We start from the raw sequence: 54010 nt of genomic DNA, 5'->3' as shown, positions 1-54010 counted from the left end.
GGGGGTGTGATTTCGGTCGGTCATGTGCGGTCGTGAGCACGCGTTCGAGAGCAACGGGAATTCGATCCCGCCCTCCCCCCGTCCGTCATCCTGACGAAAGTCAGGATCCAGGATCACGGGCGGCGGCGCTGCTTTACTCTGGATCCTGACTTCCGTCAGGATGACGGCGTGGGGGTGGGATTGGCTCCCTGAGCGCATAGGGCGCTTCTGACCCGGCAACAGGGCGGGCGTCGCTGTCAAGTATCGCCCCCGCCACGCTGATTTGCGGGAGCCCGCCGCCCAACGCATCTCCACATTCACAGGGCCCGCACAGCAGAACGGCGGACCCGGCCTTGCCGGATCCGCCGTTCGAACCTTGGTCCAGAAGTCACCCGACCCACACGACGGCGAGCCGTGCGATCAATGTTTCACGTCGCGCCAGACGTTCTGGTACGCGCCCCAGGCGAGGCCGCAGAAGATCAGGATGAAGATGATCGACGCGAACCCGGCGGCATGGCGTGCCTCGAGATTGGGCTCGGCGGTCCAGGTCAGGAAGGCCGACACGTCCGTCGACATCTGATCCACGGTCGGCTTCGTCCCGTCCGCATAGGTCACCTGACCATCCGACGTCAGCGGCGGCGGCATCGCGATGTTGAGGTTCGCGAAATACGGGTTGTAGTGCAGTCCCTCGGGCGTCTTGGCATCCGGGAACTCCTGGAGCAGCTTGGCGGGCTGTGCCTGATAGCCGGTCAGCAGCGAATGGACATAGGCACCGCCGTCGTGACGCGCCTTGGTCATCAGCGAGAGATCGGGCGGCAGCGCGTTGTTGTTCGCGGCGCGCGCGGCGACCTCGTTGGCGAACGGCGACGGGAAACGATCCGACGGGATGTTCTTGCGTGTTGCCGCCTCGCCCGTCTCGGGATTGATCGACGGCTGTTCGATCACCCACTGGCTGGCGATCGCCTTAACCTCGGGCTCGGTATAGCCGATCTTCTGCAGGTCGCGGAACGCCACCAGCCGCAGCGAATGACAGGCCGCACAGACCTCCTTGTAGACCTGGAACCCGCGCTGGAGCTGACGGCGGTCGAAGCGACCGAACACGCCGTTCGACGCGATGTCGAGCTCCTTGGGATGGTGGTGATATTCACTCTCGGCCGTCGGGGCCGCCGGATCCGTGATGGCCCCGGAGACGCTGCCGAACAGCGCGATACCGAGCACCAGGACGAAGGCCGCGCCGACGAGGGATGCGATGAGACGAACCATGTGTGTGTCCTCTAGTCCGTTTCAGTTCGCGGGGTTCGTCGCGAGCGCGGTATGGGCAGGGCTGGTGCCGCCACGCTTCTTCAGAACCGCCTCGGTGATCGAGTTGGGAAGCGGCCGGGGCCGCTCCGACCGCGAGATCAGCGGCAGGATGATCAGGAAATGCGCGAAATAATAGGCTGCGCAGATCTGGCTGAGGATCACGTAGAACGCCGTCGCCGGTGCGCCGCCGCAATAGCCGAGCACCAGGATGTCGACGACCAGCACCCAGAACGCGATCCGCGCCTTGGGACGATAATTGTTCGACCGCACCGGCGAATTGTCGAGCCAGGGCAGGAAGAACAGCAGCAGGATAGAGCCGAACATCGCCAGCACGCCCCACAGCTTCGCTGGCAGGATGAAGTCCGCGGTGAAGGCGCGCAGGATCGCGTAGAACGGCCAGAAATACCATTCGGGGACGATGTGCGCGGGCGTCGAGAGCGGGTTCGCCGGGATGTAGTTGTCCGGGTGGCCGAGATAGTTCGGGAAGAAGAACAGCAGGCCGGCGAACACGAGCAGGAAGATGCCGAGCCCGAAGCCGTCCTTCGCGGTGTAATAGGGGTGGAACGGGACGGTGTCCTGCTCGCCCTTCACATCGACGCCGGTCGGGTTGTTCGAGCCCGGGATGTGCAGCGCCCAGATGTGCAGGATGATGACGCCCGCGATCACGAACGGCAGCAGATAATGCAGCGAGAAGAAGCGGTTGAGCGCGGCGTTGTCCGGCGCGAATCCGCCAAGCAGCCAGATGCGGATGGTGTCGCCGACGAGCGGGATCGCCGAGAAGAACCCGGTGATGACCTGCGCGCCCCAGAAGCTCATCTGCCCCCAGGGAAGCACATAGCCCATGAACGCGGTCGCCATCATCAGCAGGAAGATCGTGACGCCGAGCAGCCACACCATCTCGCGCGGGGCCTTATACGAGCCGTAATAGAGCCCGCGGAAGATGTGCGTGTACACGACGATGAAGAACATCGACGCGCCGTTGGCGTGCGCATAGCGCAGGAACCAGCCCGCATTGACGTCGCGCATGATGCTTTCGACCGAGTCGAACGCGACCGTGCCGTTGGCGGCATAATGCATCGCGAGCACAATGCCCGTGACGATCTGGATCGCCAGTGCGGCGCCGGCGAGGACGCCGAAGTTCCAGAAATAATTGAGGTTGCGCGGAACGGGATAACCGCCGCCGAGCGAGTTGTAGACGAGCCGGGGAACGGGAAGCCGCTCATCCAGCCACCGCGTCAGCGGCAGCTTCGGTTCGTATTGCTTGGCCCAGGGAAAGCTCATGTCGTTTTCCTCAGCCTACCGTGACGACGGTGTCGGAGTTGAAGGCATAGTCCGGCACGTGGAGGTTGGTCGGTGCAGGGCCTTTGCGGATGCGCGCGGCGGTGTCGTAGGCCGAGCCGTGGCACGGGCAGAAATAGCCGCCGAACGGGCCCTTGTTCTCGCCCTCGCCCGCGCCGAGCGGGACGCAGCCGAGATGCGTGCAGACGCCCAGCGTGATCAGCCAGTTCTTCTTGCCCGCCTTGGTGCGCTCCTCGAGCGTCTGCGGATCGCGCAGCGTCGAGACGTCGACCGCGTCGGCCTCGGTGATTTCCTTCGGCGTCAGGTTGCGCACGAATAGCGGCTGCTTGCGGAACGACGTCTTGATCGCCTGGCCGGGCAGGATCTTCGACAGGTCGATTTCGGTGGTCGACTGCGCGAGCACGTCCGCGGACGGGTTCATCTGGTTGATGAGCGGCAGGACGATCGCGACCGCACCGACGCCGGCAAAGGAGACCGCGGCAATGTTGATAAAATCACGACGGCGTGGGTCGTGAGCCGCCTCTTCGAAGGGTTCTGGCGTTTCGCCTGGAGGAACCATGTCGTCGACTGCAGCCATTCATCTCGCCCTATACGTTCTTATATCGTGGGCACCGCGGGCAACGCGTTCGTTCGAACCGTGTGCCCACCATGCCTGACCGTCCCCACGGAGGCAGGGGCGGTGATAGACGGCGCAAGCCCGCTTTGCCAACAGCATTTTGACCCGGCGGGGTTTCCCGCTAGTGACCCGGCCATGCGTATCGCCCTCTACCAGCCTGATATCGCCGGCAATGTCGGCGCAATTCTGCGGACCGCCGCGTGCCTCGGATTGGGGGTCGACCTGATCGAACCGATGGGATTCACGTGGAGCGAAAAGGCGGTGGCGCGGTCCGGGATGGATTATGTCGGCGCGGTCGACGTCGTCCGGCACGTCGACTGGGACGCGTTCCTGGGACAGGTCAGCGGGCGGATCGTGCTGCTGACGACCAAGGGTGCGGTGCGGCTCGACGCGGCGGCGTTCCGTGCGGACGACGTCCTGCTGATGGGCAGCGAAGGCAAGGGCGTCCCCGACGACGTGCATGCGCGCGCCGACGTCCGCGTGGTGATCCCGATGCGGCCGGGGCTTCGCTCGATGAACATCTCGGTGGCGACCGCGATCGTCGCGGCAGAGGCCTTGCGACAGACCGACGGCTGGCCGGCCTAGGGGGTGGTTCCCGCCCCCGTCATCCTGACGAAAGTCAGGACCCAGGGTAACGCGCGCCGCCGTTTGTGGTTCTGGGTCCTGACTTTCGTCAGGATGACGGGGGACTGTGATGAGCGCCGTTTGCCTATTAACGGCCCCCCTCCCCGCCCCGTTCCAGATCGGGTAGGGATGGCGCCATGATCGAACTCGACCCCCAGCAAGCCGCCGCCCGCCACTGGTTCGAATCGCTGCGCGACCGCATCTGCGCGGCGTTCGAGGCGATCGAGCGCGAGGCGGGCTCCGATGCCGCGTTCGCCTATACGCCGTGGGACCGGGTCGATCCGTCGGGCGGGCCGGGCGGCGGCGGCGTGATGGGCGTGATGAAGGGGCGCGTGTTCGAGAAGGTCGGCGTCAACGTCTCGACCGTCGGCGGCACGTTCGAGGGCGAGTTCGCCAAGTCGATCCACGGCGCGGGCGACGATCCGCGTTTCTTCGCGACCGGGATCAGCCTGGTCGCGCACATGGCGAACCCGCACGTGCCTGCGGTGCACATGAACTGCCGCTTTCTCAACACCACCAAGCGGTGGTTCGGCGGCGGCGGCGACCTCAACCCGCCGCTGCCGATCGCCGAGGACACCGCCGATTTCCACGCGACGATGAAGGCGGCGTGCGACGCGCACGACCCCGCTTATTATCCGCGGTTCAGGGACTGGGCCGAAACCTATTTCTACATCCCGCATCGCAAGGTCGAACGCGGTGCCGGCGGGATCTTCTTCGATCATCTCGATGGCGATTTCGACGCGAATTTCGCGTTCACGCGCGATGTCGGCGAGGCGTTTCTCGACGCCTATCCGCGGATCGTGCGGCGGCGGATGGCAACGCCCTTCACCCCGGCGGAAGAGGCCGCGATGCTCGAGTGGCGTGGGCGCTATGCCGAATTCAACCTGGTCTATGACCGCGGGACGCTGTTCGGGCTGAAGACGGGCGGCAATATCGACGCGATCCTGATGAGCCTGCCGCCGCGCGCGACATGGTCGTGACGGGCGCCTGACGCGGTGGCGCTGATCCCCGTCGCGAACGACGTGCTGGCGACGATCGTCACCACGCTCGAGATGCGGCGGAGGCCGCCGCTTCGGCCAATCCCGGGGTCGCGCTTCCGGCTGGTGCGCTGGGAGCGCCCGGCGATCGACCGCTATCGCACGCTGTTCGCGCGCGTCGGTGCGCCGTGGCTGTGGTACTCCCGGCTGGTGATGGCCGAACCGGCGCTGTCGGCGATCCTCGACGACCCGCTGATCCAGGTCCACGCGGTGACCGATCCGGCGGGGATCGAGGTCGGGATGGTCGAACTCGATTTCCGCCAGCCCGCCGCGTGCGAGATTTCGTATTTCGGGCTGGTGCCCGAGCTTGCCGGCCAGGGCCATGGCCGGTGGCTGATGGCCGAAACGCTGGCGCGCTCGTGGAACAAGGGCGTCGAGCGGGTGTGGCTGCACACCTGTACGCTCGACCATCCCGGCGCGCTCGGCTTCTACCGGGCGCAGGGGTTCGTCGCGATCAAGCGGACGATCGAGACGTTCCCCGACCCGCGCACCAGCGGCGTCCTGCCGCGCGACGCCGCGCCGCAGATCCCGCTGCTCGCCTAACGATACAGCCGGCGATAGACCGACACGGCGATCAGTGCGGTCGCGATCCCCGACGCGGTCGCCGCGACCGCCGCCCCTGCATCGACCAGCGCGATCGCTATGGGATTACCCTGCCCGCTCGCGCGCATCGCTCGGTCGAGCGCCATGAAGGGCGCGCCGAGCAGCCAGCCACTGAGATAGCTGAACGCCGAAAGCGACATGAGCTGCAGCCCTGCGCCACGCGTCAGCGACAGGCTGCGACGGATCGCGGCGAACGCGCCGATCGGCCCCTCGCTGACCAGCACGGGCCCGGTCAGCATCGTCCGCCCGAGAATATACAGGCCGGGCAGCGCATAGAGCAGCAACCCCGCCCCCGCGGGCAGCGAGACGAGGATCATCGCCAGCAGATAGCGCGGCAGGATTGCGCCGCACCGCTTCAACGCGGTCAGCACGTCGACGCGGTCGCGGTCGAGATACAGCGCATAGACGAGCGCCATCCCGAAGAAGCTCAGCGCATAGGCCAGGCAATACCAGCCGCCGTTCGTCCCGGCCCAGTCGGTGACGGCTTCGGCCCAGGCCAGCGCCTGCGTCTCGTCGCCGCGCGCATCCGCTTCGGGCATGGGCGGGTCGGGAACCACCAGCGCCAGCGCGAAGGCCGGCAGGAACAGGAACGGTCCGACGATCCGCACCAGCAGATCGCGGTCCCGCTTGAACAGGGTCCAGGCGTCCTTCAGGACCCCGGCAAAGTCGATTTTCATTCGGCGGTCGGCTTCTCTCGTGTGGCGACATACAGTTGGGCGGTGAAGACATAGGCAAGCGCCATCAACGCTGCACTGACGAATGCGCCCGCAATGCCCGCAAGGAAAAGCGCGGTCGCGACCTGTTCGCCGCCAAGGATCAGCCGGAACACGAGGCCGACGACCGCCTGCGCGGCGAAGGTCGCGACGCCGAACACGATCGCGAACAGCAGCAGGACGCCGACAAGCCGCCATGTCAGCCCCCGGCTCAGCGCGATCGCACGACGGATCGCGCCAAGGCCGAGCCGCTCGTTGAGCACCACGGCGGTGACGAGCATCAGCCGCGCACTGGCCCAGAAGGCGAGAATGATCAGCGCGAGCCCGTACAGGACGATGAAGATCGCCACGCCCGGCGCGAGCGACGGCATCGACTGCGGCGTGTTGGCGTTCGCCGCGTCCGATGCGGCGGCGAAGTCGAACCCGGTCGCGGCGAGCGCGATGACGATCGGCGCCATCAGCAGCAGCGCGATGACGCCGATTTCCAGCGAGACGCCGATCGTCGGCAGCAGGCGCGCGGTCGCCTGCCGATAGGCGGAGGATCGATCCGTCGACGGGTGCGTCGCCAGCGCCAGGATCGCGAGCGATCCCCAGATCGAGAGGACCGCCGACGCGATCCCGACCACGAACGTCAGCAGCTGCGCAGCGGGCGGCTGAGGCGCGAGCAGCACCAGCGCGCCGTTGACGATCGGGGGCAGCACCAGCGTCAGAAACGCGACCGACGCGATCACGCCGCTGCGCCCGCTCAGCACCTCGGTCGTCCGGTCCCAGACCCGCTCGATCGTCACCCGCCGCCCCGTCGTTCCGTCTGTCGCCATCTGTCTGATCCCCCGCACGATCCGAACCCAAGGCCCGAGCCCCAAGGCCCGGCCCCCAGCCCCGAGCAAAAGCCCCGGGCCATCATCATGCCGACCTGTCCGCGGTCGCCGCGGGTCGATCGACCATAAGCGCGGAGGACTAGCCGAACCTCCCGACCTTGACCACCGGTGTCGATCGCGGACGCGCTGCACCGGAAACCGGGCCCGCTTGCATCGCGCACCTCGAATGCGCAGATGGGCCGGGTGACGATATCTCCCACCCCTGGCACCGCCCCCGGTTCGCCCGATGCGTCCCAGCCCCCGGCCACGCCCGGTTCGCCGACCCTGCCGGGCGATATCGAATGGCGGACGAGCGCGGGGTTAAGCCCCTACGCCGCGTCGCTGGCGGAGATGGAGGCACGCGCGGCCGCGGTAACCGCGGGGGACGCACGCGAGCTGATCTGGCTGCTCGAGCATCCCCCGGTCTACACCGCGGGGACCAGCGCCGATCCGGTCGATCTGGTCGATCCACGTTTTCCGGTATTCGATACGGGGCGCGGCGGCAAATATACCTATCACGGCCCCGGTCAGCGGATCGGCTATCTCGTGCTCGACCTCGGCCGGCGGGGGCGCGACGTCCGCCGGTTCGTCCACGCGCTTGAGGACTGGGTGATCGCAGCGCTCGGCGAACTCGGCGTGGACGCGTTCTCCGTCGAGGGTCGGGTCGGAATCTGGACGCGCGACCCGTCGCTCGGCGGCCGCGAAGCCAAGATCGGCGCGATCGGCGTACGCGTCAAACGCTGGGTCACGCTGCATGGCTTTGCCGTCAACATCGACCCCGATCTCTCGCATTTCGGCGGAATCGTCCCCTGCGGACTCGCCGAATTTCCCGTGACGAGCCTGAAAGCGCTTGGCATTCGTGGCGATATGGCAACTTTTGATGCCGCCCTGGCGTTGACGCGCAGCACGTTCCTTGAAACACTTTCTTTGGCTCAAGAAAACGAGGCTTGAGGGCCAGGCCTTAACAGATTAATGTCCACCACGATTTGGGTATATACCTGGCCTTCAGGGCTACCAAATCCTCTATCTAGGGAGCTTCCAATGCGTTCACTCATCTCCAAGGTTCTGACCGGCTCGCTGATCGCCAGCGCAGCACTCGCCGTTTCGGCATGCGGTCCGAAGACCGAGACGACCGACAACACGATGGTCACCGACATGAATGCCACCGAGGGCATGGACACGATGACCGACAACATGACCGCCGTTGACGGTGCGATGAACGACGGCATGATGGCCAACGACACCATGATGGCGAACGACACGATGATGTCGAACGACACCATGATGACCAACAACATGATGTAATTTCCGGTTTCGGAAATTGACGTGATGCGGAGGGCCGCCCGGGAAACCGGGCGGCCCTTTGTCATTCCGGCGATCGGACGGGACATCCGCGACCGCTGCTCGTTTCGGTTGCGACGAAAAAGCGACGCGAGAGGCGTCACGAAGCGCCTGTCGAAAGGTTCCAACCCCTCGAAAACAGTTGGGAGTTGCCGCGAAACGCTCTAGAATCGCCGGCAGCGAATGCCCGGGGAGTTGGGAATGAAGATGGTGCGTACTGCGCTGGCGCTTTGCGCGGCGACGGGGGGAATGGCGCTGGCACAGCCCGCTTCCGCCCAGTTTTTTCTGCAGTCCCGTGATTTTTCGGCACCCGCCGTCACGGGCGACGAGGCGGATCTCGGCCAGGCGATGCCCGACGCGACCCCCGCGGAACGCCGTGCGGCGATGGTCTGGCACATGCGCGCGGCGCTGAACGTCGCGGCGCTGCAATGCCAGTTCGAGCCGACGCTGCTGACCGTGTCGAACTATAACGCGATCCTCGACGACCATGACGTCGAGCTCAAGACCGCGTTCGACACGATCAGCAAATACTTCCTGCGCGTCAACAAGGCCAAGGGCGTCAAGGCCGGACAGGCCGCACTCGACCAGTTCGGGACGCGGACCTATTCGAACTTCGCGACCGTCGCGGCGCAATATGGCTTTTGCCAGACCACCGCGTCGATCGGCCGTGACGCGCTGTTCACGCCGCGCGGCCAGTTCGGCGACCTGACGCTGGCGCGCACGCGCGAGCTGCGCAACAGCCTGATCCCGTGGGGCGAGCAGCGCTTCCCGCGCTATATCGGGCGCGACCGCGTCAAGATGCCGCGGCTCGATGCGATCTGCTGGAACAAGAAGGCCGAATGGGTTGCCAAGAAGTGCGGCGCACAGGATTGGCCGCCCGCGGTGGGCGTGGGCATCGCCAACCGCTGAGCATGACGCCCCCCGGTCCCGATGGGCCGGGGGGCTTTTTCATGGGTCCTGACGTTCGTCGGGAGGACGTGACGCGCAAGCGCCGGTCTAGCGCAGACCCAGCATCTTGTGCGTCTGGAGCGACAGCCGCCATTGCGGGCGTTCCATCACCAGCGCGACGCACGCGTCGCGGTTCGCATCTGCCTGCGGGTCGTCGAGTGGCTGGAGCAGCAGGTTGGCGAAGTCCCAGCGCTCCACGTCGGCGATGTCGGTGCCGGGCTGCGGCCAGACCAGCTTCAACTCGTCACCGCTGCGCTGGACGACGATGCTGCCCGCCTTCGGACTGATGCAGACCCAGTCGATCCCGGGGTGGACCGGGAGCGTGCCGTTGCTTTCGATCGCGATCCTGAAGCCCGCGGCGTGGAGCGCGTCGACGATCGCATCGTCGATCTGGAGCATCGGCTCGCCCCCGGTCAGCACGACGAAGCGGTCCTGCTCGCCTGCACCCCAGAAGCCCGAAACCGCGTCGGCAAGCGCCTGCGCATCGGCGAACTTGCCGCCGCCAAGACCGTCGGTGCCGACGAAATCGGTGTCGCAGAACCGACATACTGCGGTGCTGCGGTCCTGCTCGCGCCCCGACCAGAGGTTGCAGCCGGCAAAGCGCACGAACACCGCGCGACGCCCGGCATTCACACCCTCGCCCTGCAGCGTCAGGAACATCTCCTTGACCGCATAGCTCATCGTCAGACGGGCTTCACGGCGTAGAGCGTGGGATCGGCGATCCCCGCCTCGTCGAAACCACGCGACCGGAGGCGACAGCTGTCGCACTCGCCGCAATGCCTGCCGTCGGGGGCCGGATCGTAGCACGACCAGCTGAGCCCGAGATCGAGCCCGAGCCGCGTGCCCTCGCGGACGATATCCGCCTTGGTCATGTGCTGGAGCGGCGCCTGGATGCGGAACGGGTCGCCCTCGACGCCGGCCTTGGTCGCGAGTTCGGCGAGGCCTTCGAACGCGGCGATGAATTCCGGACGGCAATCGGGATAGCCCGAATAATCGAGCGCGTTGACGCCGATATAGATGTCGCGCGCGCCCGCCGCCTCGGCCCAGCCGAGCGCGAGGCTGAGGAAGATCGTGTTGCGCGCCGGCACGTAGGTGACGGGGATGCCGCCGCCGTCCTCGGTGCCGAGGCCGTCCTTGGGAACGGCGATATCGGCGGTCAGCGCCGAGCCGCCAAACGCCGACAGGTCCATCGGAAGGACGATATGGCGTTCGGCGCCGAGCGCGGTGGCGACGTTGCGGGCGGCATCGAGCTCGATGCGGTGGCGCTGGTTGTAGTCGAACGACAGCGCGAGGAGGCGGCGCCCGGAGTCACGCAGCATCGCTGCGGAAACCATCGAGTCGAGGCCACCCGAGACGAGGGCGACCGCTAGGGGAGCAGGAGATGTCATGATGCGCGACGCGCTAGGCCAGACCGCGGCAAAAAGAAAGGGCCGCCCGAAGGCGGCCCTGAGGTTGGCGCTTGCAGCGCCTCAAGGGAGAAACGTGCTGAAACCTGTAAAGCACGAGGAGACCGATACCGCCGCAAGGTGAAGGCCGCGTTAACGAGGCCACGTTTCAGGCATCCACAGGGACCGGAAATTTCTTCGCGCAGAACGCACAGTCGACCTGGATGAAGCCGGTTTCGTCCGCCATCGACCGGCGCTCGTCCAGCGGGAACTTCGCGATCACGCCCTTGATATAGTCGGGATCGCAGCGGCAGCCGCGCATGATCGGAATGTCCGCGAGAATGCGGACGTCCTCCTCCTCGTTGAACAGCCGCCACACGAGCGTCTCGAGCGGGAGCGCCGCGTCGGTGAGTTCGTCCGCGCCCATCGTGTTGCCGAGCGTGGCGACATGCTCCCATTCGGGATGGTCGAGCTTGGTATGCAGCCGCTCGCGCCCGTCCTCGCCTTCGGGAAGGTGCTGGAGGAACAGCCCGCCCGCGACGCAGCGACCGTCGGGGCCCTTGGCCATGCCGGTGCGGACCATCGTCGGGATCTGTTCGGACTGCGTGAAATAGCTCTGCGCCGCCTGCGACAGCGTGTCGCCGTCGAGCGGGACGATGCCCTGGTAACGCTCGTTGCTGCTCGCCATGTCGAAGGTGATGGCGAGATAGCCCGCGCCGAACAGCGCGAACAGGCTTGGGTCGGTTGGGACTTCAGCGAGCTTGGCGGCGTCATATTCGATGTATCCGCGGACTTCGCCGCCGCGATAATCGCAGACCAGCAGCTGGACGACGCCATTGTCGGTGCGCGTCTGCATCGTCAGCTGGCCGCTCGAATCCTTCAGCGTCGAGCCGATCAGCGCGGCAAGCGTCAGCGCCTCGGCGAGCAGCTTCTCGATCGCGGGCGGATAGGCGTGCGCTGCGAGCACCTCGTCGAGTGCGGTGCCGAGGCGGACGACACGGCCGCGGGCGCTGCGGGCGGGAATCGCGAACGCCAGCGCGCGGTCGAGATCGGTCATGTTGGGGTCGTTCAAAGCTTCACCTCGTCATCACAACGCCGACCGTCATCCCAGCGAACGCTGGGATCTCGTGCCGCAAGGGCATTCTCCGTTATCGGGAGATCCCAGCGTGCGCTGGGATGACGGGCAGGCGAAGGGTGGAAATGGGGAGCTCGCCCCGCCCCTTCAACCGATCTGGCCGAAGCACCAGCGCAGCACGGATTTCTGCGCGTGGAGGCGGTTTTCGGCCTCCTGCCAGATCAGCGACTGCGGGCCGTCGATCACCTCGGGCGTGACCTCCTCGCCGCGATGCGCGGGGAGGCAGTGGAGGAACTTCGCGTCGGGCCGGGCGCGCGCCATCAGCGCCGCGTCGACCTGATACGGCGTCAGCGCCTTCAGCTTGGTCTCGGCATGTGCCTGCCCCATCGAGATCCAGGTGTCGGTGACGATGATGTCCGCCCCCTCGACCGCCTCTTGCGGCGACGCGACGACACGCGCGCGGCCCTTGCCAAGCGCGACGTCCGTGTCGGTCGGCTGATACCCTTGCGGACACGCGGCGACGACGTCGAACTGCATCAGCCCCGCCGCCTCGACGATCGAGGCGAGCACGTTGTTGCCGTCGCCGAGCCACGCGACCTTGAGGCCGGGCAGCGCCTTGCCGCACTCGATGATCGTCAGCAGGTCGGCCATGATCTGGCACGGGTGCGACGCGTCGGTCAGGCCGTTGATGACCGGGACGCTGGCATAATGCGCCATCTCCTCGATCTTGGCGTGATCGTCGGTGCGGATCATGATCGCGTCGACATAGCCCGACAGGATGCGCGCGGTATCGGCGACCGACTCGCCGCGGCCGAGCTGCATCGAACCCGCGTCGGACACGATCGAGGTGCCGCCGAGCTGGCGGATCGCCATGTCGAACGAGAAACGCGTCCGCGTCGAGTTCTTCTCGAACACCATCGCCAACGTATGGCCGGCAAGCGGCGCATCGGCATCGGCGCGGCCCTTGGGGAAGCCCGCGCGCGCGGCCTTGCGATCAAGCGCGTCGGCAAGCATCGCGGCGATACCGTCAGCGCCGGCGTCGGTGAGGTTCAGGAAATGGCGGGTCATAAAATCTTCCCCTGCAAGGAAAGGGGGACCGCTCGCGCAGCGAAGCGTGGATGGGTCTCCACGCTCACTGGGGGCGACACCCCTCCACCAGCTGTACTGGCCCCCTCCCCCGCTGGGGGAGGAGTAGATGATCAATCGTCGGCGGCGGGCACATAGACGCGCGCGGCGGTCGACAGCTTGTCGATGCACTCGGCGATGTGGTTCTCGTCGATCACCAGCGGCGGCAGGATGCGAATGACGTTCTCGCCCGCCGACACCAGCAGCAGATTGTGATGATCGCGCGCGAACGCGACGAACGCGCGGCTGTCGCTCTTGAGCTTGAGCCCGAGCATCAGCCCGGTGCCGCGGACGCTGTCGAACAGGTGATCGTGGTTGGGGATCATCTGCTCGAGCCCCTGCCGCAACCGGTCGCCCATCGCGGTCACGTTGTCGAGGAACCCGTCCTCGAGGATCACGTCGAGGATCGCCTCGCCCGCCGCCATCGCGAGCGGGTTGCCGCCATAGGTCGAGCCATGCGTGCCCGCGACCATGCCCTTGGCCGCCTCCTCGGTCGCGAGGCACGCGCCGAGCGGGAAGCCGCCGCCAATGCCCTTGGCGACCGACATGATGTCGGGGGTGATGCCGTACAGTTCATGCGCGAAGAACTTGCCCGTCCGGCCATAGCCGCACTGGACCTCGTCGAGAACGAGCAGCAGCCCGTGCTCGTCGCACGCTTTCCGCAGCCCCTGGAGGAATTCGGGGCTCGCCTGGCGGATACCGCCCTCGCCCTGGATCGGCTCGACCAGGAAGCCCGCGGTGTTATCGTCGATCAGCGCGAGCGCGCCCTCGAGATCGTTGAACTTGGCATAGGCGAATCCGGGCAGCAGCGGCTCGAACCCGTCACGCATCTTCGCCTGGTTGGTCGCCGAGATGGCGCCAAGCGTGCGGCCGTGGAACGCGGTGTCGAACGTGATCAGCGTGTGACGCTCAGGATTGCCGTTGGCGAAATGATAGCGCCGCGCGGTCTTGATCGCGCACTCGACCGCTTCCGCACCCGAGTTGGTGAAGAACACCGTGTCGGCGAACGTGTTGTCGACGAGACGCTGCGCGAGATGCTCGCCCTGCGGGCTGCCGTACAGGTTCGACACGTGCATCAGCGTGGCGGCCTGGTCGGCGATCGCCTTGGTCAGATGCGGATGGCCATGGCCGAGCGCGTTGACCGCGATGCCGCTGGCGAAATCGAGATATTGCTGGCCGTCCTCACCGAAGAGGTACGCGCCCTCGCCTCGGACCGGACGCACGCCACACCGCGGGTAGACGGGCATGAGCGGGGTGATGGTCACAGGCGCTTCCTCTTCGAAACGAGAAGGGCGGCCCGTGATGGACCGCCCCGGAGGCGCCTAATACCGGTGACGGGGGATGGGCGTCAACACCGCGGGCGACGTGCGCTGCTCTGTCCTATCCGTACCAAGACGCCGACGTCGCTTGCGGCACCCCGGCGGCGCGCGCAGTCTTCGCGCCGGCCCGGTCCGACGTCGCAAACGCGCCCGCCCGAGTCGAGTCGCGTCCCCATCGAGAGGAGGTTGACGGATGAAACGCTTTGCGACCGGCCTGGCCCTGCTGCTGGCCACGGCCCTTGCTACCACCCCCGCGCTTGCCAAGGGGGTGTTCGACGGCACCTGGAAAGGAGACGTAAGGGCGGGCAAACCCGCGGAGAAACCCTCGATCGTCCTCGTTCAGGCGGGCATCTTCAGCTGCACGACGTGCAAGCCCGCGCTCAAATTCCCCGCCGATGGCGCGTTTCACCCGATCGCCGGCAACCCCTATTATGACGCCGCGTCGGTTGCCGTGGTCGATGCGACGACGATCAAGCGGGCGTTCCGGAAGGGCGGCAAAACGGTCGCCGAGGCGACGGTGACGCTGGCCGCGGACGGGCAGAGTTCGTCGTCCGCCTTTGTCGACCGCACCGCCCCGAGCGGCGTCGAGGTGACGGGGACGACGGTCAACGCACGCGTTGCGCCTGCCCCGCCGGGCGCGCATGCGTTATCGGGCGCGTGGCGCGAAACCACCGATACGCAGGTGTCCGACACGGGCCTCGTCTTCACCTTCGCGCAGGAGGGCAAGACCATGACCTTCTCGACGCCGACCGGCATATCCTATGTCGCGACGATCGACGGCCCAGCGGCGGCGGTGACCGGCGACCCGGGGTGGACGAAGGTCGCGCTGAAACAGACCGGACCGACGACGCTGGTCGAGACGGACTATGAGGGCGACGTGCCGATCGGCACCTACACCATGTCGCTGTCGCCCGACGGCACGACGATGACCAGCGCGGTCAACGACCTGAAGTTCGGGAAGACCTCGACGATGGTCGCGCACCGGCAGTGATCCGGGGGCAGTGATCCGGGGGCAGTGATCCGGGGGCAGTGATCCGGGGGCAGCGGGGCGGCGATCGGACCGCCCCCGCTGCTCCAACGATCACGCGTCGATCGCTTCCTCGTCGAGCCGGCCGGCATTCTCCTGGATGAAGGCGAAGCGGTGCGCGGGGTTGTTGCCCATCAGGCGGTCGACGAGATCCTTCACCCCTGCGCGTTCCTCATATTCCTGCGGAAGCGTGATGCGGAGCATGCCGCGCGTCGCGGGGTCCATCGTCGTTTCACGAAGCTGGCCGGGGTTCATCTCGCCAAGCCCCTTGAAGCGGCCGACATCGACCTTCTTGCCCTTGAACACCGTGCGTTCGAGTTCGGCGCGGTGCGCGTCGTCGCGCGCATAGACGCTCTTGGTGCCGACGGTCAGGCGATAGAGCGGCGGCTGCGCGAGATAGAGGTGCCCGCGGCGGACGATGTCGGGCATCTCCTGGAAGAAGAACGTCATCAGCAACGTCGCGATATGCGCGCCATCGACATCGGCGTCGGTCATGATGACGACGCGTTCGTAGCGCAGATTGTCCGCGACGCAGTCCTTTCGCGTGCCGCAGCCGAGCGCGAGCGTCAGGTCGGCGATCTCCTGGTTCGCGAAGATCTTCGCGCTGGTCGCGGACGCGACGTTGAGGATCTTGCCGCGGATCGGCAGGATCGCCTGCGTCTTGCGATCGCGCGCCTGCTTCGCCGAGCCGCCAGCCGAGTCGCCCTCGACGATGAACAGCTCGGTGCCCTCGGGCGAGTTGGCGGAACAGTCGGTCAGCTTGCCGGGCAGGCGTAATTTGCGCGCAGACGTTGCGGTCTTGCGCTTGACGTCGCGTTCCTGCTTGCGACGCAGGCGCTCGTCCATCCGCTCGAGCACATAGTTCAGCAGCGCCTTGCCGCGGTCCATGTTGTGGCTGAGGAAATGATCGAAATGGTCGCGCACCGCCTTTTCGACGAGCCCCGCGGCCTCGGGGCTGGTCAGCCGGTCCTTGGTCTGGCTCTGGAACTGCGGTTCGCGGATGAACACCGACAGCATCAGCTCGCTGCCGATCATCACGTCGTCCGCGCTGATATCCTTGGTCTTCTTGTTGCCGACCAGATCGCCGAACGCGCGAAGCCCGCGCACCAGCGCCTGCCGCAGCCCCTGTTCGTGCGTGCCGCCATCGGGGGTCGGGATGGTGTTGCAATACCAGCTGTACGAGCCGTCGCTCCACAGCGGCCACGCGATCGCCCATTCGACGCGGCCCTGCGTCTCGCCGTGCGCGCTCGGGAAATCCTGCGAGCCCGAGAAGAAGTCCGCGGTCGCGCATTCGCGGCCCGCGACCTGGTCGCGCAGATGGTCGGCGAGCCCGCCGGGGAACTGGAACACCGCCTGCGCGGGCGTATCATCGCTGATCAGCTCGGGCGCGCAGTGCCAGCGGATCTCGACGCCCGCGAACAGATAGGCCTTGGAGCGGACGAGCTTGTGCAGCCGCTGCGGCTTAAAGTTGAGCTCATTGCCGAAGATCTCGGTGTCGGGGGTGAAGGCGACGCTGGTGCCGCGGCGGTTGGGGGTGGTGCCGAGCCGCTCGATCGGGCCAAGCGTCTGCCCCTTGGCGAAGCGCTGGCGATAGAGCTGGCGGTCGCGCGCGACCTCGACGACCGTGTCCGACGACAGCGCGTTGACGACGCTGATGCCAACGCCGTGCAGACCGCCCGAGGTCGCATAGGCCTTGCCCGCGAACTTGCCGCCCGAATGCAGCGTCGAGAGAATGACCTCGAGCGCGGACTTGTCGGGGAATTTGGGATGCGGATCGACCGGGATGCCGCGGCCATTGTCGACGATCGTCAGGCGGTTGCCGGGCTCGAGCGTGACCTCGATCCGCGTCGCGTGACCCGCGACCGCCTCGTCCATCGCATTGTCGAGCACTTCGGCGGCGAGATGGTGCAGCGCGCGCTCGTCGGTGCCGCCGACATACATGCCCGGGCGGCGGCGGACGGGTTCGAGCCCCTCGAGCACCTCGATCGAAGAGGCATCATAGGTCGGGGCGGTCTTGGGCTGGGACGTGAACAGGCCTTCTGGCAGGTCTTCTGGCATGGCTCGGTATATGGCGCAGCCGGCGATCCACGCAAGCGATCAGCGCTGTTGCGCGAAAGCCACACCATGAACTTTCTGTCATGTTCGCGTCATCTGGAGGGATATATTTCCCGGGACGGCCCGTTCCTAAATTGGTTTAGATAAACAATCCCGGAGTTTACATGCGCACTTCCTTCTACGCCGCACTTGCCGGCGCGGCCGCTCTCGGCCTGATCGCGTCCCCCGCCTTTGCGCAGGAGACCACCGAGGACGCGCCGTTCAGCGGCATCTATATCGGCGCAGCGGGTGGCTATGACGTCCAGCCGAACGATGCCGGCTCGTCGATCCTGTTCGATCGCAACCTCGACGGCCGGTTCGGCGACACCGTGACGACGGCTGCCGGCGCAAACGCGTTCAGCAGCGGCTTCTGCAACGGTGCGACGCGCGCGACGACGCTCGCCGGCGGCGGCGGCTGCCGCAAGGACAAGGACGGCGCCGCCTATTACGGCCGCGTCGGCATGGACACGCAGCGTGGCAACATCGTCGTCGGCGTCGTCGGCGAATTCGGCAAGAGCGAGATCACCGACAGCGTGACCGCGTTTTCGACGACCCCTGCCAGCTACGTCATGACGCGCAGCGTCGATTGGGAAGCGTCGATCCGTGGCCGCGCCGGCTATGCGGTCAACACCACGCTGTTCTACGGCACGTTCGGTGCGGGCTATGCCAAGATCGACCGGGACTTCTACAGCACGAACACGGGCAACGCCTATCAGCAGAGCGGCAAGCGCCAGCAGTTCGGCATCCTCGGCGGCGGCGGCATTGAGCAGAAGGTCACGCCGAACATCTCGGTCGGCATGGAATATATGTTCCATCAGTACCAGGACGACGACTTCCGCGTCCGCGTGACGCAGGGCACGCAGCCTGCGACCAACCCGTTCGTGCTCGCGCCGAACACGACCGGTACCGATTTCCGTCGCAGCGACGACAATTTCCGCTGGCACAGCCTGCGCGCAACGGCCGCGTTCCGGTTCTGAGCGCAGGATGGGGCGACGCCTGACGGCGTCACCCCATCCAAGCTCGGCCGGCGTCGCTTCAGCGACGTCCGACGACGCGGCTTTGCCGCGGCGCGGGTGAAGATAGAGGGTCGCTTCCCGCTAAGGGAGGCGGCCCTTTTCTTTGACCTGTCGCATTCTTTGAGCCCACCCCGGGGCCCAATTGCGGGGCGGAGGCAACTTTGCGTTGCCCGCCATCACCCCGGCCTTCCCAATTGGGCCCCGGCCTTCGCCGGGGTGGGGCCTAGGACCTGGCTCGCGGGAGAAATACCCGGGCCGAGGGGGCGAAAACGCCCCCCAGTCTTAGCGCGCGCGCGGCCCGCCAAAGGGCAGTGGTGGCGTCGGACGACGGTCACGGCGCGGGAGCTGTGCCTGATAGGCATGACCGCAATGCGCGACGCAATACGGGAACCCCGGGTTCACCTTGTCGCCGCAAAAGTGGAAATCGGGCTCGCCGGGATGGCCGAGCGGCCATTTGCAGATGCGGTCGTTCAGATCGAGCAGGCTCGTCTTGTCGGCCATGTCCGCGGATGGCTTCGCGGGGACGAGACGGCGCGGCGGCGCCGGCGTGCTCGGCGGCTGCTGCTCGCCGGGTGCCTGGCGCAGGAAGCCGCCGGGCCCGATCGAGCGCAGGATCGGCTGTGGCGCACGCACCGGCGCCGCGGCCGGCTCGACCGCGTCATCGTCATCCTCGTCGTCATCCTGATCGACTGCACGAGTCGCAGGGGCCGGCGCAGCCTCGACCGGCGCGTCCACCGGCACCGTCGCCACGGGCTCCGCACGCGGTGCGGGAGCCGCCGCGACGACGGCGGGCTTGGACACGGGCGGCGGCGGAACCGCAGCGGGCTGGGCGGGGACCGGCTCGGCCGCCGCGGCACCGGCGACCGGCGCCGGCGCTGGCGCGACGACCGCATCACCCGACTTTTCGGCCGCCTTCGCGTCGGGATCGTTGGGCTTTACCGGCGACGGGCGCGCCTGGAGTTCGAGGCGGTGCGCCTTGCCGATCACGGCGTTGCGGCTGACGCCACCCAGCGCTTCGGCGATCTGGCTGGCGGTCTGGCCGGCTTCCCACATCGTCTTGAGCGTCTCGATACGCTCGTCGGTCCAGGACATGTTCGTTCCTCAGTCTTCGGGTCGGCCGACATGGTCTTCGTCAACCGGGTTGCGGGCGGCAGCGGCAGCGATTACCCGCAACCCCCATGAGCAGCCAGCCCCCAATCGGTGAAATCCAGTCGGCGGTGCAGTCCGCCCCCGGCGTTCCCGTCATTCGCAACGTGAACTGGGAGGGACTTCGTACCCTCTATATCAAGGAGGTGCGCCGTTTCTTCAAGGTGCAGCTGCAGACGGTGTGGGCACCGGCAATGACGACATTGCTGTTCCTGATCGTTTTCACGATCGCGACGGGCGCCAAACGCCCCGTGCTGGTCGGCGGCGAGACCGTGATGTTCGCCGACTTCATCGCCCCCGGGCTGATCATCAGCCAGGGCATGATGGGCCCCGCCTTCGCCAATGCGAGCTTCTCGCTGCTGGTCGGCAAGATGCAGGGCACGATCGTCGACTATCTCCAGCCACCGCTGTCGACCGGCGAGCTGCTCGCAGCCCTCGTCGGCGGAGCGGTGACGCGCGCGGTGCTCGTCGGGTGCGTCGTGTGGGCGGCGATGGCGCTGTATCCGGGCGTGCATGTCACGCCGCATGCCCCGCTCGCGATCCTGTGGTTCGGGCTGCTCGGCGCGACGTTCCTCGCGCTGCTCGGCGTGCTGACCTCGATCTGGGCGGACAAGTTCGACCATGCCGCCGCGGTGACCAATTTCGTGGTCGCGCCGCTGTCGCTGCTGTCGGGCACCTTCTATTCGGTCGACACGCTGGCGCCCGCGTTCCGCGCGTTCAGCCACGTCAATCCGTTCTTCTACATCATCTCGGGCTTTCGCTACGGCTTTCTGGGCGTTGCCGATTCGCCGGTGATCGTTGGCGGCCTCGTCATCCTGGCGATCGACGTCGTGCTCGCCACCCTGTGCTACATGCTGCTGAAAAGCGGCTGGAAACTGAAGAACTAGGCCATGACCACCGACATCGCCATCGCCCGCAGCGTCGCGCTGCGCCCCATTGCGCAGATCGCCGACGCGCTCGGCATACCCGACGACGCGGTCGAGCCCTATGGCCGGTTCAAGGCGAAGGTCTCGCTCGACTGGCTGCAGGCACAGCGCGAGACCGGGCGGCGCGGCAAGCTCGTGCTCGTCACCGCGATCAACCCGACGCCTGCGGGCGAGGGCAAGACCACGACCTCGGTCGGGCTTGCCGACGCGCTCAACCTGACGGGTCGCAAGACCGTGCTCGCGCTGCGCGAACCGTCGCTGGGGCCGTGCTTCGGGACCAAGGGCGGGGCGACCGGCGGCGGGCGCGCGCAGGTCGCGCCGATGGAGGACATCAACCTCCATTTCACCGGCGATTTCCACGCGATCACCGCGGCGCACAACCTGCTCGCGGCGATGATCGACAACCATATCCACTGGGGCAACGCGCTGCAGATCGACGTGCGGCGCGTGGTGTGGCGCCGCGTGCTCGACATGAACGACCGCGCGCTGCGCGACATCGTCCAGTCGATCGGCGGGGTCGCCAATGGTTTCCCCCGCGAATCGGGGTTCGACATCACCGTGGCGTCCGAGGTCATGGCGATCCTATGCCTGAGCGAGGATCTCGCCGACATGGAGCGGCGGCTGGGCGACATCGTCGTCGCCTATACGCGCGACCGCAGCCCCGTCACCGCGCGTGACCTGAAGGCGGACGGCGCGATGGCGGTCCTGCTCGCGGAGGCGATCAAGCCCAACCTCGTCCAGACGCTCGAGGGGAACCCTGCCTTCCTGCACGGCGGGCCGTTCGCCAATATCGCGCATGGCTGCAACTCGGTGATCGCGACACGCGCGGCGCTGGCGCTGGGCGATTACGTCGTGACCGAGGCGGGCTTCGGCGCGGATCTAGGCGCGGAGAAGTTCTTCGATATCAAATGCCGCCAGGCGGGACTGTCCCCCGATGCGGTAGTAATCGTCGCGACGGTGCGCGCGCTCAAGATGAACGGCGGCGTCGCCAAGGGTGATCTGGGCGCGGAGGATGTCGAGGCGGTCCGGCGCGGCGCGGTCAACCTCGTCCGCCATATCGAGAATATCCGCCAGTTCGGCGTCCCCGCGGTCGTCGCGATCAACCATTTCCACACCGACAGCGAAGCCGAGATCGCGGTCGTCCACGAGGCGGCGAGCGCGCATGGCGCCCGCGCGATCCTGTGCCGCCACTGGGCCGACGGCGGCGCGGGGGCGACCAAGCTCGCCGATGCGGTCGCCGATCTGTGCGACACGCACGCCGCCAGTTTCGCGCCGCTCTACGGTGACGAGCTGTCGCTGTTCGACAAGATCGACACGGTCGCACGGCGCATCTACCGCGCCGAGCATGCGGTCGCCGAGCCGAGCGTGCTCGCGCAGCTCAAGCGCTGGGAAGATGCCGGCTATGGCCACCTGCCCGTGTGTCTCGCCAAGACGCAGTACAGCTTTTCGAGCGACCCTGCGCTGCTCGGCGCGCCGACCGGGCATATCGTGCCGGTGCGCGAGGTGCGGCTGGCCGCGGGCGCGGGCTTCGTCGTCGGGATCTGCGGCGAGATCATGACGATGCCCGGCCTGCCGCGCGTGCCGGCGGCGGAGGCGATCCGGCTCGATGCGGACGGACTGATCGAAGGGCTTTTCTAACACTGATCCTCCTTCTGGCGGGGGAGGATCATTTACTTCTTCTTCGAGCGGCGGAGGTGGAGGCGGCGGAAGAGTCCGCGGTTGGCGAAGCTTTCGAACATCTCCTCGGGGCCCTCGGGATCAAGCACCTCGTTGTCCGCGAGCCATTCCTCGACCGCGGTCAGGTCGGGCGCCTCATAGGCGCGCAGCGACTTGCCCTGCCCGCGCAGCCGCTCGATCGTCTCGATCAGCGACCCGGTCTCGGCGATCATCGTGGTCACCACCTCGACATCGACCGCAAGATGCTCGGCGATCAGGTCGTTGCGGATCGCGGTGATGCCCGTGCTCGTCGCCTCGTCATGCGCGCGGATCGCGAGGTCGCATTCGGTGTCGAGCCGCAGCGAGCGGTTGTTCATGTTCGACGAGCCCAGCCGGAAGACCTGATCGTCCGCGATCAGGATCTTGGCATGGCAATAGATCGCCTCGCCGCCGCTGGTGTAGGGATGGTACATGCGCAGCCGCTTGTGGACGTCGCGGTGCGCCAGCGCGGTCATCAGCCGGGCACGCGCGGTGTCCATCGCGATCGGCTCGAGCCAGCCTTGCGCGGTGACCGGGTTGATGATCACGATCTCGGGCCCGTCCGCCTCGTCGAGCCGGCGCGCGACCGCCTCGGCGATCTTGCGCGACGCGAAATACTGGCTCTCGATATAGAGATGCCGCTTGGCGCCGGCGATCTGCGCGAGGAACAGCGCCTCGCTCTCGTGCACCGGGACCTGGTCGTCCATCTCGGGCTCGGTCCGCGCGATCGCGACGTCGACGTCGCGGAAATGCACGCCGAGTTTGTCGGGCCAGCACGCGGCGCCCGGACTCGCCTCGGCGATCGGCACGCCGCCCGCCAGCACCCAACGATCGCGGAACAGCTGCCCCAGTGCGGACGCGACGGGGCCTGCGACCGCGCTGATCGCGTCGTGCCACGGCTTATACGCGCGGCCCGAGGGACGCAGACGGCGCGGATCGTCGTGGCGATGCTCGCGCGTGTCCCAGCGGTCGCCGGTCATGTCGATCCCGCCGCAAAAGGCGAGGCAGTCGTCGATGATCACGATCTTCTGGTGATGCGATCCCGCGGTCGGGTGATGCCCGTCGAGCTTGGTATGGATACGCTGATGCCGCATCCACTTCATCATCGTGAACAGCGTCGAACCGCGAAACAGCGACTTGATCGCACCAGTATCCCAGCGGAGCAGGAAGATCTCGAGATCGGGCTGGCGTTCGACCAGCCACAGGATGAACGCGCCGAGCATTGGCGGTTCACCGGGGCGGTCGACGCCGGGCTCGAGCTGGATCCGCGCATCGAAATCCCAGCCGATCAACATGATCCGCCGCTTGGCATTCAGCATCGCGACACGCGCCTGGCGGAAATATTCTTCCGCATCGACGATCACGGACATCTGGTCCGCGCGTTCGATACGCCAGCATTCGGTTCCGATCCGCACGTCAGGTCCCCTTGTCGGCGCAGAGCGCGCCCGGCCGAATTTGCTCAACGCCGTAACGACGCTCTGTTTCCGCGCGGCGTCAGGGCCTATCTGCGGTGCAGATGGCCGCCCCTCCTACCCACCCGCCGGTCCAGCGCAAGATCATCCATGTCGACATGGACGCCTTCTATGCCTCGGTCGAACAGCGCGACGATCCGACGCTGAAGGGGCGGCCCGTCGCGGTCGGCGGATCGCGCGCGCGCGGGGTGGTCGCGGCGGCAAGCTACGAAGCGCGCGCATTTGGCGTCCACAGCGCGATGCCGTCGGTCACCGCGCTGCGCAAATGCCCCGATCTGGTCTTCGTCCCGCCGCGCTTCGACGTCTACCGTTCGGTCTCGGATCAGATCCGTGCGATCTTCGCCGACTATACCCCGCTGGTCGAGCCGCTCTCGCTCGACGAGGCGTATCTCGACGTGACCGACGATATTCGCGGCGTCGGGTCCGCGCAGGCGATCGCCGAGGAAATCCGCACGCGGATCAAGGCGGATACCGGGCTGACCGCGTCGGCGGGCGTCAGCTACAACAAGTTCATCGCCAAGCTCGCCTCGGACCAGAACAAGCCCGACGGGATCTGCGTCATCACGCCAAAGCGCGGCGCCGCATTCGTTGCGTCGCTGCCGGTCAAGCGCTTCCACGGGGTCGGACCGGTGACTGCCAAAAAAATGGAGCAGCTCGGTATCCTGACCGGCGCGGACCTGCTCGAGCGTCCGCTGCCGTTCCTCCAGGCGCATTTCGGCAGCTATGCCGACTATCTCTACGGTGCGGCGCGCGGGATCGATCACCGCCCCGTCCGCGTCAATCGGCCCGCCAAGTCGGTCGGCGCGGAACGGACGTTCGAGACCAACCTGAGCGACCCGGAGGCGCTGCGCGAGGCGTTGCACCGGGTCGCCGATGCGGCGTGGGTACGGATTGAACGCCACGGCACGCGCGGGCGGACGGTCACGCTCAAGCTGCGCCATGCCGATTTCCGGACGATCACGCGCGCGCGGTCGTCGAACAGCGCGGTCAACGACAAGGCGGCCTTTCTGCGTGCCGGGCTCGACCTGTTGATGGCGCAATTGCCCGTGCCCGACGGCGTCCGGTTGCTCGGGCTGACGCTGTCCGGGATCGTCGGCGAAGAGGATGCGCAGCCGATATTGCTGTGATGCCTGCCAAGACGGGCGGGGCTAGCGAAAGGCGCGGAGCGGGGCCCGGTTCGACGCATCGCTCGCCTTGCCGACCGCGGTGAGCGGCCCCGACGCCGCCATCGTCCGCGCGGTGTCGGCGCAGATCGGATGCGAGAAGAAATAGCCCTGGAGATGGCTTGCCCCCGCAAGCCGCAGCGCCTGGACCTGCGCCTCGGTCTCGACCCCTTCGGCGATGACGCCGAGGCCGAGCGCGCGGCCGAGATGGATGATCGAATGGACGATCGCCGCGCTTTCGCGCTCGCGGCCCATCCCGTCGATGAAGCTGCGGTCGATCTTGAGCGAATCGAGCGCGAAGGTGCGGATGTTGTGGAGGCTCGAATAGCCCGTTCCGAAATCGTCGAGCGCGATCCGGAAGCCGTGGCTGCGCAAGGTCGCCAGCGTCTGCGCGGCGCGTTCGGCATCGTCGAAGATCGCGGGTTCGGTGATCTCGATCTGCAGCCGCGTCGGTGCGACGCCGGCGCGCGCGACGCGGTCGAGCACATAGTCGACGAAATTGTGCCGGCGGAACTGGCGCGGGCTGAAATTGACCGAGACATATTGCCCCGGCCAGTCCGCCAGTACCGCGAGCGCGTTGTCGAGCACCCAGTCGCCGAGATCGTGGACGAGGTTGGACTCCTCCGCGATCGGCATGAACAGCGCGGGGCTGATCGCGCCGTGCGCCGCGGTGTCCCAGCGAAGCAGCGCCTCGAACCCTACGACCGCGATCGTCTCGCGCGCGACGATCGGCTGATAGACGAGGCTGAGTTCGTTGCGCGCGATCGCCTGGCCGAGCCAGCCCTCGATCCGCCGGCGGAAGCGGATATCCTCGTCCATCGTCTCGTCGAACACGCGGACGATCCGGCGGCCGTTGCGCTTGGCGTCGTTGAGCGCGAGATCGGCGCGGCGCATGATGTCGAGCGGATCGATCCCCTCCCCGCCTTGCGTGACGACCAGCCCCGCGGAGGCCCCGCCCTGAACCGAATTGCCGAACACCTGCAGGCTGACCGAGCACGCCGCGATGATCACGCCGCAGGCGCGCACCGCCTCCGCCTCGCCGGACGCGTCGAACAGGATGCCGAATTCGTCGCCGCCGAGCCGCGCGACCATCGCGCCCTCGGGCGCGGACCGCATCAGGATCATGCCGATCTCGCGGATCAGCGCATCGCCCGCCAGATGGCCCAGCGTGTCGTTGACGAGCTTGAAGCGATCGAGGTCGATCATCACCGTCGCGAAATCCCCGTCGACGCGCGCGCGCTCGCCCAGCACGCGCTGGAACGCGAGCCGATTGGGCATGTCGGTCAGCGAATCATGCGTCGCCAGATGCAGCGCACGGCTCTCGTTGGCTGCGAGTTCGGCGGCACGGACCTCGAGCTGGTCGATCCGCCGCGCAAGCGTGGCAAGCGTGGCGTCGTGCCGGCGGTCGACGTGCCACCGCTCGGCGAGCGCCGCTGCGGTCTGGCGGACCTCGGCGGGCGTGAACGGCTTGGCGATGTGGAAAAGCTTGTCGATCGGCCCGGCGTCGCGCGCGATCTCGTCGAGGCGAATCGTGGCAAGGCCGGTGACGATGACGATCGCGATGTCGGGATCGAGCGCGCGGATCCGCCGCGCGGTCTCGCGGCCATCGATCCCCGGCGGCATCCGGATGTCGATGAACGCGACCGCGAACGGATCGCCATCGGTCCGCGACTGCGCGACCGCATTGACCGCCTCGAGCCCCTGCAGCGCATGCGCAAGCTCGACGATCCGGCCGTTGCTTCCGCCAAGATCCTCGGCGGGCGCAAAGGCGGCCCGGTAGCCGTCATGGACGGCAGCCTCGTCGTCGACGATCAGAATACGCATGCACAACCGCTCCTCGCGAGACGGGATTCCGCTGGATAGGGCGGTGTCCCGTGCTTCGCGTCGTTCGTCGGCGGGCTAGGCAAACAGCGTTAAGATGGCGTGAAAGCGGCCGCGATTTGTTGGCCAAGCGCTTGTGTACCAAGCACGATCGCGCCGAGCGGCCCCGCATTGCCGCCGAGTGACGGCGGCACGATGAAGCTGTCGACCAGCGCGACTTCGGGAAGCGTGACATAGCCGCCGAGGCTGCGCGTCATCGCCGCGCGGATCCGCGGATAGAGATGGCCCGCCCCCATCACGCCGCCGCCGATCACGATCCGCCGGGGGATCCCGGTGAGCACCAGCGTATGACATAATTGCCCCAGCGCCTCGGCGACGCCGTCCCACACCGGGTGATCGGCGGCTGCATCGTCGGCCGGATGACCAAGCCGTGCGGCGATCGCCGGCCCCGACACCAGCCCTTCGAGACACGCGCCGTGGAACGGGCACGCACCGATCCAGTCGTCGCCCGCGACGCGGACCGGGCGGATATGGCCGAGTTCGGAATGCGTCAGGCCATCGACCGGACGGTGATTGGCGATCAGGCCGGCGCCGACCCCCGTCCCGACCGTGACATAGGCGATGTCGGCAAGGCCCTGCGCTGCGCCCCAGCAGGCCTCTGCCAGCGCGGCGCCGACGACGTCGGTGTGAAAGCCGGTCGGAACGCCATAGCGACGATGCAGGCGCCCCGCGATATCGGTGCCCGCCCAGCCCGGCTTGGGGGTCGAGGTGATGTGCCCGTAGTCGCTCGCCCCCCGGTCGATCGAGACCGGACCGAAGCTCGCGATGCCGATCGCGGTAAATCCGCTCCACCGGTCGAGCACCGCCTCGATCGCGGCCAGCGTCCCTTCGGGCCGCGTCGTCGGGATCCGGACACTCTCCTCGATCGCATCGGGGCCCCGCGCGAGGATGCAGATGCACTTGGTCCCGCCAAGCTCGATCCCTGCCACCAGTGGTGCTTCGCTCATATCCGATCCCCGATCCTGCGTCGGGTCGCTTCAACGTGGTCGGTTCGATCCGTCAAGCGCATTGGCACCGGGGAGGCGACGCGCCCACGGCCTGACCGAGCCGCGGCGAAGCCACGCCCGCTGACAATTTCATTATATGTTAATAACATAGATTTAGTTTGATTCGTGTGGCCGCAAAACCGCGGTACGACTGGAGCACCGCATGTCCGTATCGGATGAAGGCGCCCGGCTCTATGCCTTGCGCCAACTCAATCTTCTCGACACGCCCCCGAGCGAGAGCTTCGACCGGATCACCCGGATGGCGTGCCAGATCTTCGGGCTGCCGATCGGCGCGGTGTCGCTGACCGATACGGATCGCCAATGGTTCAAATCGCGCGTCGGCATCTCGCACGACACGATCGCGCGGCACAAGGCACCCTGCGCCGAGGTCACCGAAACGAAGGCGATGCTCGTCATACCCGACCTCGCCTCGGACCCCTGCTATAGCGACAGCGCACTCGCGGACGCCGGGATCCGGTTCTACGCGGGCGCACCGCTGGTGACGCATGACGGGCACGGGCTCGGCGCGCTTTGCGTCCTCGGCACCGAGCCGCGGTCGCCGGCGCCCGAGGAGACCGCGGCACTGACCGATCTGGCGGCCATGGTGATGGCGCAGATCGAGCTTCGCCATGCGTTCGGCCGGGTCGATCCGGTCAGCGGCCTGCCCAACCGGTTTCAGTTCGTCGAGGATTTCGAGGATCTCACGCGCGACTGTCCGGGGCAGCAGCGGTTCATGGTGATGGTCGACCTTGCGCGCGCCGATGAACTGGGAACGCTGACGCGCGTGATGGGCGCAAGCTATATCGAGACGTTCGTGAAGGACGCCGCGCAGACGGTCCGCACGCTCGTCGATGCGGACCGCGTCGTCTATCACATCGCCGCGACGCAGTTCGCGTTCCTGTCGCGCGCGGACGTTTCGTTGAGCGCCTATATCAAGGTGGTCGCCGCCGGGCTCGAGACATCGCGCACGACCTCGCTCGCGCGGTACGTCACGACGACCGCCGCTGGCATCGTTCCGGTAACGCTCGGCACGATGCGGTCGCAGGAACTGCTGCGCGCCGGGCATGGCGCCGCACAGGATGCGCAGACGGCGCCGGGGTTCATCAGCGTCTTCACGCGGGCCAGCGAACGGGAGACCGAACAGTCGCGCAACATCACGCTGCTTCTGGCGTACGGCGCCGCGCTGGAAACCTGCGGGCAGATGCGGCTGGTCTATCAGCCGCGGATCGACCTTGCCCGACGCCAGTGCGTGGGCGTGGAAGCGCTGCTGCGGTGGCGGCATCCGCGGCTCGGCGAGGTGTCGCCGGGCGAGTTCATCCCGGTGATCGAGCGCACCGCGCTGGCGAAGCCGACCACCGCGTTCGTCCTCGAAACCGCGCTGCGTCAGCATCTCCACTGGCGTGAGCAAGGACTCGTGCTGCCGCTGTCGATCAATATCGCCACCTCCAACCTGGAGGACGACGATTTCGTCGAACAGATCACCGCCGCGCTTGCACGCCACGCGATCCCGCCGGCGATGCTCGAACTCGAAGTGACCGAAACCGCGGTGATGGAAAATTCCGTGCTCGCGCTCGCCCGGCTCGAGGCGCTGGCGGCGACCGGCATCCGGATTGCGATCGACGATTTCGGCACCGGACACAGCAGCCTCGCCTATCTCCAGACGCTGCCTGCGGACGTCGTCAAGATCGACAAGTCGTTCGTCGATGCGCTCGGCGCCGACGACGGGCGCGGCGAGACGATCATCGCGACGATGATCACGCTGATCGGCGAGCTCGGCCTGCGCGTGGTTGCCGAGGGCGTCGAGACGGCGGACGCGGTCGCGATGCTGACCAACATGGGCTGCGACGAGGTACAGGGCTACGCGTTCGCCCCCGCGCTCGAAGCGGACGCGCTCCTGCCGTGGATCGCGCAGTTCAACGGCACCGCAGGCGCCGCAACGATCGAGCGCGCCGCAGCCTGAGTCGCGCGGCGCGGCGCCCGCCTATTCGACCGTCACCGACTTGGCGAGGTTGCGCGGCTGGTCGACGTCGGTGCCCTTGAGCACCGCGACATGATAGGCGAGCAGCTGGACCGGCACCGCATAGACCAGCGGCGCGATCAGCGGATGGACCTTGGGCATGGTGATCGTCGCCATGCAGCCCTCGCCCGCCGCCTGGATGCCGTCATAGTCGCTGATCAGCACGACCTTGCCGCCGCGCGCCATCACTTCCTGCATGTTGCTGACGGTCTTGTCGAACAGCGGCCCCGACGGCGCGATGACGATGACGGGGACATGCTCGTCGATCAGCGCGATCGGCCCGTGCTTCATCTCGCCCGCGGCATAGCCCTCGGCGTGGATATAGCTGATTTCCTTCAACTTCAGCGCGCCCTCGAGCGCGAGCGGATAATCCGTCCCGCGGCCGAGATACAGCACGTCGCGCGCGCCGGCGACGGTGTGCGCCATCGCCTCGATCGCCTCGTCATAGGCGAGCGCACCGTTCAGGGCAGCAGGCGCCTCGGCGAGGTGCCGCGCGATCTCGCGCTCCTGCTCGCGCGTCAGCAGCCCCTTCGCTCGCGCCAGGTTGGCGGCAAGCGCGGCGAGGACGGCGAGCTGGCAGGTGAACGCCTTGGTCGACGCGACACCGATCTCGGGGCCCGCATGCGTCGGCAGCAGCAGGTCCGCCTCGCGCGCCATCGAGCTGGTCGGCACGTTGACGACGACCGCGATCTTTTGCCCCTCGGCCTTGGCGTGGCGCAGCGCGGCGAGCGTGTCCGCGGTCTCGCCCGATTGCGAGATGAACAGCGCGAGGCCGCCCTCCTCCATCACCGGCGCGCGGTAGCGGAACTCGGACGCGACATCGAGATCGACGGGGACGCGCGCAAACTGCTCGAACCAGTATTTGGCGACCATGCCGGCGTAGAAGCTCGTTCCGCACGCGACGATCGTCACGCGCTTGATCGTCGAGAGGTCGAATTCGGGGATCGGCAGCGAAACCTCGCCCTCCATCCGCTTCAGATACGAGCGCAACGTCTGCGCGACGACGATCGGCTGCTCGTAGATTTCCTTGAGCATGTAATGCTTGTGGTTGCCCTTCGAGATCACCTCGCCGGTGATCCCCGACAGCGTGATCGCGCGCTCGACGGGCGCGTTGTCGCGGTCATAGACCTGCGCGCCGTCGCGCGTCAGCACGACCCAGTCGCCCTCGTCGAGATAGGCGATACGCTGCGTCAGCGGCGCAAGCGCGAGCGCGTCCGAGCCGAGGAACATCTCGCCCTCGCCGTGGCCGACGACCAGCGGCGAGCCGAGCCGCGCGCCGATCAGCAGGTCGGGATGCTGGCGGAACAGGATCGCGAGCGCGAACGCACCGTGCAGCCGCGGCAGGATCTCGCGCACCGCGGACACCGGATCCATCCCCGCCTCGACCTTCTCGCTGACGAGATGGGCTACGACCTCGGTGTCGGTCTCGCTGGTGAAGATCCGGCCCCGCGCGATCAGTTCCTCGCGCAGCGGCTTGAAGTTCTCGATGATGCCGTTGTGGACGACCGCGACTTCCCCGGTGGCGTGCGGGTGCGCGTTGTTGGTGGTCGGGCCGCCATGCGTCGCCCAACGCGTGTGCGCGATCCCGGTCTTGCCCGGCAGCGGATGCGCGGCGAGTTCGTTCGCCAGGTTCACCAGCTTGCCCGACGCGCGCCGCCGCTCGATCGCGCCGTCGAAATCGGTCGCGATCCCCGCCGAATCATAGCCGCGATATTCGAGCCGCTTGAGCCCGTCGAGCAGCCGGCCGGCAACGTCGTCGTTGCTGAGGATTCCTACGATGCCACACATATGATTACGTCCGTTCGTTCAGTCGACCGAGCGGAGCTGATCGCCCCGCGCGATGAAAATCTGGGTCTGGTAATAATATTTGCCGGTCGGTCGGCCGTCGGTCAGGAAATCGATCCTCACCCGGCGCGCCTCGCCCTCGATCTCGATCCGCCGGCCCTGGAGCGCGGTCTCGACGGGCGCGCCGAGCCGCATCTCGAGCTGCCCCTGCGCGACCAGCGCGATCTCGAGCGAGACGTTGCGCTGGTCGCGATAGTCGGTCTCGGAATTGAGGTACAGATGGCCGTCCTGCCGCCCCGACGCGCGCACCGTCAGCACGAACAGCCCGGGATAGGCGCCGGGTGCTAGCGCCGCCGCGCGCTCGATCGCGACCATCGCCGGAAGCGCGTCGCGCGACGGCTGCGGCGTGGCGCAGGCGGCGAGGCCGAGCGCGGCGACGAGCGCGGCGACGAGCGCGACGTTGCGCAGCGTCACGCCCTTGCCGCCTTCATCGCCAGCATCTTTTCGCGGAACCGTGCCGCCCAGCCGGGTCTCGCGACCTGCGGCGGGCGGACCAGCGCGAGCGCGTCGGCGGCGACGTCCTGCGTCACCACGGAGCCCGCCGCGACGATCGCGCCGTCGCCGATCGTGACGGGCGCGACCAGCGCGGAGTTCGACCCGATGAACGTCCCCGCGCCGATCACCGTACGATATTTGAAATAGCCGTCGTAATTGCAGGTGATCGTGCCCGCGCCGATGTTCGCGCGCGCGCCAATCTCGGCATCGCCGATATAGCTCAGGTGGTTGACCTTCGCGCCCGCGCCGATCGTCGCCTTCTTCACCTCGACGAAATTGCCGACGCGCGACCCCGTGCCCAGGTCCGCGCCGGGACGCAGACGCGCGAACGGCCCGACATCCGCGCCCGCACCGATCGTCGCACCCTCGACATGACTGAAGGCATGGATCACCGCACCGTCGGCGACGCGGACGCCGGGACCGAACACGACGTTGGGCTCGATCGTCACGTCGCGCCCGAGGATCGTGTCGTGCGCGAACCACACCGTGTCGGGGGCGATCAGCGTCACGCCGGCGGCCATCGCCTCCGCGCGGCGCGTCGCCTGCCATGCCGCCTCGACACCCGCCAGTTCGCCGCGGCTGTTGACGCCCGCGACTTCGTCCGCCCCTGTTTCGATCACAGCGGACGCCTGGCCATCCGAACCTGCCAGCCCGACGATATCGGTCAGGTAATATTCGCCCGCGGCATTGTCGTTGCCGAGGCGGTCGAGCAACGCGAACAGGTCGGACGACCGCACCGCCATCAGCCCGGAATTGCACAGCGTCACCGCCCGTTCCGCCGCCGACGCGTCCTTATACTCGACGATCCGGTCCATCCGGCCGGCAGCATCAGCGATGACGCGACCATAGGCACCGGGATCGGCGGGGCGGAAGCCGAGCACGACGACGGCCGGCGTGTCGTCGCCGTGGAGGCGGTCGATCATCCGCTGCATCGTCGCGGCGGTGACCAGCGGCACGTCGCCATAAAGAACCAGCACGTCGCCTTCGAATCCGTCGAGCGCCGCGCGCGCCTGCGCAACCGCATGGCCGGTGCCGAGCTGTTCCGCCTGAAGCGCGGTGGCAATGCCGAGCGGCGCGACCGCCGCCTCGACCTGCGCGCGGCCCGCACCGGTGACCACGACGGTTCGCGCCGGCGCCAGCGCGCCAGCGCTCGCGATCAGATGCAGCAGCATCGGTCGCCCCGCAATCGGGTGGAGCACCTTGTGCAGATCGGACTTCATGCGCGTGCCCTTGCCCGCGGCAAGGATGATGACCGCGATCGGCTGGTCGGGAGAATCCATCGTCATGGAAGGACCGCTGCCACGAAAGCCTTGCCAATTCCATAGTGCCGCTGGCAGGCACCCGGGCAATGACGCATTTTTCTTTCGATATCGTCGGGTTCGACCTCGACGGCACGCTGCTCGATACCAGCGGCGATCTGGCCGCCGCGGTCAATCACGCGCTCGCGCTGGCGGATCGCCCCGCGTTGAGCGTGGAACAGGTCAAGCCGATGATCGGTGGCGGCGCGCGGCACATGCTCAAACAGGGGCTGACCGCGACGGGCGGCTATGACGACGCGATGCTCGACCGCCTCCATGCCGCGCTGCTCGCGCATTACGAAGCCAATATCTGCGTGCTGACCAGACCCTATCCCGGCGTGATCGATGCACTCGACGCGCTGGCGGCGCGCGGGGTCACGCTTGGGATCGTCACCAACAAGATCGAACGGTTCGCGCGCATCGTCCTCGACCAGCTCGACCTGACCGATCGGTTCGCCTGTGTCCTCGGGGGCGATACGCTGACGCAGTCCAAACCCTCGCCGATGCCGATCCACGAGATGGTCCGGCTCTGTGCGCAACAGGCCCGGGGCGACCGGGCGGCGTTCGTCGGCGATTCGATCTTCGACATCCAGGCCGCGCAGTCGGCGGGGCTTCCGGCGATCGCCTGCAGCTTCGGGTTCCTCATGCAGCCGGTCGACGAGCTTGGCGCGGATGCGGTGATCGACGCGTTCGACGCGCTGATCCCCACGCTCGAAGGCCTGTCGCGATGAGGCGCGACCGCGACCTGACCGGATTCTTCAAGATCGCGCTCGTCGTCGCGATCGTCGTCGCGATGACCATGGCGCTGTTGCCCAAGCCGCCGCATCTGCCGATCGACCGGTTCGGCGACAAGTTCCAGCACATGCTCGCCTTCGCCACGCTCGCGGCGCTCGCGTCGTTCGCCTATCCCGCCGCACGGGGATGGAAGGTGCTCGAACGCCTGTCGTTTCTGGGCGCGATGGTCGAGGTGCTGCAGTCGATTCCGTCGCTGCACCGCGACTGCGACATTGGCGACTGGATCGCCGACACGATCGCGATCGCAGTGGTCGTCGCGATCATCGCGCTGGTACGTCAGAGCCGCCCGCCGCGGATACGCACGCTGCACTAGGCGCGCGCGCGGGCCTTGCGCCATTTGGCCCATAGATGCCGCCCGAGCATCGCCGGCGGCATGCGCAGCCAGTGCGACCGGATGTAGAACGCGAGCCGCGTGGCCGGCCGGGTCGGTCGCCCCCACCCATCGCGCGCGGTCATCCGGCGGACGAACAACCGGTCGATCCCGGTCGCTCGGCGCTCTCCGAACAGGCATTCGACAAGACGCACCGCGCGCTCGACCTCGATCCGCAGACCATGGCGATCCGCGTCGTCCGCGAGGCCCTGCGTGCCGAATTCCTCGATCAGGCAACGGACGTCCCACAGGTTGCGCAGGCCGCCGGCGAGATCGCCATCGGCGAACAGATGCGCGGCGGCATGGACGATCATCCCGTTCGGCGACAGGACGGACAGCCCGTTGCCGAGCGGCACGCTGTCCGCGATCAGCGCCACCGGGTCGGGCGTGATGCGCGCGGTAAGCGGCAGGATGCTGTGGTGGACGTCGATCATCCGGTCGCGCTCGCGGTGAATGAGCGGCGGCAATTCATGCATCCAGCGCCGGTAATAGGCGTCGTCGTACGGATCGGGCTTCACCCATTCCCAGCCCGCCGCGAGCAGCGCCGTCTCGGCCGCGTCCAGCGCATCGCGCGGGACGAGGATGTCGAGATCGCCGATCGACCGCCCCTGCCCCGCCATCAGCCCCGCGGCGACAAACGCGGTCCCCTTCAGCACCACCACCGGACAGCCAAGCGGCGCGAGCGCCCGCCGCGCCATCTCCGCTTCCCACAGCGCGGCACGCCGGCCCTGCTCCGCGGCGGCGCGCGCGTCGGCGAGGATTGCGGCGACGGCCCCCGGCATCGGCAAGCCGTCGAGCCGCGTCGCGAGCGTTCCGATCAATTGCTCCGCCCGCGCCATCGTCAGCACCGCGCTCCAGCCCGCCGGGTCGAGACGCGTCACGATCGACGGGTCGGCCAGCGCCCGCGCGAGAAACCGCGCGCTTGCCGGGGTTCGGGTGACGGCGTCGGTCATCGCGCCGCGCACAACGCCTCGACCTGCGCGACCGCGCTGGCACCGTCGGGATAGTCGATCGCGATCGACGGGATGCCGGCGATGAGGCCCGTCAGCGCCGCGAACCCGGGCTCGCCGAGCGCGACATAGTTGGTCGAGGCCTGCGTCATCCGCACGAACGCCTCGGCGGGCGGAACGGGGCGCACCGCCGCCGCGAACCCGTAGCGCGGGAACAGCAGCAGCGCGGGCGTCGCGGGCACATCCATCGCCGCGATCGCGCGCGCATCGGGAACCATGTGACGGATGTCGCCCTTCGGCGTCGACGCTAGCAATGGCCCCATCCGCGCGTTCGGCCACGCAGCCTGGGCCGCTGCGATCGCCTCGTTCTTGAGGCTGATCAGACGCGGGAATGCGTGGACCAGCCCGGTCTCGGGGTCGAGCAATGCGAACTCGTCGCCCATGAACCGCCACCCCCTCGCCGCGAGCAATGTCGCCAGCGTCGATTTGCCCGCGCCCGAGATGCCCGTCATGAGCACCGCACGCCCGTCCCGCTCCACCGCCGACGCGTGGAGCAACAGATACCGCCGCGCGCCCAGCGCCATCTGCAGGTTCATCGCCATCTCGGCCGCGAGCAGCCCCTGCCGCAACGGCAGGGGCGCGGCCTCAGGCAGCATATAGTCGCCCCCGATCTCCACCGAGGGGCGAATCCACCGCCGCCAGGGTCGCCGCGCGAACAGGCGCACGGTATAGTCCGCGACCCCGTCGTGCGGTTGCGGATAGTCACGATAGAGGCTGCGAAGCTGGTCGATCGGCGCGCGCCAGTCCGACCCGATCCGAAAGCCGATCGGCCCGATCCGCAGCGATACCGCGTGTCTCACGACGCCGTCACCAGCCCTGCCACGACGAGCTCGTCGAGCCGCGCCGCGAGCGCGTCGCGCGTCGGGTCGGCAAGATCATAATCCTGCGAAAGACGCGCGAGCAGCGCGTCGAGCGACAGGCTGTGCTCGCTCAGGATCGCCAGGATCTGCGGCGCGGGTTCGGTGAGCAGGTGCGTGATGCCCGACCGGCGATGATAGACCGCGGTGAACGCATCAAGCGGCGCGGCCCGCCGCGCATCCGCCGAATCCGCGCGAAACGTCACCGGCGCGGCATCGCCCACGGCGTCAGCCGCGCGGCATCTGCAACGAGGCAAAGCAGGTGAAGCCGCCCTGGCCACGCTGCAACCGGCGGATATAGTTCACATAGGCGCGGCTGCGTTCGCCGTCGGTTCCGGGCAGTTGCGCGCCGGTCGCCAGCGTGCGCTTGACCTCCTCGCCCTTGAACGGCCGCGTCGCACCGGGGAATGCGCCCTTGGTACCCGATGGCACCACCTTGCCCTGCGCATCGATGAAGCTGCCCGCTCGGCCCGGGTCGGGCACCGGGATGTCGCAGTTCAGCACCGATCCCGCGGTCTGCGCGAGCGCGGGACGGATCGAAACGACCGCCGCCGCACCAACCGCGCCGAGCGCGAGGACGCGACGCCGGCTCGCCACCGGGTCGGCGCCGATCGGCTGGTCGTCATCGGGGCGCGTATCGTCGCTCATCGGGTCTCCGCTACACCAAAGCCCTTTCACAAAGCTGAAGACGAGGCAAGCAACGGCCCCGTCGCGTCGGCCGCGCCGTGCCGTTGCGGGACGGGCTGGCGCCGTGCCGCCGATGCGGTAGACAGGCGCGCATGTTGACCGGATTTGGCCTGCGCACCTTTTGGGCGATCATCGTGGCGGCGGGTGCGGCGGGCGCCGTCTTCGCGATCGGCCAGTCCGTCCAGGAAACGCTCGTCGCGCTGGTCGGCGGCGTCGCGGCGGCGCTGGTCGCGGCCGGGACCGGCGACGAATCGCCCGCAGCCACCGAGGAGGCACCGCCCCCCGGCACGGCGATCCTCGACGAGACGCTGGACGCCATCGTCGGCCCCGTGCTGCTCGTCCGCGAAGGGCGGGTGGGGCTCGCGAACAGCGCCGCCCGCGCGCTGCTCGGCGACCATATCGTCGGCGAGGATGCGCGCGTCGCGATCCGCCACCCCGCCGCGGCGGAGGCATTGTCGTCCGGATCCGTCCTGCGCGAGACGCCGCCGATCGCGCTGGTGGGGCTCGGCACGCGCGACCAGCATTGGGAAATGCGCGTCGGTGAAGTGTCGGACGGTCAGCGTATCGTCCATCTGATCGACCAGACCGGCCATCATGCTGCCGAGCGGATGCGCGTCGACTTCGTCGCGAACGCGAGCCACGAGCTGCGCACGCCGCTCGCCTCGATCCTCGGCTTCATCGAAACGCTCAGCGACGAGGCGGGCGAGGATCCGGCGATCCGCGCGCGCTTCCTGAAGGTCATGGACGACGAGGCGAAGCGGATGCTGCGGCTGATCGAGGACCTGATCTCGCTCAGCCGGATCGAAGCGGAGAAATATCGCGTTCCCGACACGCCGATCGACCTTGCCCGCCTCGTCGAGGACGTGCGTTCGGAGCTTGCCGACGGCGCGAGCAATCGCGGACGCGACCTGGTCGCGACGATCGCCCCCGACGTCGATACGGTCTCGGGCGACCGTGTGCAGCTGTCGCAGATGCTGCACAATCTGGTCGGGAACGCGATGAAATATGGCCGCGCCGGGACACCGATCGCGATCACGCTGACCCGCGACGACAGCGGGATGGTGCGCCTGTCGGTGCGCGACGAGGGCGACGGGATCGCCGCGATGCACATTCCGCGGCTGACCGAACGGTTCTACCGCGCCGATGCGGGGCGAAGCCGATCGGTCGGCGGGACGGGGCTTGGCCTCGCGATCGTCAAGCACATCGTCGAGCGCCACCGCGGTCGTCTCGACATCAGCAGCCAGGTCGGCGTCGGCACGACCGTCTCGGTGACCCTGCCGCCGGGGCGCGGCGCGGCGAGCGATGCGGCCGGCAATTCGACGCGTGTCATCAAACGGTAACGCAACTGTCACACAGGATCCGCTCAAGCCACGCTAGGACGCGGCCATGACGGGGATCGACGTGCAGCGTATCGGGATGATTTCAGGGCTGGCGATCGCCGTGCTCTCGGCCGGGTGCGTCGATCAGGCCAATGGCGGCGGCGCGGGGTCGCGCGATCAGATCACCGCGGTGGGATCGTCGACGGTCTATCCGTTCACGACGATGATCGCCGAGCAGCTGGTCGCGAACGATCCCGACGCCAAGGCGCCGGTCATCGAATCGACCGGCACCGGCGCCGGCATGAAGCTGTTCTGTGCGGGCATCGGCGCGGGACATCCCGATATCGAGGATGCGTCGCGCCGGATGAAGGCGAGCGAGTATAAATCCTGCGCGGCCAACGGCGCGGGCCAGATCCTCGAGATCCAGGTCGGGATCGACGGCATCGCCTTTGCCGAGGCGAAGAACGGCCCCAAGATGCAGCTGACGCCGACCGACCTGTACAAGGCGCTCGCCGCGCGTCCGGGCGGCACGCCCAATACCGCGCGCGTCTGGCGCGACGTGAACCCCGCGCTGCCCGCGATCCCCATCCAGGTCTATGGCCCGCCCGCGACGAGCGGCACGCGCGATGCGCTTGCCGAACTGATCCTGACCAAGGGGTGCGAGGCAAGCGATCCGACCGCCAAACCGCTCGCCAAGTCCGATCCCGACGCCCACAAGGCGCTGTGCACGCGCGTCCGCGAGGACGGGATGTATGTCGACGCCGGCGAGAACGACAATCTGATCGTCCAGAAGCTTCAGTCCAACCCCAACGCGATCGGGGTGTTCGGCTACAGCTATCTGGAGGAGAACAAGAACGACGTGAACGGCGTCGCGATTTCCGGCGTCGCGCCGACCTATGCGACGATCGCGGACAATCGCTATCCCGGATCGCGCCCGCTCTACATCTATGTGAAGAAGGCGCATCTGAGTGCTATTCCGGGCTTACGGACATTGCTGAAACTCTATGCCGCGAACTGGAGCGCGACCGGGCCGCTGGTCAGGCGCGGCCTGATCGCCGCCCCGCCCGAAATCCAGGCACGATCCGCAGCGATCATCGCCAACGAGACGATCCTCGATCCGGCGGTGCTGTCGTGATGCGCCCGCTTTTGCCCTCACACAGAGACGGCACCATCCCGGCAAAGGCCGGAATGGTACAGGTCGGCATTCACGTGGCGCCTGCCGGGGTGGCAGCAATGGAAGGCCAAGCCTGATGTCGCCGATCGCATTGCTGTTCCTCGTGCTCGGACTCGGGCTGATCGCGTGGCTGAGCGCCCGCATGCGCGCGGCGCGGTTCCGTGTCGGCAGCACGGCGCGGTTCAGCTCGCTGCCCTCGCATCATGGCTGGTATGTCGCGCTGTGGACCGCGATTCCGCCGCTCGTCTTCCTCGTCGCCTGGTCGCTCGTCGCGCCCGCGCTCGTCACCGACACCGTGCTTGCCAGCCCCGCCGCGGTGCAGCTGCCGCCACCCGGCTTCGACCGCGCGTCGATCCTGTCGGAGGCGCGCAGCCTCGCCGAAGGGCGCAGCTTCGGCGCGTTCCACGAACTCGCCCGCGTGCTGTCGCCGGTCTATGCGGCCGCGCAGTCGCGGTTCGACTGGATCGCGACCGCGCTCGCGCTGCTATTGGCCTTTGCCGGCGGGACCTTCGCCTTCCTGCGCGTGCGGCCCGGCTTCGGCGCGCGGACGCGGGTCGAGCGGATCGTCATGATCCTGCTGCTCGGTGCGTCGCTGATCGCGATCCTGACCACGGTCGGCATCGTCGCCTCGCTGCTGTACGAATCCGCGCGCTTCTTCTCGATCGTGCCGATCACCGACTTCCTGTTCGGCACGCACTGGAGCCCGCAGGTCGTCGATGCGCGCGATCCGGGCGCGTCCTTGGGCGCGGTGCCGCTGTTCTGGGGGACGTTCTTCATCGGCGCGGTGATCGCGATGATCGTCGCGATCCCGTTCGGGTTGATGAGCGCGATCTACCTCACGCAATATGCAGCGCCGACCACGCGCAAGTGGATGAAGCCGATTCTCGAGGTGCTCGCTGGCGTGCCGACCGTCGTCTATGGTTATTTCGCCGCGCTGACCGTCGCCCCTGCGGTGCGCGATTTCGCGGTGTGGATCGGGATCAGCTGGGCCTCGTCGGAAAGTGCGCTGGCCGCCGGGCTCGTGATGGGCATCATGATCATCCCGTTCGTCTCGTCGATGGCGGACGATTCGATCGCTGCGGTCCCCTCGTCGATGCGCGACGGCAGCCTGGCGATGGGCGCGACCTCGTCCGAGACGATCCGCCGCGTGCTGCTCCCCGCCGCACTGCCGGGCGTCGTCGGCGGTGTCCTCCTCGCGGTCAGCCGCGCGATCGGCGAGACGATGATCGTCGTCATGGCCGCCAGCGGCGTCGCGACGCTGACGCTCAACCCGTTCGCCAGCACGACGACCGTCACCAAGCAGATCGTCGACCTGCTCACCGGTGAGGCCGAGTTCGACAGCGCCAAGACGCTCGCCGCCTTTGCGCTCGGGCTGACCCTGTTCGTCGTCACCCTGCTCCTCAACATCGTCGCGCTGACGGTCGTGAAACGGTACCGCGAAGCCTATGAATAGCGTCACCCCCTTCATCGGCACGCCCGAGGCGAAGCCGGCCACGGCGCGTGTGCCGACCGACTGGACGACGAAGGCGATGCAGACGCGCATCCGCCGGCGTTATGCAGCCGAGCGCCGGTTCCGGCTCGCCGGGCTCGCCGCGGTCTGGCTCTCCGCGGGGTTCCTCGCCTTCCTGCTGGCCTCGATGCTGTGGCAGGGCGCGAGCGGGTTCGTCGAGACGCGGGTCGCGTTGCCGATCGACTTCACCGCCGCCGCGCTGCCGATCGATCCTGCGCGATTGCAGACGCGTGGTGCCGATCTGGCGCTGGCCGGTGCCGGACTCGAGGGCGCGGTCGACAGCGCCGCGACGGACGCGTTCGGCAAGGATGGCGAAGGCCTGTTGTCCGACGGCGCGTGGGTCACGGTGCGCGATGCGCTGAAGGCGGATCCGGGCCTGCTGTCACGCAAGACGGTGATCGACGTGCCCGTCGCGAGCCCGATCGACATGGCCGCCAAGGGCGATGGCCCGCCCGAGGCGGAGGCGGTCGTCGCCCGGCTGAAGGCGCGCGGCGTGCTGACGCGCGGGCTCAGCATGACGTTCCTGACCACCGCCGATTCGACCGATGCGACGCGCGTCGGCATCTGGGGCGCGTTCAAGGGATCGCTGCTGACGATGATCGTCACGCTGCTGCTCGCCTTCCCGATCGGCGTGCTGTCGGCGCTGTATCTCGAGGAATATGCCCCGAAGAACCGCTGGACCGACCTGATCGAGGTGTCGATCAACAACCTCGCCGCGGTGCCCTCGATCATCTTCGGGCTGCTCGGGCTCGCGGTGTTCCTCGGTACGTTCGGGATGCCGCGCTCGGCGCCGATCGTCGGCGGGCTGACGCTCGCGCTGATGACGATGCCGGTGATCGTGATCGCCGGGCGCAACGCGATCAAGGCGGTGCCGCCGTCGATTCGCGACGCCGCGCTCGGCATCGGCGCGTCGCCGGTCCAGGTCGTGTTCCACCACGTCCTGCCGCTCGCGCTGCCGGGCATCCTGACCGGCACGATCATCGGCATGGCGCGTGCGCTGGGCGAGACCGCACCGCTGCTGATGATCGGCATGCGCGCGTTCATCGCCGCCCCGCCATCGGGGCTGCGCGATCCCGCCACCGTGCTGCCCGTCCAGATCTTCCTGTGGTCCGACCAGGTCAGCCGCGGTTTCGTCGAGAAGACGTCGGCCGCGATCATCGTCCTGCTCGTCTTCCTGCTCGCGATGAACGGCGTCGCGATCTACCTCCGCAACAAGTTCGAGACCCGCTGGTAATGACCAACCATAAAATGACCGCGCGCGACGTCAGCGTCTATTACGGCCAGAAGCGCGCGATCGACAACGTGTCGATCGACGTCGACATGGACAATGTCACCGCGTTCATCGGCCCGTCGGGCTGTGGCAAGTCGACCTTCCTGCGCACGCTCAACCGCATGAACGACACCGTCGCGAGTGCGCGCGTCGAAGGAAAGATCGAGCTCGACGGGCACGATATCTATGCCTCCGACATGGACGTCGTCCAGCTGCGCGCGCGCGTTGGCATGGTGTTCCAGAAGCCGAACCCCTTCCCGAAGTCGATCTACGAGAACGTCGCCTACGGCCCGCGTATCCACGGTCTTGCGGGCGCGAAGAGCGACCTCGACCAGATCGTCGAGAAGTCGCTGCGGCGTGCAGGCCTCTGGGACGAGGTCAAGGATCGCCTGACCGACAGCGGCACCGCGCTGTCGGGTGGGCAGCAGCAGCGGCTGTGCATCGCGCGCGCGATCGCGGTCGATCCCGAGGTGATCCTGATGGACGAACCGTGCAGCGCGCTCGACCCGATCGCGACCGCCAAGATCGAGGAGCTGATCCACGAACTGCGCGGTCGCTATGCAATCGTGATCGTCACGCACAACATGCAGCAGGCAGCGCGCGTCAGCCAGCGCACGGCGTTTTTCCACCTCGGCACTTTGGTCGAATATGGCGACACCTCCGCCATCTTCACCAACCCGCGCGAGGAACGCACGAAAGATTACATCACCGGCCGCTACGGCTGATGGGGACGGGACCGATGAACACGCATACCGTAAAGGTCTTCGACGACGAGATCGGCCGCCTCCGGGGCCTCATCTCGCAGATGGGCGGCCTCGCCGAGGACGCGATCGCCAACGCGATGAAGGCGCTCCAGCGCAACGACATCGCGCTCGCACGCGAGGTCCGCGCGGCGGACAAGCAGATCGACGCGATCGAGGCGGAGGTCGAGCGGCTCGCGGTGCAGATCATCGCGCTGCGTGCGCCGATGGCGATCGACCTGCGCGAGGTCGTCGCCGCGCTGAAGATCGCGGGCGTCGTCGAGCGGATCGGCGATTATGCCAAGAACATCGCCAAGCGCGTGCCGATGATCGAGAGCGAGCACCGGATCGAGCCGATCTCGATCCTGCCCGCGATGGGCCGGATGGCGAGCGAGATGGTCCACGAGGTGCTCGACGCGTTTGCCGCGCGCGATTTCGAGGCGGCAATGCACGTCGTCGAGAGCGACGCCGCGCTCGACGATTTCTACGACAGCATCTTTCGCACGCTGGTGACCTACATGGTCGAAAATCCCAAGACGATCAGCCAGGTCGCGCACCTCCTGTTCGTCGCGAAGAATCTCGAGCGGATCGGCGACCACGCGACCAACGTCGCCGAGATGGTCTATTTCGCCGCGACCGGCACCCAGATGGCCGACCGCGATCGTGGCGGCATGCAGGAGTTGGAGTCATGACCCGAGCACGGATGCTGCTGGTCGAGGACGATGCCGCGCTTGCGGAGCTGCTCGTCTGGCATTTCAAGCGCGAGGATTTCGAGATCGCGCATACCCCCGATGGCGAGGAGGCGCTGCTGCTCGCGCGCGAGAAGGTGCCCGACATCGTCCTGCTCGACTGGATGGTCGAGGGGCTGTCGGGGATCGAGGTGTGCCGCCGCCTGCGCCGCGCGCCCGAAACACAGAACGTGCCGATCATCATGCTGACCGCGCGCGGCGAGGAGGAGGACCGCGTCCGCGGGCTCGAGACGGGCGCCGACGATTACGTCACCAAGCCCTTCTCGCCGCGCGAACTCGTCGCACGGGTCGGCGCGGTGCTGCGGCGCGTCCGGCCCGCGCTTGCCGGCGAGGCGCTGACCTATGCCGATATCGAGATGGATACGGTGGGTCACAAGGTTCGCCGGTCGGGAGAGGTCGTCTCGCTCGGGCCGACCGAATTCCGGCTGCTCAAGCATTTCCTCGAGCATCCGGGCTGGGTGTTCTCGCGCGAACGGCTGCTCGACGCCGTGTGGGGGCATGATTCGGACATCGAATCGCGCACCGTCGACGTGCATATCCGGCGACTGCGCAAGGCGATCAACACCGGCGAGCGGCCGGATATCATCCGCACCGTACGATCCGCTGGCTATTCGCTCGATACCGGTGGGTAATTCACGCGTTGCGCAAACAGTCGCCCGGCGTGCCTATAGTGCATCGGCAGGATGGTCCGGTTGGAATCGGATGCGAAACGAAGGACCCAACCGGGAGTTAGTGCGTTCACCCGTCGCGCTAACAGATTTGCGCTCCAAGAATTTAGGAGATTCGCATGAAGTCCATCCTACTCGCCGCAGCAGCGCTGCTCGCAACGCCAGTGATCGCGCAGACCGCGCCGCAGACGATGCCACCGGCCGACCCCGCCGCGCAGACCGCACCGGCCGAGCCCATGGCACCGCCGCCGCCGGCTGATCCCGCAGCACCGGCAGACCCTGCCATGGCAGCAGATCCCGCGGCACCTGCCGCACCGATGGCACCGCCGGCACCGCCAGCACCCGCTGCACCGATGGCAGCCCCCGGTGGCGCGAACATCGTGTTCGGCCAGCCGACGGTGACGCCGCCGACCCCGGCGCCGGCGGAATATCCGACGTGCTCGCGCACGGTGAAGGACGGCTGCAAGAACCGCGGCGGCAAGTAAGCCCTGACAGGACGGCCAGGCGGTGGGACATCCCGCCGCTTGCGCCGTCCGCCTTACGTTCTAGGAAAGGCGCTCCAACGATAAGAGAGGAGCGCCTTTTCCATGTCCGACAGCTTCGGATCGATCAGCTTTGAAGGCCGCGTTGCGATCGTCACCGGCGCCGGTGGTGGCCTCGGCCGCGAATATGCCCGCGAACTCGCCCGGCGTGGCGCGAAGGTCGTCGTCAACGATCTCGGCGGCGCACGCGACGGCACGGGTCAGTCCGACGCAGCCTTGCAGGTCGTCGAGGAAATCCGCGCGGCGGGCGGTGAGGCGATCGCCGATGGCGGCAGCGTCACCGATTATGACCAGATGGTCGCGATGGTCGCGCGCGCCACCGAAACCTGGGGCGGCGTCCATATCCTCATCAACAATGCCGGCGTGCTGCGCGACAAGAGCTTCGCGAAGATGGAGCCGGCCGACTTCAAGTTCGTGGTCGACGTCCACCTCAACGGGTCCGCCAACGCCACCAAGGCGGTGTGGGACACGATGCGCGCGCAGAATTACGGCCGCATCCTGATGACCGCGTCGTCGACGGGTCTCTACGGCAATTTCGGTCAGGCGAATTACGGCGCGGCCAAGCTCGGGCTTGCCGGGTTGACCAAGACGCTCGCGATCGAGGGCGCGAAAAACAACATCAAGGTGAACACGATCGCGCCGACCGCGGGTACGCGGATGACGCAGGACATTTTTCCCGAAGAGGCGTTCAAGGCCTTCTCGCCCGACAAGGTCGCGCCTGCCGCGGTGTACCTGGTCTCGGAGGACGCACCGACCAACATGATCGTCGGCGCCGGCGCCGGCGTGTTTCAGGCAGCCTATGTCACGCTGACGCAGGGCAAACTGCTCACCGGTGACGACCTGTCGGTGGAGGGTGTCGCAGCGCACTGGGCCGAGATCATCGACCGCGACGCCGAACTCGTCCCGCAATCGGGTGCGGACCAGTCGATGAGCATCCTCGCGAAGCTTCAGGGGCGCTGATCACGCAGTCCGTGGGCACCGGCCGTCATTCCTACTACCGGTCGGGATGATGGCCGGCGGCCGCGATCGGCCCACACGCGATCCTGGCAGGACTAGTCCTGAACGAGCTTCATCAGCCGGCGTTCGACCGGGGCCAGCACGGGTCCGAGATCGTGACCGCGCTTGATCACCGCCCCGCCCTCCCCGACAAGCGCCCACATCCCCTGCCGGCTGCGTAGCGCGGGACGCTTTTCGATCCGGAACTCGGGCCGCTCGGCCGCACGACGGAAACATGCGAAGACCGCGGCGTCCTTGCCGAGATCGATCGCGTAATCGCGCCAATGTCCGGCGGCGACCATGCGGCCGTACAGATCGAGTATCCGTGACAGCTCGACCCGGTCGAATCCGATCTGGCTCGGCGCGGTCGCACGCGTCGGAAAAGGGGTGACGTTGCTCATCAAGCGCGGTCGCGCAGATCCTGTCGGATATCGAGAGCGTCGACCGCGTCCGCCTGCCCGGGACTGCGCGCACCAAGCACGTCCTGCTCCGCCAGCAGCGAATCGAGCCGTTTGCGCATCGTCTCGAGCTCGCAGCGCATGATCTCCATCTTTTGCGTCGCCGGGTCGAAGCCTTCGCTGCACGGCGTACCATAGGGCACGAAGCGCGGTGCCTCGGGCGCAGCGCCGCCCTCGACCGTGGTGGCGCGTGCGGGGATACCGACGACGGTCGTCCCCTCGGGGACGTCGCGCGTGACGACTGCGTTGGCGCCGACACGCGAGCGACGGCCGAGCGTGATCGGGCCGAGTACCTGCGCGCCCGAACCGATGATCGCGCCGTCCGAAATCGTCGGGTGCCGCTTTCCGGCAACCCCGTTGTCGGGGCTGGTCCCGCCGAGCGTCACGCACTGATAGATCGTCACGTCGTCGCCGATCAGCGACGTTTCGCCGATCACGACGAAGCCGTGGTCGATGAAGAAGTTGCGACCGATCGTCGCGCCGGGATGAATGTCGATCGCGGTCATGAACCGCGCAAAATGATTGACGCACCGCGCGAGGAAAAACGCGTCGGACTTGTACAGCCGATGCGCGACCCGGTGCAGCCCGAGCGCCCAGACGCCGGGATACAGCATGATCTCCGCGCGCGAATGCGGTGCAGGGTCACGCGCCCGGATCGAATCAAGATAGGCGGCAAGCCGGCTCAACATGCGCATTCCCCTTAGCGGTTCGTTCATTTAGGAGCTCGTCCGGCCGATTTCCAGCCGGCCGCATCTCGCATGGGTCCGGTCGCGCGCCGGGCTCGCCATCGTGACCCGCAACGCCCGCCCCATGATCGCCGCGCTCCACGCGTGCATCGATTTCGAGGCGAGCGTCGTTGTCGCACTTGCCGTCGCGTTTCACGCGCTGTTTCCGTCGCGTTTCACGCGCTGCCGTTTCCTCGCCGAAGGCACTTGAAGGACCTGTCTTGATCGATCTGATCAGTTCCCATCTTCCCTATATCTGGCCGTTCATCCTAGTCGGCTTCGCGGCACAGGTCGTCGACGGCGCGCTCGGCATGGCATTTGGCGTGATCTCGAATACGTTGCTGCTCTGGATCGGCGTCTCGCCTGCCGCGGCATCCGCCGGCGTCCACACCGTCGAGACCTTTACCACCGCGGTCTCGGGAGTCAGCCATGCAATCCACCGCAATGTCGATTGGCGGCTGTTCTTTCGCCTCATGATACCAGGCGTCATCGGCGGCGTGCTGGGCGCGTACGTCCTGTCGAACGTCGATGCGAGCACGACCAAGCCGTTCATCCTCGCCTATCTCACCGGAATCGGGCTGTATCTTCTCTGGCGCGGGCTTCGGCATCCACCAGCGCGCAAGACCCCGAAGATCGTCGAGCCGCTCGGGCTGGTCGGCGGTTTCCTCGATGCCGCCGGGGGTGGTGGCTGGGGCCCGGTGGTGACGTCGAACCTGCTCGTCCAGGGTGCCGCACCGCGCACCACGATCGGCACCGTCAACACCGCCGAGTTCTTCCTGACGACGACGATCTCCGCGACCTTCATCACGCAGCTCGGCTGGGGCGCATTCACCCAGGCCACGGTCGGGCTGCTGATCGGCGGGATGCTCGCCGCGCCCTTCGGTGCGATCCTCGCCAAGCGCGTTCCGGCGAAGGTGCTGATGACGATGGTCGGCGCGATCCTGACGCTGACGAGCGTGTTCGGCCTGTACCGCGCGATGACCGTGTGACCGCAAAACCCGCGCACCGGTCATCGACGCGGCATGGACAATAGCGGGTCGGCGATCGATATGGGCGATCAATGGCTGCAACCTATCTCCCCACGCTCAAGCAACTCCAGTATCTCGTTGCCCTGAAGGACCATGGTCATTTCGGTCGTGCGGCCGAAGCCTGCTTCGTCACCCAGTCGACGCTGTCGGCGGGTCTTCGCGAGCTCGAGACGCTGATCGGCGTGGTGCTCGTCGAGCGGACGCGACGTGTCGTCCGCTTCACCCCGCTCGGCGACCGGATCTCCGACAAGGCACGGCGCGTGCTGCGCGAGGCCGAAGAACTCGGCGACATCGCGCGCGCGGCCGGCCGACCGCTGTCCGGCGACATGCGCATGAGCGTGATCCCGACGATCGCCCCCTTCATGCTGCCGCGTATCCTCCCCAGGCTGCGCCGCGACTATCCCGACCTCAAGCTGTTCCTGCGCGAGGAACCCAGCGGTGCGGCGTGCGAGGGACTGCACAACGGCCGGACGGACTGCGTCCTGCTCGCCCTGCCCTACGCGTGCGGCGAGGTCGCGTTCGAGACGCTGTTCGACGACAGGCTGTTCGTCGCGTTCCCGACCGACGACGTGCCCGCGGACCGCACATCGATCCCCGCCTCCGCGATACCAGCCTCGGCGATCGACGAGACGCGGCTGTTGTTGCTCGAGGACGGGCATTGCCTCAAGGATCATGCGCTCGCCGCGTGCAATCGGCCCGAGATCCGGGCAGAGGCGACGATGATGGGCACGTCGCTGCACACGATCGTGCAGATGGTCGACAACGGCCTCGGCATTACGATGCTGCCCGAAATGGCGCTGAATGCGGGGATCCTCGAAAATACCGGGATCACCGCGCTGCCGCTCGATGCGGACAACGCCTTTCGTCGGATCGCGTTGGTCTGGCGCAAGGCGTCGCCGCGCGAAAAGGATTTTCATCTGCTCGCCCAGGCGCTCGCCGACGCGCGCTGACGATGCAGCCAGCCGTCACGCGGTGATCGTGACATCCCTGCAACAAACACCGGGTTCAGCCGTATTTCCCTGCGACTGCGCCCGTTCCCGAGGAGAAGACATGTCGAAGTCGAACCTGCGCCCGCTGTATATCGGCCTGGGCACCACCACCCTCGCCGCGCTGGCGCTGGCCGCCTGCAGCAGTGGCAACAACGATCTCGGCACGCCGACCGCCCCGCCGCCCGCCAACCCCGCCTTGTCCACCCCCAATGGTCCGATCGCGGTTGCCAACCCGACCGTGGGCGGCGTGCCGATGATCGCGACGCGGACGATCGTCGACAATGCCTCCGCGGCACCTAATCTCTCGACGCTGGTCACCGCGATCAAGGCCGCCGACCTGACTGCGACGCTGTCGGGTACGGGCCCCTTCACCGTGTTCGCGCCCAGCAACGCTGCATTCGGCCGGCTCGCACCGGGCATGGTGGACACGCTGCTCAAGCCCGAGAACAAGGCGTCGCTCGCGAAGGTGCTGACCTATCACGTCGTCGCGGGGGACATCACCGCCGCCAACCTGAAGGCGCGTGTGGCGGCGGGTAACGGCACCGCGACGCTGCCGACGGTCGAGGGCGATCCGATCACCGTGACGCTGGTCGGCGACATCATCGCGTTAACCGACGTGAATGGTAACAAGAGTTACATCGAGACCGCCGATGTTCGACAGTCGAACGGGATGGTTCACGTCGTCAATGGCGTCATCGTCCCAAGATTGTCGTGATAACAAGAGGATAAAACCGGTCGGTTCGTCGCGAAGACGGATCGGCTGGCCCCTTTCCCCGTCCGGGAACTTCGCAAACGGTCGCCGCGTTGCCTATCTTGCATCGCAACAATGTTTCCAGATCGTGTCCAACCAGGAGAAACCCATGATCACCAAGACCAACCTGATGATTGCCACCGCATTGATCGCAGCGGCCCCGGCCGTTGCCCAGACGGCACCAGGCCGGACGCCAATGGCGCCCGCCGCACCGACGCAGAGCGCCCCTAACGCGGCGGCCACGACGACGCAGGCACCACAGGCCGGCCAGTCTGCACAGATGGATCCCACTGCACAGACCGGTGCGACGCCCGCCGCGCCTGCCGCTGCTGCCCCCGCTGGCGCAGCAGCCCCCGCGCAGGCCGCACCGACGTCGACGATCGCCGCTGCGCTGCCGACGCTGCCGAACCGCGCGACGCTGACCAAGCTGGTGACCGCGGCGGATCTGACGACGACGCTGTCGGGCCCGGGGCCGTTCACCGTGTTCGCGCCCAGTGACGAGGCGTTCACGCGTCTTCCCGCCGGCGCGCTCGATACGCTGATGAAGCCCGAGGCCAAGCCGACGCTAGCGACGATCCTGAAGTATCACGTCGTGTCGGGCGCGGTCACCTCGGACCAGCTCAAGCAGAAGATCACGGCGGGCGGCGGCAAGGCCGTACTGACCACGCTTGCAGGCCAGCCGCTGACCGCGTCGCTCGGTGCGAACGGTAACATCGAACTGACCGATACCGCAGGCAGCAAGGCCTATGTCGATCAGGCCGACGTCAAGGCGACCAATGGCGTCGTCCACCTGACGAACGGCATGAGCGTGCCGAAGATCGGCTAACGCTCCCAGCGCGCGGCGGCGGCCTCGTCGGCGTCGCGCGCTTCTACCCAGCTGGCCTCGGCGCCGCGGGTTTCCCGTTTCCAGAACGGCGCATCGGTCTTGAGCCGATCGATCAGATAGGCGCACGCCTCGAGCGATGCGCCGCGATGCGCAGAGGCGGCCGCGACGAACACGATGCGCTCGCCCGGATGCATCGGCCCGACCCGGTGAACGATCGTCGCCGCGCTCAAACCCCACCGCACGCACGCGCCCTCGGCGACCTTCGTCAGCGCAGCTTCGGTGGCACCCGGATAATGCTCGAGCTCCAGCGTCTCGACGCCGTTATCGGCGCGCACGAGGCCCGTGAACGTGGCGACCGCGCCTGCCTCGCCCTCGACCCGTACCATCTCCGCCATGATGTCGATCGGCGACTTCTGTACGACGACGCGGATCATCCGCCCGTCACCGGCGGGAACAGCGCGATCTCGCGGGCCTGCCCGATCGGCGTGTCGAGCGGCACGAAGTCCTGGTCGATCGCCGCGCGCAGCCGCCCGCGATCGGCAAATGCGGCAGCATGCCCCGCGCTCGACGTGGCCAGCCAGTCCACCAGATCGGCGATCGTCTTTACCTCTTGCGGCGGAGTGACGGTTTCCTCGCCCGCCCCGATCCGCTCGCGCACCCACGCGAAATACAACAGCGTGATCGTCATGGCATCAATCCATATGCTTCAGGCCGACGCGCAGGTAATCCCAGCCCGTCACCACCGTCATGACCGCCGCCGCCCAGAGCGCCGCGAGGCCGACCACCTGCACCCAGCCAAGATCCGGTAGCGCACCGGCAAGGATCAACCCGCCGAGCGAGACCAGCTGGAACGTCGTCTTCCACTTGGCGAGGCGCGACACGGGTACCGACACCTGGAGCTGCGCGAGAAACTCCCGCAGACCCGACACGGCGATCTCGCGCAGCAGGATCACGAGCGCGGCGATGACGTGGATCCCGGCAATGTCGCGCGTGCCGACGAGGATCAGGATGACCGCCGCGACCATGATCTTGTCAGCGATGGGGTCGAGGAAGATGCCGAGCTTCGACACCGCGCCGTTCGACCGCGCAAGATACCCGTCGAAATAATCGGTGATTCCCATCAGGCAATACAGCGCGAATGCAATCGCATAGCCTGCCGCCCAGCCGGGCCACCACAGGAAGCCGACAAGGAGGGGTACCGCGACGATGCGCGACAGCGTCAGGAGATTGGGAAGGCTCAGCACGTGTCACTCCTACTCCCGAGATGCCGTCGGCGAAACCGGGTTTTGCGGATCGGGCACGCGTACCGGTCTCCGGCAGGTCAAACCGGGGCGTGCCGGCGCCCGTGGAGCCGCAGCTGCCCCCTTTTGTCGGCACCGTCCGGTGGCTCATGGGGGTGACGGCGAGCCGGGATGACCACTCGTCCAGCACGCCGCCGCCTTCAACGCCCGGCGCGTGCGAGACCGATCCGCCCTAAGCCATTGGCGTGCCGGACCCGCTAGGCTAAGGCCGCTTACCTTTTGTTGCCACGATCAGGACTATTCTTCGCATGCGCAACGCACTCGGGTTGCTGAAGCAACGACGCTTCCTGCCCCTGTTCACGACTCAGTTCCTGGGCGCCTTCAACGATAATCTCTTCAAGACGTCGATGGTGTTGTTCGCGACCTATGCGATCTTCAACGATCCGCGGATGGAGGCGAATTTCAACGCGCTGGCGACCGGAATTGCGATCCTGCCCTTTTTCCTGCTGTCCGCACTCGCGGGGCAGCTGGCGGACAGCCACGACAAGGCGCGGATCATCCGACTCGTGAAGAGCGCGGAGATCGGTATCATGGCGCTCGGCGCGACCGGCCTCCTCGTCGCGCGCAGCGGACATTCGACGATCGGGCTCGGGCTGATGCTGGGCGCGGTGCTGTGCCTCGGCGTCCATTCGACGTTCTTCGGGCCGATCAAATACGCGATCCTGCCGCAGCATCTGCCGCCGTGCGACGTGCTCGGCGGTACCGGGCTGGTCGAGGCGGGCACCTATCTGGCGATCCTGATGGGGACGATCACCGCCGGATTCATGACCGAACATATCGAGCGGGCGGCGATCGCCGTGCTCGCGATCGCGGTGATCGGCTGGTTCGCGGGGCGCGAGGTTCCGCCGGCACCGCGCGAGGGCCCGCCGCTCGTCCTCAACTACAATCCCTTCACCGCGTCGTGGCGATTGATCAGCGCGACAATGCACATCCCGCGGCTGTTCCTCGCGATCTGCGCGATCAGCTTTTTCTGGACGATCGGTGCGGTGCTGATCGTGGTGTTCCCGCCGCTGGTGAAGAACGTCCTGACCGCGGACGAGCGGGTCGCCAGCTTCGTGATCGCGGTGTTCTCGGTCGGGGTCGCGATCGGCTCGGTGGTGATCAACACGATGCTGAAGGGGCGCATCTCGGCGAAGTTCTCGCCCGCCTCGGTGATCGCGATGGGGGGCTTCGTCGTCCTGTTCTCGATCCTCGTCCGGACCTGGCACCCTGCCGCCCCCGGCCATTATTACGACTGGACCGAATTCCTCGCGCAGCCCGCCGCCTGGCCCGTGCTCGGCTCGCTAATGATGATCGCGATCACCGGCGGCATGTTCGTCGTGCCGCTCTACGCGTTCCTCACGACCACGGTGGAAAAGGATCAGACCGCGCGCACGGTGGCGGCGAACAACGTCGTAAATTCGGGCGCGATGACGATCGGCTCGATCGCGGTGATCGGCATCACGATGATGGGCGTGACGCCCGAGGACATGCTGTTCCTCGTCGCGGCGATGTGCCTCGTGTCCGCCTGGATCGCGCAGAAACTCCACCGCGCCTGCGACGAGCCGACCGATAGCTGTCTTCCGTCGATCAGAAAATGAAGCTGTAGAAACAGGTGAAGAACGCGACGAAGCTCAGCGCGAACAGCTTGATGTCCTGATCGTCGTTCTTCGCGACCGGCACGACCGGCGGCGGCAGGGTGCGACGAAAGGGATGGCGCGCGGCTTCGTTGGTAAGGACAAGGCGTCTGGTCATGATAGAGCGTTAACGCGGCGTTTACTTTTTGGACCAGCGGCAAAACCGTCCCATTTCGCGCTGTCCGCGAATGGGACACATTTCGGGAGGTCGTCGATGCGGCTTGGATACGGATTTCTGACGGTACTGGCCGTCATCACGCCACTGCACGCACAGACGGCACCGCCGCCGCCCGTCGCCGCGCCCCCGATCGCGGTCCCTTCCGGCCCCCTATCCGCCCCCCCATC

General features: G+C 67.3%; 57 protein-coding genes. 29 read left to right on the top strand and 28 right to left on the bottom strand.

What is annotated here, in order from left to right; translation table 11 throughout:
* Positions 1 to 399: 399 nt before the first annotated feature.
* Genes AC0CH3_RS03865 through petA form a run of 3 tightly spaced genes read right to left on the bottom strand, consistent with a single transcriptional unit; the run spans position 400 to position 3139 of the window.
* Positions 400 to 1242 carry a cytochrome c1 gene (locus AC0CH3_RS03865; RefSeq protein ID WP_333996196.1) on the bottom strand — a complete coding sequence of 281 codons (843 nt, stop codon included), beginning with the start codon at positions 1240 to 1242 and terminating at the stop codon, positions 400 to 402.
* A gap of 21 nt (positions 1243 to 1263) precedes the next feature.
* On the bottom strand, positions 1264 to 2562 hold the full coding sequence (locus tag AC0CH3_RS03860) for a cytochrome b (RefSeq protein WP_465237625.1): 1299 nt from the start codon (positions 2560 to 2562) through the stop codon (positions 1264 to 1266).
* Between the two features lie 10 nt (positions 2563 to 2572).
* Positions 2573 to 3139 (bottom strand): ubiquinol-cytochrome c reductase iron-sulfur subunit, encoded by a 567-nt coding sequence (gene petA, locus AC0CH3_RS03855; protein WP_056022189.1) that lies wholly within the window; start codon positions 3137 to 3139, stop codon positions 2573 to 2575.
* A 192-nt stretch (positions 3140 to 3331) separates the two neighbouring features.
* On the opposite strand from petA, the gene AC0CH3_RS03850 reads away from it, so the two are divergent.
* The 3 genes from AC0CH3_RS03850 to AC0CH3_RS03840 all read left to right on the top strand — a co-directional run bounded on the left by AC0CH3_RS03850 (position 3332) and on the right by AC0CH3_RS03840 (position 5400).
* Positions 3332 to 3781 (top strand): tRNA (cytidine(34)-2'-O)-methyltransferase, encoded by a 450-nt coding sequence (locus tag AC0CH3_RS03850; RefSeq protein WP_354302942.1) that lies wholly within the window; start codon positions 3332 to 3334, stop codon positions 3779 to 3781.
* Positions 3782 to 3957: 176 nt separating this feature from the next.
* Positions 3958 to 4800, top strand: coding sequence for an oxygen-dependent coproporphyrinogen oxidase (gene hemF / locus AC0CH3_RS03845; RefSeq protein WP_354302944.1), 843 nt, complete (start codon positions 3958 to 3960; stop codon positions 4798 to 4800).
* 15 nt (positions 4801 to 4815) lie between these two features.
* A complete protein-coding gene (locus AC0CH3_RS03840) occupies positions 4816 to 5400 on the top strand; it encodes a GNAT family N-acetyltransferase (protein WP_354302946.1) in 585 nt (194 codons plus the stop codon).
* Here AC0CH3_RS03840 and AC0CH3_RS03835 read toward each other — a convergent pair.
* Together AC0CH3_RS03835 and AC0CH3_RS03830 are read right to left on the bottom strand one after the other, a co-directional pair.
* Entirely contained in the window at positions 5397 to 6137 is a 741-nt protein-coding gene (locus AC0CH3_RS03835; RefSeq protein WP_056020746.1) for a hypothetical protein, read from the bottom strand. The genes AC0CH3_RS03840 and AC0CH3_RS03835 overlap by 4 nt on opposite strands.
* Positions 6134 to 6991, bottom strand: coding sequence for a hypothetical protein (locus AC0CH3_RS03830; RefSeq protein WP_333996192.1), 858 nt, complete (start codon positions 6989 to 6991; stop codon positions 6134 to 6136). Before AC0CH3_RS03830 ends, AC0CH3_RS03835 begins: the two co-directional genes overlap by 4 nt.
* Positions 6992 to 7315: 324 nt before the next feature.
* On the opposite strand from AC0CH3_RS03830, the gene lipB reads away from it, so the two are divergent.
* The 3 genes from lipB to AC0CH3_RS03815 all read left to right on the top strand — a co-directional run bounded on the left by lipB (position 7316) and on the right by AC0CH3_RS03815 (position 9280).
* Positions 7316 to 7981 (top strand): lipoyl(octanoyl) transferase LipB, encoded by a 666-nt coding sequence (gene lipB / locus AC0CH3_RS03825; protein WP_354303554.1) that lies wholly within the window; start codon positions 7316 to 7318, stop codon positions 7979 to 7981.
* A gap of 90 nt (positions 7982 to 8071) precedes the next feature.
* Positions 8072 to 8335 (top strand): hypothetical protein, encoded by a 264-nt coding sequence (locus AC0CH3_RS03820; protein ID WP_056020741.1) that lies wholly within the window; start codon positions 8072 to 8074, stop codon positions 8333 to 8335.
* 237 nt (positions 8336 to 8572) lie between these two features.
* Positions 8573 to 9280, top strand: a complete 708-nt coding sequence (locus tag AC0CH3_RS03815) for a hypothetical protein (protein ID WP_056020737.1) — start codon at positions 8573 to 8575, stop codon at positions 9278 to 9280.
* 87 nt (positions 9281 to 9367) lie between these two features.
* On the opposite strand, the gene queE is transcribed toward AC0CH3_RS03815, so the two are convergent.
* The 5 genes from queE to AC0CH3_RS03790 form a co-directional block, all read right to left on the bottom strand.
* Positions 9368 to 10000, bottom strand: coding sequence for a 7-carboxy-7-deazaguanine synthase (gene queE / locus AC0CH3_RS03810; protein WP_056020734.1), 633 nt, complete (start codon positions 9998 to 10000; stop codon positions 9368 to 9370).
* A gap of 2 nt (positions 10001 to 10002) precedes the next feature.
* Complete coding sequence (gene queC, locus AC0CH3_RS03805) at positions 10003 to 10707, bottom strand: 7-cyano-7-deazaguanine synthase QueC (RefSeq protein ID WP_354302951.1); 705 nt, start codon at positions 10705 to 10707, stop codon at positions 10003 to 10005.
* A 166-nt stretch (positions 10708 to 10873) separates the two neighbouring features.
* Positions 10874 to 11761 (bottom strand): Hsp33 family molecular chaperone HslO, encoded by an 888-nt coding sequence (gene hslO / locus AC0CH3_RS03800; protein WP_354302953.1) that lies wholly within the window; start codon positions 11759 to 11761, stop codon positions 10874 to 10876.
* A 165-nt stretch (positions 11762 to 11926) separates the two neighbouring features.
* The gene (gene argF / locus AC0CH3_RS03795) at positions 11927 to 12847 is read right to left on the bottom strand and encodes an ornithine carbamoyltransferase (RefSeq protein WP_354302955.1); all 921 of its coding nucleotides are present in this window, start codon (positions 12845 to 12847) and stop codon (positions 11927 to 11929) included.
* A gap of 131 nt (positions 12848 to 12978) precedes the next feature.
* Positions 12979 to 14169 (bottom strand): aspartate aminotransferase family protein, encoded by a 1191-nt coding sequence (locus AC0CH3_RS03790; RefSeq protein WP_354302957.1) that lies wholly within the window; start codon positions 14167 to 14169, stop codon positions 12979 to 12981.
* Between the two features lie 247 nt (positions 14170 to 14416).
* Here AC0CH3_RS03790 and AC0CH3_RS03785 point away from each other — a divergent pair, with 247 nt between their 5' ends.
* The gene (locus AC0CH3_RS03785; RefSeq protein WP_354302959.1) at positions 14417 to 15214 is read left to right on the top strand and encodes a hypothetical protein; all 798 of its coding nucleotides are present in this window, start codon (positions 14417 to 14419) and stop codon (positions 15212 to 15214) included.
* 90 nt (positions 15215 to 15304) lie between these two features.
* On the opposite strand, the gene parE is transcribed toward AC0CH3_RS03785, so the two are convergent.
* Positions 15305 to 17308 (bottom strand): DNA topoisomerase IV subunit B, encoded by a 2004-nt coding sequence (gene parE, locus AC0CH3_RS03780; protein ID WP_354302961.1) that lies wholly within the window; start codon positions 17306 to 17308, stop codon positions 15305 to 15307.
* Positions 17309 to 17469: 161 nt separating this feature from the next.
* Between parE and AC0CH3_RS03775 the strand changes: the two genes are divergently transcribed.
* Entirely contained in the window at positions 17470 to 18321 is an 852-nt protein-coding gene (locus tag AC0CH3_RS03775; RefSeq protein ID WP_333996187.1) for an outer membrane protein, read from the top strand.
* Between the two features lie 321 nt (positions 18322 to 18642).
* Here the strand turns inward: AC0CH3_RS03775 and AC0CH3_RS03770 are convergent, their stop codons facing one another.
* On the bottom strand, positions 18643 to 19452 hold the full coding sequence (locus tag AC0CH3_RS03770) for a GcrA family cell cycle regulator (RefSeq protein ID WP_354302963.1): 810 nt from the start codon (positions 19450 to 19452) through the stop codon (positions 18643 to 18645).
* An 86-nt stretch (positions 19453 to 19538) separates the two neighbouring features.
* Between AC0CH3_RS03770 and AC0CH3_RS03765 the strand changes: the two genes are divergently transcribed.
* Both AC0CH3_RS03765 and AC0CH3_RS03760 read left to right on the top strand, forming a co-directional pair.
* Entirely contained in the window at positions 19539 to 20393 is an 855-nt protein-coding gene (locus AC0CH3_RS03765) for an ABC transporter permease (protein WP_333996185.1), read from the top strand.
* Between the two features lie 3 nt (positions 20394 to 20396).
* The gene (locus tag AC0CH3_RS03760) at positions 20397 to 22070 is read left to right on the top strand and encodes a formate--tetrahydrofolate ligase (RefSeq protein WP_354302965.1); all 1674 of its coding nucleotides are present in this window, start codon (positions 20397 to 20399) and stop codon (positions 22068 to 22070) included.
* 32 nt (positions 22071 to 22102) lie between these two features.
* Here the strand turns inward: AC0CH3_RS03760 and AC0CH3_RS03755 are convergent, their stop codons facing one another.
* The gene (locus AC0CH3_RS03755) at positions 22103 to 23497 is read right to left on the bottom strand and encodes a phospholipase D-like domain-containing protein (protein WP_354303556.1); all 1395 of its coding nucleotides are present in this window, start codon (positions 23495 to 23497) and stop codon (positions 22103 to 22105) included.
* Between the two features lie 146 nt (positions 23498 to 23643).
* On the opposite strand from AC0CH3_RS03755, the gene dinB reads away from it, so the two are divergent.
* On the top strand, positions 23644 to 24726 hold the full coding sequence (gene dinB / locus AC0CH3_RS03750; protein ID WP_354302967.1) for a DNA polymerase IV: 1083 nt from the start codon (positions 23644 to 23646) through the stop codon (positions 24724 to 24726).
* Between the two features lie 21 nt (positions 24727 to 24747).
* Here the strand turns inward: dinB and AC0CH3_RS03745 are convergent, their stop codons facing one another.
* Positions 24748 to 26586, bottom strand: a complete 1839-nt coding sequence (locus AC0CH3_RS03745) for a putative bifunctional diguanylate cyclase/phosphodiesterase (RefSeq protein WP_354302969.1) — start codon at positions 26584 to 26586, stop codon at positions 24748 to 24750.
* An 89-nt stretch (positions 26587 to 26675) separates the two neighbouring features.
* Positions 26676 to 27590: an ROK family protein gene (locus AC0CH3_RS03740; protein WP_354302971.1), complete on the bottom strand. Its 915-nt coding sequence runs from the start codon at positions 27588 to 27590 to the stop codon at positions 26676 to 26678.
* 202 nt (positions 27591 to 27792) lie between these two features.
* Here AC0CH3_RS03740 and AC0CH3_RS03735 point away from each other — a divergent pair, with 202 nt between their 5' ends.
* Positions 27793 to 29589, top strand: coding sequence for an EAL domain-containing protein (locus tag AC0CH3_RS03735; protein ID WP_465237624.1), 1797 nt, complete (start codon positions 27793 to 27795; stop codon positions 29587 to 29589).
* Positions 29590 to 29610: 21 nt separating this feature from the next.
* Here the strand turns inward: AC0CH3_RS03735 and glmS are convergent, their stop codons facing one another.
* From glmS to glmU, 3 genes are read right to left on the bottom strand one after another with little or no spacing between them, the layout of a single operon-like run.
* On the bottom strand, positions 29611 to 31434 hold the full coding sequence (gene glmS / locus AC0CH3_RS03730; protein ID WP_354302975.1) for a glutamine--fructose-6-phosphate transaminase (isomerizing): 1824 nt from the start codon (positions 31432 to 31434) through the stop codon (positions 29611 to 29613).
* 18 nt (positions 31435 to 31452) lie between these two features.
* Positions 31453 to 31905, bottom strand: a complete 453-nt coding sequence (locus AC0CH3_RS03725; protein ID WP_354302977.1) for a hypothetical protein — start codon at positions 31903 to 31905, stop codon at positions 31453 to 31455.
* A complete protein-coding gene (glmU, locus tag AC0CH3_RS03720) occupies positions 31902 to 33266 on the bottom strand; it encodes a bifunctional UDP-N-acetylglucosamine diphosphorylase/glucosamine-1-phosphate N-acetyltransferase GlmU (protein WP_354303558.1) in 1365 nt (454 codons plus the stop codon). Before glmU ends, AC0CH3_RS03725 begins: the two co-directional genes overlap by 4 nt.
* Before the next feature lie 68 nt (positions 33267 to 33334).
* Here glmU and AC0CH3_RS03715 point away from each other — a divergent pair, with 68 nt between their 5' ends.
* Complete coding sequence (locus AC0CH3_RS03715) at positions 33335 to 34015, top strand: HAD-IA family hydrolase (protein WP_354302979.1); 681 nt, start codon at positions 33335 to 33337, stop codon at positions 34013 to 34015.
* Positions 34012 to 34392: a hypothetical protein gene (locus AC0CH3_RS03710; protein WP_354302981.1), complete on the top strand. Its 381-nt coding sequence runs from the start codon at positions 34012 to 34014 to the stop codon at positions 34390 to 34392. Before AC0CH3_RS03715 ends, AC0CH3_RS03710 begins: the two co-directional genes overlap by 4 nt.
* Here the strand turns inward: AC0CH3_RS03710 and AC0CH3_RS03705 are convergent.
* From AC0CH3_RS03705 to AC0CH3_RS03690, 4 genes are read right to left on the bottom strand one after another with little or no spacing between them, the layout of a single operon-like run.
* Positions 34389 to 35402 carry a nucleotidyltransferase domain-containing protein gene (locus AC0CH3_RS03705; protein WP_354302983.1) on the bottom strand — a complete coding sequence of 338 codons (1014 nt, stop codon included), beginning with the start codon at positions 35400 to 35402 and terminating at the stop codon, positions 34389 to 34391. The genes AC0CH3_RS03710 and AC0CH3_RS03705 overlap by 4 nt on opposite strands.
* Positions 35399 to 36259, bottom strand: coding sequence for an HprK-related kinase A (locus tag AC0CH3_RS03700; protein WP_354302985.1), 861 nt, complete (start codon positions 36257 to 36259; stop codon positions 35399 to 35401). Before AC0CH3_RS03700 ends, AC0CH3_RS03705 begins: the two co-directional genes overlap by 4 nt.
* Positions 36256 to 36540 (bottom strand): HPr-rel-A system PqqD family peptide chaperone, encoded by a 285-nt coding sequence (locus tag AC0CH3_RS03695; protein ID WP_354302987.1) that lies wholly within the window; start codon positions 36538 to 36540, stop codon positions 36256 to 36258. The genes AC0CH3_RS03700 and AC0CH3_RS03695 overlap by 4 nt, the downstream gene beginning before the upstream one ends.
* Before the next feature lie 4 nt (positions 36541 to 36544).
* Positions 36545 to 36964, bottom strand: coding sequence for a hypothetical protein (locus tag AC0CH3_RS03690; protein WP_354302989.1), 420 nt, complete (start codon positions 36962 to 36964; stop codon positions 36545 to 36547).
* A 131-nt stretch (positions 36965 to 37095) separates the two neighbouring features.
* Between AC0CH3_RS03690 and AC0CH3_RS03685 the strand changes: the two genes are divergently transcribed.
* The 9 genes from AC0CH3_RS03685 to AC0CH3_RS03645 all read left to right on the top strand — a co-directional run bounded on the left by AC0CH3_RS03685 (position 37096) and on the right by AC0CH3_RS03645 (position 45935).
* Positions 37096 to 38343 (top strand): sensor histidine kinase, encoded by a 1248-nt coding sequence (locus tag AC0CH3_RS03685; RefSeq protein ID WP_354302991.1) that lies wholly within the window; start codon positions 37096 to 37098, stop codon positions 38341 to 38343.
* Positions 38344 to 38389: 46 nt separating this feature from the next.
* On the top strand, positions 38390 to 39457 hold the full coding sequence (locus tag AC0CH3_RS03680) for a substrate-binding domain-containing protein (protein WP_333996171.1): 1068 nt from the start codon (positions 38390 to 38392) through the stop codon (positions 39455 to 39457).
* A gap of 115 nt (positions 39458 to 39572) precedes the next feature.
* On the top strand, positions 39573 to 40949 hold the full coding sequence (pstC, locus tag AC0CH3_RS03675; RefSeq protein ID WP_056020667.1) for a phosphate ABC transporter permease subunit PstC: 1377 nt from the start codon (positions 39573 to 39575) through the stop codon (positions 40947 to 40949).
* 76 nt (positions 40950 to 41025) lie between these two features.
* Positions 41026 to 42240, top strand: a complete 1215-nt coding sequence (gene pstA, locus AC0CH3_RS03670; RefSeq protein WP_354303560.1) for a phosphate ABC transporter permease PstA — start codon at positions 41026 to 41028, stop codon at positions 42238 to 42240.
* Positions 42240 to 43001: a phosphate ABC transporter ATP-binding protein PstB gene (gene pstB / locus AC0CH3_RS03665; RefSeq protein WP_354302994.1), complete on the top strand. Its 762-nt coding sequence runs from the start codon at positions 42240 to 42242 to the stop codon at positions 42999 to 43001. The genes pstA and pstB overlap by 1 nt, the downstream gene beginning before the upstream one ends.
* Positions 43002 to 43015: 14 nt before the next feature.
* A complete protein-coding gene (gene phoU, locus AC0CH3_RS03660) occupies positions 43016 to 43708 on the top strand; it encodes a phosphate signaling complex protein PhoU (RefSeq protein ID WP_056022170.1) in 693 nt (230 codons plus the stop codon).
* Entirely contained in the window at positions 43705 to 44397 is a 693-nt protein-coding gene (phoB, locus tag AC0CH3_RS03655) for a phosphate regulon transcriptional regulator PhoB (RefSeq protein WP_056020659.1), read from the top strand. The genes phoU and phoB overlap by 4 nt, the downstream gene beginning before the upstream one ends.
* 155 nt (positions 44398 to 44552) lie before the next feature.
* Positions 44553 to 44918: a hypothetical protein gene (locus tag AC0CH3_RS03650; RefSeq protein ID WP_354302996.1), complete on the top strand. Its 366-nt coding sequence runs from the start codon at positions 44553 to 44555 to the stop codon at positions 44916 to 44918.
* 102 nt (positions 44919 to 45020) lie between these two features.
* A complete protein-coding gene (locus AC0CH3_RS03645) occupies positions 45021 to 45935 on the top strand; it encodes an SDR family NAD(P)-dependent oxidoreductase (protein ID WP_056020655.1) in 915 nt (304 codons plus the stop codon).
* A gap of 92 nt (positions 45936 to 46027) precedes the next feature.
* Here the strand turns inward: AC0CH3_RS03645 and AC0CH3_RS03640 are convergent, their stop codons facing one another.
* Both AC0CH3_RS03640 and epsC read right to left on the bottom strand, forming a co-directional pair.
* On the bottom strand, positions 46028 to 46372 hold the full coding sequence (locus AC0CH3_RS03640) for a DUF2794 domain-containing protein (protein WP_354302998.1): 345 nt from the start codon (positions 46370 to 46372) through the stop codon (positions 46028 to 46030).
* Positions 46372 to 47118: a serine O-acetyltransferase EpsC gene (epsC, locus tag AC0CH3_RS03635; RefSeq protein WP_354303000.1), complete on the bottom strand. Its 747-nt coding sequence runs from the start codon at positions 47116 to 47118 to the stop codon at positions 46372 to 46374. Before epsC ends, AC0CH3_RS03640 begins: the two co-directional genes overlap by 1 nt.
* A gap of 121 nt (positions 47119 to 47239) precedes the next feature.
* On the opposite strand from epsC, the gene AC0CH3_RS03630 reads away from it, so the two are divergent.
* The 5 genes from AC0CH3_RS03630 (at position 47240) to AC0CH3_RS03610 (ending at position 50748) form a co-directional block, all read left to right on the top strand.
* Positions 47240 to 47365 carry a hypothetical protein gene (locus AC0CH3_RS03630; RefSeq protein WP_354303002.1) on the top strand — a complete coding sequence of 42 codons (126 nt, stop codon included), beginning with the start codon at positions 47240 to 47242 and terminating at the stop codon, positions 47363 to 47365.
* 10 nt (positions 47366 to 47375) lie between these two features.
* The gene (locus AC0CH3_RS03625; RefSeq protein ID WP_465237623.1) at positions 47376 to 48143 is read left to right on the top strand and encodes a sulfite exporter TauE/SafE family protein; all 768 of its coding nucleotides are present in this window, start codon (positions 47376 to 47378) and stop codon (positions 48141 to 48143) included.
* A 71-nt stretch (positions 48144 to 48214) separates the two neighbouring features.
* Positions 48215 to 49132 (top strand): hydrogen peroxide-inducible genes activator, encoded by a 918-nt coding sequence (locus tag AC0CH3_RS03620; protein WP_056020646.1) that lies wholly within the window; start codon positions 48215 to 48217, stop codon positions 49130 to 49132.
* A 100-nt stretch (positions 49133 to 49232) separates the two neighbouring features.
* On the top strand, positions 49233 to 49886 hold the full coding sequence (locus tag AC0CH3_RS03615) for a fasciclin domain-containing protein (RefSeq protein WP_354303006.1): 654 nt from the start codon (positions 49233 to 49235) through the stop codon (positions 49884 to 49886).
* 145 nt (positions 49887 to 50031) lie between these two features.
* Positions 50032 to 50748, top strand: a complete 717-nt coding sequence (locus AC0CH3_RS03610; protein ID WP_082445940.1) for a fasciclin domain-containing protein — start codon at positions 50032 to 50034, stop codon at positions 50746 to 50748.
* Here the strand turns inward: AC0CH3_RS03610 and AC0CH3_RS03605 are convergent.
* Genes AC0CH3_RS03605 through pgsA form a run of 3 tightly spaced genes read right to left on the bottom strand, consistent with a single transcriptional unit; the run spans position 50745 to position 51992 of the window.
* Positions 50745 to 51182 carry a molybdenum cofactor biosynthesis protein MoaE gene (locus AC0CH3_RS03605; protein ID WP_354303008.1) on the bottom strand — a complete coding sequence of 146 codons (438 nt, stop codon included), beginning with the start codon at positions 51180 to 51182 and terminating at the stop codon, positions 50745 to 50747. The two genes, AC0CH3_RS03610 and AC0CH3_RS03605, sit on opposite strands and share 4 nt — an antisense overlap.
* Positions 51179 to 51436 (bottom strand): molybdopterin converting factor subunit 1, encoded by a 258-nt coding sequence (gene moaD / locus AC0CH3_RS03600; protein WP_354303010.1) that lies wholly within the window; start codon positions 51434 to 51436, stop codon positions 51179 to 51181. Before moaD ends, AC0CH3_RS03605 begins: the two co-directional genes overlap by 4 nt.
* 4 nt (positions 51437 to 51440) lie before the next feature.
* Entirely contained in the window at positions 51441 to 51992 is a 552-nt protein-coding gene (pgsA, locus tag AC0CH3_RS03595; RefSeq protein ID WP_056020636.1) for a CDP-diacylglycerol--glycerol-3-phosphate 3-phosphatidyltransferase, read from the bottom strand.
* A 305-nt stretch (positions 51993 to 52297) separates the two neighbouring features.
* Here pgsA and AC0CH3_RS03590 point away from each other — a divergent pair, with 305 nt between their 5' ends.
* Complete coding sequence (locus AC0CH3_RS03590; RefSeq protein WP_354303012.1) at positions 52298 to 53629, top strand: MFS transporter; 1332 nt, start codon at positions 52298 to 52300, stop codon at positions 53627 to 53629.
* Here the strand turns inward: AC0CH3_RS03590 and AC0CH3_RS03585 are convergent.
* Positions 53619 to 53783: a hypothetical protein gene (locus AC0CH3_RS03585; protein ID WP_200916233.1), complete on the bottom strand. Its 165-nt coding sequence runs from the start codon at positions 53781 to 53783 to the stop codon at positions 53619 to 53621. The genes AC0CH3_RS03590 and AC0CH3_RS03585 overlap by 11 nt on opposite strands.
* Positions 53784 to 54010 lie beyond the last annotated feature (227 nt).

The organism is Sphingomonas sp. AC449, from assembly GCF_979253475.1.
Note: the sequence above shows the minus strand (reverse complement) of the source record. Positions and strands in the feature narration are given on the sequence as shown.

What these genes read in the sequence shown, in the direction of transcription:
- AC0CH3_RS03705 (WP_354302983.1), bottom strand. Translation starts at nt 35,402, where the DNA reads ATGACCGACGCCGTCACCCGAACCCCGGCAAGCGCGCGGTTTCTCGCG.
- AC0CH3_RS03785 (WP_354302959.1), top strand. Translation starts at nt 14,417, where the DNA reads ATGAAACGCTTTGCGACCGGCCTGGCCCTGCTGCTGGCCACGGCCCTT.
- AC0CH3_RS03615 (WP_354303006.1), top strand. Translation starts at nt 49,233, where the DNA reads ATGTCGAAGTCGAACCTGCGCCCGCTGTATATCGGCCTGGGCACCACC.
- glmS (WP_354302975.1), bottom strand. Translation starts at nt 31,434, where the DNA reads ATGTGTGGCATCGTAGGAATCCTCAGCAACGACGACGTTGCCGGCCGG.
- AC0CH3_RS03605 (WP_354303008.1), bottom strand. Translation starts at nt 51,182, where the DNA reads ATGATCCGCGTCGTCGTACAGAAGTCGCCGATCGACATCATGGCGGAG.
- queE (WP_056020734.1), bottom strand. Translation starts at nt 10,000, where the DNA reads ATGAGCTATGCGGTCAAGGAGATGTTCCTGACGCTGCAGGGCGAGGGT.
- hslO (WP_354302953.1), bottom strand. Translation starts at nt 11,761, where the DNA reads ATGACCGATCTCGACCGCGCGCTGGCGTTCGCGATTCCCGCCCGCAGC.
- epsC (WP_354303000.1), bottom strand. Translation starts at nt 47,118, where the DNA reads ATGTTGAGCCGGCTTGCCGCCTATCTTGATTCGATCCGGGCGCGTGAC.
- glmU (WP_354303558.1), bottom strand. Translation starts at nt 33,266, where the DNA reads ATGGATTCTCCCGACCAGCCGATCGCGGTCATCATCCTTGCCGCGGGC.
- AC0CH3_RS03715 (WP_354302979.1), top strand. Translation starts at nt 33,335, where the DNA reads ATGACGCATTTTTCTTTCGATATCGTCGGGTTCGACCTCGACGGCACG.
- AC0CH3_RS03765 (WP_333996185.1), top strand. Translation starts at nt 19,539, where the DNA reads ATGAGCAGCCAGCCCCCAATCGGTGAAATCCAGTCGGCGGTGCAGTCC.
- AC0CH3_RS03740 (WP_354302971.1), bottom strand. Translation starts at nt 27,590, where the DNA reads ATGAGCGAAGCACCACTGGTGGCAGGGATCGAGCTTGGCGGGACCAAG.
- pstC (WP_056020667.1), top strand. Translation starts at nt 39,573, where the DNA reads ATGTCGCCGATCGCATTGCTGTTCCTCGTGCTCGGACTCGGGCTGATC.
- phoU (WP_056022170.1), top strand. Translation starts at nt 43,016, where the DNA reads ATGAACACGCATACCGTAAAGGTCTTCGACGACGAGATCGGCCGCCTC.
- AC0CH3_RS03860 (WP_465237625.1), bottom strand. Translation starts at nt 2,562, where the DNA reads ATGAGCTTTCCCTGGGCCAAGCAATACGAACCGAAGCTGCCGCTGACG.
- AC0CH3_RS03620 (WP_056020646.1), top strand. Translation starts at nt 48,215, where the DNA reads ATGGCTGCAACCTATCTCCCCACGCTCAAGCAACTCCAGTATCTCGTT.
- AC0CH3_RS03610 (WP_082445940.1), top strand. Translation starts at nt 50,032, where the DNA reads ATGATCACCAAGACCAACCTGATGATTGCCACCGCATTGATCGCAGCG.
- AC0CH3_RS03680 (WP_333996171.1), top strand. Translation starts at nt 38,390, where the DNA reads ATGACGGGGATCGACGTGCAGCGTATCGGGATGATTTCAGGGCTGGCG.
- AC0CH3_RS03850 (WP_354302942.1), top strand. Translation starts at nt 3,332, where the DNA reads ATGCGTATCGCCCTCTACCAGCCTGATATCGCCGGCAATGTCGGCGCA.
- AC0CH3_RS03690 (WP_354302989.1), bottom strand. Translation starts at nt 36,964, where the DNA reads ATGAGCGACGATACGCGCCCCGATGACGACCAGCCGATCGGCGCCGAC.
- AC0CH3_RS03820 (WP_056020741.1), top strand. Translation starts at nt 8,072, where the DNA reads ATGCGTTCACTCATCTCCAAGGTTCTGACCGGCTCGCTGATCGCCAGC.
- AC0CH3_RS03735 (WP_465237624.1), top strand. Translation starts at nt 27,793, where the DNA reads ATGTCCGTATCGGATGAAGGCGCCCGGCTCTATGCCTTGCGCCAACTC.
- AC0CH3_RS03710 (WP_354302981.1), top strand. Translation starts at nt 34,012, where the DNA reads ATGAGGCGCGACCGCGACCTGACCGGATTCTTCAAGATCGCGCTCGTC.
- AC0CH3_RS03770 (WP_354302963.1), bottom strand. Translation starts at nt 19,452, where the DNA reads ATGTCCTGGACCGACGAGCGTATCGAGACGCTCAAGACGATGTGGGAA.
- AC0CH3_RS03745 (WP_354302969.1), bottom strand. Translation starts at nt 26,586, where the DNA reads ATGCGTATTCTGATCGTCGACGACGAGGCTGCCGTCCATGACGGCTAC.
- AC0CH3_RS03755 (WP_354303556.1), bottom strand. Translation starts at nt 23,497, where the DNA reads ATGTCCGTGATCGTCGATGCGGAAGAATATTTCCGCCAGGCGCGTGTC.
- pstB (WP_354302994.1), top strand. Translation starts at nt 42,240, where the DNA reads ATGACCAACCATAAAATGACCGCGCGCGACGTCAGCGTCTATTACGGC.
- parE (WP_354302961.1), bottom strand. Translation starts at nt 17,308, where the DNA reads ATGCCAGAAGACCTGCCAGAAGGCCTGTTCACGTCCCAGCCCAAGACC.
- AC0CH3_RS03775 (WP_333996187.1), top strand. Translation starts at nt 17,470, where the DNA reads ATGCGCACTTCCTTCTACGCCGCACTTGCCGGCGCGGCCGCTCTCGGC.
- dinB (WP_354302967.1), top strand. Translation starts at nt 23,644, where the DNA reads ATGGCCGCCCCTCCTACCCACCCGCCGGTCCAGCGCAAGATCATCCAT.
- AC0CH3_RS03650 (WP_354302996.1), top strand. Translation starts at nt 44,553, where the DNA reads ATGAAGTCCATCCTACTCGCCGCAGCAGCGCTGCTCGCAACGCCAGTG.
- AC0CH3_RS03590 (WP_354303012.1), top strand. Translation starts at nt 52,298, where the DNA reads ATGCGCAACGCACTCGGGTTGCTGAAGCAACGACGCTTCCTGCCCCTG.
- phoB (WP_056020659.1), top strand. Translation starts at nt 43,705, where the DNA reads ATGACCCGAGCACGGATGCTGCTGGTCGAGGACGATGCCGCGCTTGCG.
- AC0CH3_RS03685 (WP_354302991.1), top strand. Translation starts at nt 37,096, where the DNA reads ATGTTGACCGGATTTGGCCTGCGCACCTTTTGGGCGATCATCGTGGCG.
- hemF (WP_354302944.1), top strand. Translation starts at nt 3,958, where the DNA reads ATGATCGAACTCGACCCCCAGCAAGCCGCCGCCCGCCACTGGTTCGAA.
- AC0CH3_RS03835 (WP_056020746.1), bottom strand. Translation starts at nt 6,137, where the DNA reads ATGAAAATCGACTTTGCCGGGGTCCTGAAGGACGCCTGGACCCTGTTC.
- AC0CH3_RS03585 (WP_200916233.1), bottom strand. Translation starts at nt 53,783, where the DNA reads ATGACCAGACGCCTTGTCCTTACCAACGAAGCCGCGCGCCATCCCTTT.
- moaD (WP_354303010.1), bottom strand. Translation starts at nt 51,436, where the DNA reads ATGACGATCACGCTGTTGTATTTCGCGTGGGTGCGCGAGCGGATCGGG.
- AC0CH3_RS03640 (WP_354302998.1), bottom strand. Translation starts at nt 46,372, where the DNA reads ATGAGCAACGTCACCCCTTTTCCGACGCGTGCGACCGCGCCGAGCCAG.
- AC0CH3_RS03865 (WP_333996196.1), bottom strand. Translation starts at nt 1,242, where the DNA reads ATGGTTCGTCTCATCGCATCCCTCGTCGGCGCGGCCTTCGTCCTGGTG.
- AC0CH3_RS03815 (WP_056020737.1), top strand. Translation starts at nt 8,573, where the DNA reads ATGAAGATGGTGCGTACTGCGCTGGCGCTTTGCGCGGCGACGGGGGGA.
- pstA (WP_354303560.1), top strand. Translation starts at nt 41,026, where the DNA reads ATGCAGACGCGCATCCGCCGGCGTTATGCAGCCGAGCGCCGGTTCCGG.
- AC0CH3_RS03630 (WP_354303002.1), top strand. Translation starts at nt 47,240, where the DNA reads ATGATCGCCGCGCTCCACGCGTGCATCGATTTCGAGGCGAGCGTCGTT.
- queC (WP_354302951.1), bottom strand. Translation starts at nt 10,707, where the DNA reads ATGACATCTCCTGCTCCCCTAGCGGTCGCCCTCGTCTCGGGTGGCCTC.
- AC0CH3_RS03830 (WP_333996192.1), bottom strand. Translation starts at nt 6,991, where the DNA reads ATGGCGACAGACGGAACGACGGGGCGGCGGGTGACGATCGAGCGGGTC.
- petA (WP_056022189.1), bottom strand. Translation starts at nt 3,139, where the DNA reads ATGGTTCCTCCAGGCGAAACGCCAGAACCCTTCGAAGAGGCGGCTCAC.
- AC0CH3_RS03760 (WP_354302965.1), top strand. Translation starts at nt 20,397, where the DNA reads ATGACCACCGACATCGCCATCGCCCGCAGCGTCGCGCTGCGCCCCATT.
- argF (WP_354302955.1), bottom strand. Translation starts at nt 12,847, where the DNA reads ATGACCCGCCATTTCCTGAACCTCACCGACGCCGGCGCTGACGGTATC.
- AC0CH3_RS03645 (WP_056020655.1), top strand. Translation starts at nt 45,021, where the DNA reads ATGTCCGACAGCTTCGGATCGATCAGCTTTGAAGGCCGCGTTGCGATC.